The following is a 57,150-nucleotide window of genomic DNA, read 5'->3' as shown; positions in this document are numbered from 1 at the left end:
CCCTTAGAGACTATGAGGTTGATAGGTCCGAGGTGGAAGCGTGGTGACACGTGGAGCTGACGGATACTAATAGATCGAGGACTTAACTAACTTTTCTGATTTCGTTGTTTACTCTTATTTAGTTTTTAGGGTATAAATTCAATTTTGAATTCCTTAAAGCGTTCAAGGATGTTCTGTTAAAACCGTTCCCGTCCTGGGAACAACACAGAACGACATACATCCTGTATGCCTGTCTGGTGACGATGGCGAGAAGGTCACACCTGTTCCCATACCGAACACAGTAGTTAAGCTTCTCAGCGCCGATGGTAGTTGGGGCATTGCCCCTGTGAGAGTAGGACGTTGCCAGGCAAATTAAAAGCCAAGAGATGATTTATTCTTCTCTTGGCTTTTTTTTGTTGTTTGAAAGGTTAAATTGATGTAAAGATGTATGGAGAAAATACAACAGAGCATGTGCTCGAAACATTGAAGCATGAGCCCGAAACACATAACACCATAACAAGTAAACAGAAAAGCGCACCCAATAGGTGCGCTTTCTATTATGCCATTCCGAATGGTCCAAGCTTACCAGAGTTATTTCCACTGCCGCCACGCATTCCAGTGAAAAATGGAACCATTTTCGCAACAGTTTGGCCAAGATTTTGGTTGTTCTTTCTCATGGTATAGTAAGTAGCCGCACCTACACCAACTGATGCAAGAATTGGCAACCATTTGCCTTTTGTTTGCATTCAAAACCAACCCTTTCTTTGTGCCATATTTGTCCCCCATACATTTTATAGAGTTCCACAATTTTATGAAAAGATAAGAGGAATCAAATACCAGTATAAGATGCTTCAAATGCGGCATTCATTCCTGCGAGTCTTCCAGTTACAAGTGCAGAAGTTATATTATACCCTCCAGTATAACCATGTATATCTAAAATTTCTCCGCAGAAGAATAAGCGCCCCATCATTTTTGATTGCATTGTATTCGGTACAATTTCTTTAATGGAAACCCCACCACCAGTTACAAATGCTTTCTCTAATGGTAAAGATCCATTCACCAGAAAAGTGAAGTTTTTAAAATCTTGTACAATGGATCGTAATGTATCTTTTCCAAGATTGGCTGCCTTTAAATCTTCTGGAACGCCATTTTTATCTAAGACAAATGCTAGGAATCTTTCAGGAACAATGCCTTTTAGCAGATTTTTCACAGCTTTTTTTGGATTTTGTTCCAATGATGAGGAAATTTCTTGCAATAGTTGTTCTTCATGTTCTTCTGGTAATACATCCAGATGCATGGTTACTTTCTTATTACCTTTCATGATTTCCTTCACAACAAACTGAGAACAACGCAATACTGCAGGCCCTGAGACGCCAAAATGTGTAAAAATCATATCCATTTTATGGGTGATGATTGGTTTCTTCTTTGCATTTAATACCGATAATGCCACATCTCTTAACGAGAGTCCTTGTAGAGTCTTTTGTTTTATAAATTCCTCATTTGAGGTCAATGCGACTTCAGTCGGATATAGTTCGGTGATAGTATGTCCAGCTTTTTTTGCCCAAACATATCCATCACCTGTAGATCCCGTATGGGGAACTGCTTTACCACCAACCGCAATAACAACTGATTTTGTATTGATCTTTTCTCCATCATTAAGGACAATCGTATGGTTTTTATCATCGAAGTGAATTGCCTTGACAGTAGTGTTCAATTGAACATTCACGTTCAGCTCATCCATTTTATTAATTAAGGCATTTACAACGGTTTTCGCGGAGTTGGAAACTGGGAACATGCGGCCATGGTCTTCTTCCTTTAATGCAACTCCCATACCTTCAAAGAAGTCGATAATATCATAGTTATTGAAAACAGAAAATGCACTATATAGAAAACGACCATTCCCGGGAATATGTTTTATTACCTCATCTTGTGGTAACCGATTGGTCACATTACAACGTCCCCCACCAGAAATGGCCAGTTTTTTTCCTAATTTGTTTCCTTTTTCAATTAGCATGGTTTTCCCACCGTGTTCGGCTGCAGCAATGGAAGCCATTAATCCTGAAGGTCCACCACCAATTACAATTACATCATATATCAAGCTTACTCATTCCTTTCAGAAGTATTTTACCACTTCCTACTGCATATACACCATTATTAGGCATAAAATTCGGTGTTCTTTCCTCATGGGTATATATGGTTATCTAAGTAACCAGTAGTGTGATAAAATAGGCTTAATGTAATATTTTAATTGTAGATGCAGGTGAAAAAATGTCGAAGTCAACGATCGTTAGAGGCGCTTTTCTGTTAACAGCAGCCTCCTTTTTATCGAAGTTTTTAGGGATGATATATGTAATACCGTTTAATGCTATGGTTGGGGCAGATGGTGTGACATTATATCAATTTGCTTACCTACCATATAGTATATTAGTTACAGTTGCTACAGTCGGAGTTCCATTGGCTGTCTCGAAATTTGTCTCCAAATATAATTCTTTAGGTGACTATTATACAGGGATGAGAATGTTTAAGACCGGGATGTCAATAATGGCCTTAACAGGTATCATTACCTTTTTAGCATTATTCTTTAGTTCTGAGTTTATAGCAAATCAAATTATTATTGATAATGATTTACCAATTAGTGTGGAAGATGTCACGATGGTTATTCGGATGGTTAGTTTTGCATTAATTATTACGCCTTCTATGAGTATCTTACGTGGGTTCTTTCAAGGGCACCAATCTATGGGGCCAACTGCTGTATCACAAGTTATTGAACAGATAGTGCGTATTATATTCCTCTTAATTGCAGTATTTGTTATCCTTAATATTTTTAATGGGTCAGTAACAACTGCAGTTGGATTTGCAACATTTGCAGCATTTATTGGTGCAATTGCCTCTTATGTCGTCTTATTAGCCTATTGGAAAAAACGCAAACCACACTTAGATAAGAATATAGTGCAACAAAAATATACACATGATATACCAAAAAAAGAATTACTAACAGAGTTATTCCGTTATGCAGGACCGTTTGTCATCGTATCTATTGCAATACCAATGTTTCAATTGGTGGATAACTTTACGTTTCTTCGTGCAATGGCTGATATTGATCAGGAAAAGATTGCAACGGCTTTACTAGGCTCGATTTATACATTATCACATAAACTAGTTATTATTCCGGTAACACTTGCTACTGGATTATCCTTAGCAGTAATGCCTGTTCTTACGTCTTCCTTTACTCAAGGACAAAGACCGCAGTTAATTAATCAAATTAATCAAGCTTTACAAATAATCCTTGTGTTAGTTATCCCTGCCTCGTTTGGGTTATCGATGCTCTCAAGAGAGGCATACGGAACGTTATATAATTTAAATAATATTGATGAGACAGGAGCTTTATTAGGTTGGTATGCGCCTGTCGGTATATTGTTTGCATTACTTAGTGTAACTGCTGCAGTTCTTCAAGGAATTAACCAGCAAAATAATGCAGTAATTAATTTATGTGCGGGATTATTATTTAAAATCTTATTTAATATCCAATTTATCCATTGGTTCGGAGCAAAAGGGTCTATTTTTGCTACAGCAATTGGTGTTGGTTTAGCAGTGTTTTTAAATCTATTATGGATAAAAAAATCAGTTGAATTTCCATTCAGGCAGCTTATTAAACGTACCATTTTGATTGTTATATTTGTTCTGTTTATGTGGATTGTGGTACTAATATTGAAGTTTGTACTAGGATTTATTTTCCCTTATGAAGATTCAAGGTTAGGGCTAATGCTAATGCTAATCCTCGGAGTGGGCTTTGGTGGGTATGTTTATCTATGGTTTGCATACAAGTCCACATTATTAGAAAGAGTATTAGGAGACCGTGTGCGAATACTAGGAAAGATTTTTAAGTAGGTGGTAAAGTGAGAATCGATAAGTTACTTTCGAATATGGGCTATGGATCAAGGAAAGACGTTAAAGCCTTAGTAAAAAGCAAATCTGTAACCGTTAATGAGACTATTGTGAGAGATAGTGGTCAAAAAGTTAACCCAGAAAAAGATTTGATAATGGTCGGAGAAAATGTTGTGAAATACAAACCTTATATTTATTTAATGATGCATAAACCACCCGGTGTTATTTCGGCAACGGATGATCAGTATGATAAAACAGTTATCGATTTATTAGCTCCAGAATTTCAGCATTACAAGCCTTTTCCTGTAGGTAGGTTGGATAAGGATACTGAGGGACTTCTATTGATCACGAATGATGGTCAGCTTGCACATCAGCTTTTATCACCGAAAAAGGATGTTGGAAAAACATATTATGCTAAAATTTCGGGTAACGTAACGGATGAGGATGTTCTGGCATTTGCGGCTGGTGTATTGCTAGAGGATGGTTATAAAACAAAACCTGCAACTCTCAATATCCTTTCTGCTGGTAGCCAGTCTGAAATAGAAGTAACAATAACCGAAGGGAAATTTCACCAAGTGAAGCGTATGTTTGAAGCAGTGGGGAAGAAAGTTGTTTACTTGAAAAGGCTATCCATGGGAGAGCTAGAACTAGATCAATCTTTAAAATTAGGAACATACCGTGAATTAAATTCAGAAGAGCTTTCTTATTGTAAATCTATTAAATGAGGGATATAGATGGGTCAAACACCACATTACTTTATTGCTATACCTGTTACCGATGAGTTAAAAGAAGAATTTCTAATTTGGCAAGAGCAATTGCAAGAAAAACTTTCTTATAAAATTTGGCCACATAAAGCGGATTTGCATATTACGCTAAAATTTTTAGGTGCAGTGGAAGAAGATAGTCTTGAGAAGTTGAGGGGGTCTTTACGTTCTATAGTACACCCCGAATTTTCTGTAACGGTTGGTTCAATTGGTACGTTCGGAAAACATGAAAATCCTCGTGTCTTATGGGCTGGTGTAGAGAAAAACAATTATATAGAGGAACTTTATAAAAAAGTAGAACTAGTAGCTACATCGATAGGATTTACAAAAGAAAATAGACCATATCGACCACATATCACATTAGCTAAAAAGTGGAATGGTTCACAGGAACATACTGAAAAGTTAAAAGATATTAAGGATATCTATGGTGCGGAGAATTTTCACATGGATATAGAATCATTTGTTTTATATCAAATCTTTCCTTCAAAAACTCCAAAGTATGAGAGAGTAGAAACTTTTTATTTAAGGGGGTAATCGGTTGGCCCAATTAATTAAGCTGCAAAATTATATTACCCGTTATGAATGGGATATTTATAGATATCCAAGCCAATATATTCGCTTGAAACAAGATAACTGGAATAGGATACATTATCTTTGGAGTAATCATGAACCACTAACGGGTCCAGTGGCAAAGGAGGAGGCTCCAAAAGAATCTAGGTGGAAATCACTATTTGGGAGAAAGCATCTAGAAAAACCAGATGTAGAAGTGGAAAAGGAAGTAGTCATTCCGAAAACCGAGGATGACCTTAAGCGTTATTTTTTAGAACATTTACTTCCTTTTCAATTTAAGTGGGCTACATCTACGATTTCTAATGTATCTTTTGTGGATAAAAAGTATTACTCGGATAAGACTTTACAATATTTTCTGAAGCGATTTCCAGACACCTATTTGCTCATGTATTATCCAATCTTCGAACTTCGGAACGCACCTATTGAGGGAGAAATTATTCTCATTAGTCCTTTAGGTATCGAAGTTATCTATTTATTAGAAGATAATCCAGATACCGTTATAACTGCATCTGACGATCGAAGTTGGGTATACGAGAAGGATAACAAACAGACGAAACGTTTAAGTCCTATGTTTGCCTTAAAACGGTCTGAAAGAATTCTGAAGGGTATTCTTGAAAAACATGATATAAACTTTCCGATAGAAAAGATTGTTCTTTCTCGTACAAATATCATTAATTTTCTTTCTGAACCATATAAAACTAGAATAGTAGGTAAACAAGATTACGAAAAATGGTTTCAAGAAAAGCGTTCATTAGTCTCACCGCTTAAGGGTAACCAATTAAAAGCTGCAGAAGCCATATTAAAGCATTGCCAATCTCATTATGTGAAGCGCCCTGAGTGGGAAGAAGATGAAGAACAAAATGGATTTTCATTCATAGAAGAGGATGAATGAAAATGTATATCTTTATTGTAAATCCAGTAGCTGGTAATGGACGAGGATTAAAAATATTTAAGAAGCTCGAGAAAAGTAAACTTTATCAAAACATATCAAGCAGGCTTTATTTAACACAATATCCAGGACATGCGGAGGAAATCGCCAACCAAATTATGGTTGAAAATAATGAAGATCTTAAATCAATAATTATTATTGGTGGAGACGGGACCGTACATGAAGTTATCAATGGTTTGGGGGATACTCAGGTGCCTATTAGTTTTATCGCAGGTGGTTCAGGTAATGACTTTGGCAGAGGCTGTAGAATAAAAGGTTCCCCGCTCACTATTTTGAAGAAAATAATGAGAGAAAAGCAAGGTATCCTATACTGGAAAGGGAACTATTTTTTTGATGGTGATAACCATAGAAGTTTTATTAACAGTATTGGTTTTGGTTTCGATGCGGAGATAGCAAAACAAGCTAATCAATCCAGTTATAAAAATATATTAAACACTCTAAGGCTTGGAACGTTAAGTTATGTTATTGCACTTATACAAGTATTATTTAAATTTAGACCGTTCCAGGTTGAGGTTGTTATGGATGGAAATAAACAAATAATTGAAGATTGCTGGATGGTAACGATTGCTAATCATCAATATTATGGCGGCGGTATGAAAATTATCCCATCAGCTAAAATACAGCCTAGTGTGATCCCGGTTTTAATTATCCATGGTATTTCTAAGTGGAAAATCTTAGGACTCTTTATAACCGTTTTTACTGGTAAGCATGTTATGTTTAAAGAAGTTGATATTCACCATGTCGAAACGATATCGATTCGTACAAATTATCCCATTTCATATCAGGTTGATGGCCAAACCGATTCATGTCAATCCTGTTTCATTAGTAAAAGTATACAGGAAACCCAAATAATGGGGTCTGATTTTGGAAATTAAATTTCATAGACATCTTGAAAATAATGTAATAATTCGATAATCTATTAACATGTTTGTTTTTAATTAGAGATAAATCTTGTGATTTGAGGAATGCATGATGGAATGGTTTAAGAAAGTATTAGATGAAGATTGGGATATTACGCCAGCTGGTGGGTTAACAGGTGAGGCCTATTTTGCAAAGAAAGAATCAAAGCAATTATTTCTTAAACGAAATTCATCACCTTTTTTGGCAGTTTTATCAGCTGAAGGTATTGTACCTAAGTTAGTTTGGACAAAGAGGATGCATAATGGAGATGTCGTAACGGCACAAAAGTGGCTAGAAGGAAGAGAATTAAAACCAGTTGAAATGCAGCATCAACGTGTCGCTGATCTTCTTCATAAAATTCACCATTCCACAGAATTATTGCATATGCTTTTACGTTTAGGGAAGAAGCCCATCACGGCAGATGATTGTATTCATTCGATCGAAAAGCGCTTAACTGCAAATCAAATTCGACATGCATCAATAGAAATTACAGACGGGCTTTCCTATTTAAATAAATACTTAGCTGTTGCTAGGCAACAAAAGCAAACAGTCTGTCACGGGGATATGAACCATCATAATTTACTTCTTACAGATGATAATCAATTATTTTTAATTGACTGGGATAATGCCATGATAGCGGATCCTATTGCAGATTATGGTAAGGTACTGAATTCCTATATTCCAAAAGAAAATTGGAAAAACTGGTTAACAAACTATGGAGTTGAACTTGATAACCAGTTCTTAATTCGAATGTATTGGTATCTAATTGCTGATGCTCTATCTTATTTAGCTTTTCATTTTGAGCGTAATGAACATGATAAGTATGAAGAACTTCTTGTTTCTTTACGAGAATTAAATATTCAAATGAGATTATTGTAAGTTTGTTTGTTCTATTGCACTTATCCAATTATTTATATTATCTTTATTTGTCGTAATATGTTCTTCCTGGTTTTGTACGCTTTCACCTTGTCTACCGTAGTTGTAAATCTCGGGAAGTAACTGTAGTAGTTGTTCATCTGTTATTGTGTTATTTGCCATCATTGATTTTACTAATCGTTTAATTTGCTGATATTCAGAAACTTGAGCACAGCACTCTGATTGTTGCTCATCTAATAAATCCATCAATAATTCTAGTTGATGATTTACTGTTAATGACATGTGAATTCACCTCACTTGTTAGTATTCGATAACTTAACTAAAATATGTAAAGCTTAGAGAAAGAGGTGCAATAATTTGCGTCAACGTAATAAACCTTGGGCGGATGACTTTTTACAAGAAAATGCACATTTAGTGATACCTAACCCTGGTGACTATAAAAATAAATGGCAAGAATTATTTGGAAATGAGAACCCGATCCATGTTGAAATTGGAACCGGTAAGGGACAATTCATCGTTGGGATGGCCAAACAATTTCCTGATATTAATTTTATTGGTATTGAGCTTGCTAAGAGCGTAATCGTAACCGCTGCTCAAAAGGTTCAAGAATCTGGCCAGAACAATATCCGATTAATCCAAGAAAATGCAGAGAATCTAAATGAAATATTTATGACAGATGAGGTATCAACGGTTTATTTAAACTTCTCAGATCCTTGGCCGAAAAATCGCCATGAAAAGAGACGACTAACTTCCCGCTCATTTTTAGAGCGGTATGAAAATGTTCTACAACAAGATGGGGAATTGATATTCAAAACGGATAATAGAGGGTTATTTGAATATTCGTTAGTTAGCTTTTCCGAATACGAAATGCTACTAAGGGAAGTAAGTCTGGACTTGCATGAGCTACATGATCCTGAGAATATTATGACCGAATATGAAGAAAAGTTTTCAGCTAAGGGACAACCAATATATCGTTGTAAAGCTGTTTTTAGAGGGGAATAATGCCCTCTTTTTTTGTGCCTGAATGATAGCGTTTGCAGGAAGATTGTCTATCCGATACACTAGAAATATGAGAAAGGGGAGTTGTTTATGGAGGCATTACAAGTTGGTCGTGCTACGTTGACATGGCTAAATGGGGGAGTAAACTATCTTGATGGTGGGGCAATGTTTGGGGTTGTTCCAAAAGCATTATGGGGAAGAAAATATCCATCAAATGAAAAGAATCAAATAGAATTACGAACAGATCCGATACTACTTCAAATTGATGGGAAGAATATATTAATAGATTCTGGTATAGGGAATGGTAAATTAACAGATAAACAGTTGAGAAATTTTGGTGTTCTGGAAGAGTCCACCATCGAAGCTTCTTTAGCAGACTTAGATTTAACAATAGATGAAATTGATATTGTTCTCATGACACATTTACATTTTGACCATGCCTGTGGACTTACAACAAAATCAGGAGATGGTTTCCAATCCGTATTTAAAAATGCTGTCATATACACTTCAGAAGTAGAGTGGAATGAAATGCGAAACCCAAATATTCGATCGGTTAATACATATTGGGAAATGAATTGGAAGCCTGTAGTGGAACAGGTAAAACCTTTCCAAGAGGAAATCGAAGTTGTTCCAGGACTGAAAATGATCCATACAGGAGGACATAGTGATGGACACGCTATTATTATTTTTGAGGATAATGAGGAATGTTTTGTCCATATGGCAGATATTATGCCAACAAATGCCCATCAAAATAAATTATGGGCAATGGCCTATGATGATTATCCTGTTACCTCTGTTCATCAGAAGGAGAAGTGGATGGAGTATGGATATGGTAAGCAGGCTTGGTATACGTTTTACCATGATGCCTATTTTCGAGCGATAAAGTTTAATGAGTCTGGCAACCGAATTGACCTGATTGAAAGAAAGCGATACGAGTATAAATAGAATGGGGAACGTTATGGATAATTCTCAACATAAAATCGCAATCGTAACAGGAGGTAGTAATTCGAGGGATATCGGAACAGCAATCTGCCGTAAATTAGCTTCACAAGGAATAGATATATTTTTTACTCACTGGAATTCTAAAAGGGATTGGACCGAAAGTTTTCATCGGGAGATTGTTAGTATGGGTGTCAGATGTGAAGAATTGGACATAGATTTATCAGAAATAAATGCTGCTTCAGAAATCTTTGATATTGTTACAGAAAGATTAGGGATGCCTTCGATATTGGTTAACAATGCTGCCCATTCAATAAGTGATGGTTATATGGAGTTAAATGCAAAAATTTTAGACGATCATTACACAGTTAATATGAGATCATGTTTTCTTCTTTGTGTTGAATTTGCTCGCCGGTTTGAAACATATGATTTAGATGCTGGTAGAATCATAAATATGACATCTGGTCAGGATATCGGTCCAATGCCTGGAGAATTAGCCTATGTAGCTACGGTGCAATATCAGCATTTTCAAGATCATTGTCACAAGAACTGGCACCACTCGGGATAACAGTAAATGCTGTAAATCCTGGACCGACAGATTCTACATGGATGACTGATGAGATCAGACAGCATCTTTTACCCAAGTTTCCTATGGGACGTATTGGAACACCGAATGATGTAGCAAAAATTATAGCTTTTCTTGCGAGTGATGAAGCTGAGTGGGTAACTGGGCAGGTAATTCATTCTGAAGGTGGATTCATTCGTGGATAAATTAGTATTTTCACTTGTACAATAGCAAATTCTGCTTTTATGGGGAACATTACATTTTTTAGCAGACCCCTATTTTAGACTATCCACTCTTGCGCACTAGACGTTTAATTTAATTAAAATTAATAGCCTGGAAAAAATTCCAGGCTAAAAGATTCTTAGTGCATTATTTATTTCTTCATTACTATACAGACTCTACTACATCAATTACCGCACCAGTTTCTGTATCCGCATAAAATTCAAATTGCTTATTCTGACCATCAATACTTCGAGTCACACCGCCACGATAAGCATTGTACTGTAAACCATTCTTATCAATTGTTTCTGGTTTCATATAAATCCATGAACCACTGATAGGTCCTTGTTTCTTAAACGTTTCCTTGGCGTTCTTTAATGCTTTTTCAGGTGTTATTTTCTGGTATTGTTCCATAGTTTGTTTTGCTACATAACCAGCTGCAAATCCAACTCCCGCAGCTAATACTGCTTTTTTCCAACTCATAACATCACCTCATGCATTTCTTTACATTCACTCATATGTAAGTTTATTTTTTAGTATACCGTAATTCTAATAAAATAGAAAATATAATTGTGATATGCATGAATTGTGGAAACAATTGTGACGTTTCGTTATACTAAAGAAGTAATTTACATAGTAATGGAGGGTTAGGTATGAATCAGGAAACATTAGAATTGTTTAAAACCTTAACAGAATTACAAGGTGCCCCTGGCAATGAACATGCTGTTCGTGCATTTATGAAAGGTGAGCTTGAAAAATACGCAGATGAGATTATTCAAGATAATCTTGGTGGCGTTTTCGGTGTTAAAAAAGGAGTAGGCCCTCGTGTAATGGTTGCAGGACATATGGATGAAGTTGGATTTATGGTTACACAGATTACGAAGAAAGGCTTAATCCGTTTTCAAACGCTTGGAGGTTGGTGGAATCAAGTTTTACTTGCACAACGTGTGCAAATAATGACAGATAACGGCCCAATCGTGGGTGTAATCAGTTCAATTCCCCCACATAACTTAACAGAAGAACAACGCAATAAGCCAATGGATATAAAAAATATGTTGATTGATATCGGTGCAGATGATAAAGAAGATGCTGAAAAGATTGGTATTAAACCTGGACAAACAATCGTTCCAATTTGTCCTTTTACACCAATGGCTAATAGTAAAAAGATTTTAGCTAAGGCATGGGATAATCGATATGGCTGCGGGCTTTCTGTCGAGTTGTTAAAAGAATTACAAAATGAAACATTACCAAACCAATTGTTCTCTGGTGCTACTGTTCAAGAAGAAGTAGGATTAAGAGGTGCAAAAGTTGCAGCAAATATGATTAATCCAGATATTTTCTTTGCATTAGATGCTTCACCTGCCAATGATATGACTGGAAGCGATAATGAATTTGGTCATCTTGGAAAAGGTGCATTATTACGTATCTTTGACCGCTCAATGATTACACATCACGGTATGAGAGATTTCGTATTAGATACTGCAGAATCGAATAACATTCCATATCAATACTTTATTTCCCAAGGTGGAACAGACGCTGGTAGTGTTCATCTATCTGGTAGTGGTGTACCGTCTGCAGTTATTGGAATTTGCTCAAGATACATTCATACATCATCATCGATTATTCACGTGGATGACTATGCAGCTGCAAAAGAACTTTTAGTTAAACTAGTGAAGTCTACTGACCAGAATGCAATTGATGTAATTCGTAAGCAATAATAAAGATAGCTGCTCATAGTGAGCAGCTATCTTTTTGGTAACGGGATGTTAATAAAGGAGAATATAGATGAAAATCATTGTAGGTTCTAAAAATCCAACAAAAGTAAACGCAGTACAAGGTGTTTTTACACAGGATATAGTAGTTGGTCTTGATGTTGATTCACTAGTATCTCCCCAACCTTTTTCGGATCAAGAAACAATGCAAGGAGCAATTAATCGGGCAAAGCAATGTGCAGAATCTGAAGCTGGGGTTGTAGGTCTAGGCTTAGAGGGAGGCGTTATGTATGTTGGAGACGGATTATTTTTATGTAATTGGGGTGCGTTAATTACGCCAATGGGGGAAACATACACAGCAAGTGGTGCAAGAATATTATTACCAAAGGAAATTGAAGTGAAATTAACGAATGGAGTAGAGTTAGGAGTCATTATGGATGATTACGCTAAAAAGTCAGGAGTGTCAAAAAAAGAAGGGGCAATTGGTATTTTCACAAAGGATTTACTAACACGTCAGGAAATGTTTACACAAGTTGTGACTTTACTAAAAGGTCAATGGAGTTATTGGGATAAATAAAAGGAAGGATTTAAACTCCTTCCTTTCTACTCATAGATATAACCAAGTACGTCCATTGCTTGATCAACCGTCTCAACGGTAACATTTGCTTTGTTAGAAAGCTCTTTAAGCGGATGTACAAGGTTTTCGGGTCTAATAATAATCGTTGGCTTATTCAGTGCAATTGCAGTTGAGGCATCCATTGCTGTATTCCATTGTTTATACTTATCTCCAAATAGAGCAATTACGATGTCTGCTTTTTGCATGAGTACTTGTGTTCTAAAATTATTGATATCGGAAGCGGCGTCATCTTTATAATATTTTCCGGGTTGTTCCCCTAATATGACTTCACCTATATCGTCAGAACGATCATGATTCGTTTGCGGCCCAACAAACTTTAATGGTAATTTTTTTTCTCTAGCTTTTTTAATGATCTCTTCGCGCCAATTATCATGAATTTGACCAGCTAAATATACAACTAGCTCCATTACTTTACCTCCATATATTTGTTTGTTAACTTTATACTATCTAATAAGAGAAAATAATTAAAGTTATTCGACCATGTACTTTTAAATATTTTTAATTAGTAGTATGATAAAAGAAGAATTTTATAGGTCTATTGTAGGAGGAAAAATATTTATGCCAAAATTAACCTATATAGCAAGTTCCTTATTACTTATATTTATTATTGTAATAAGTGTGTTTAGCTATCAATCAGATGAATCGATTATTGTACAAGCAGGAGAAACTGCTGATGAAACTTTTTATAGTGAGGATATTCCAGAGGATAATTACCAAGGCGAACATTTTTCATTTTTCCTCCCAGAAACGATGGAAGTTGAGGAAGTTGATAACTTTAATGCAATATTAGAAAATGGAGATAAAACAATTATCATTTTTTACAATACATTAGAAGGTAATCTTAGCAAACTAAATTATGAGGCAGCCAAAACTGATGATGCCATTTTATTCGAATCATTTGAGGATGATAATAAATTTGGTTATATTCGTGTGCTTCCAAGTGAAACTGAAGGTGAAAATGAACTTCAAATCGGAGTTGGCGGTGTAAAAGTAACAGTATTCACAACAAAAAGTGAAGTAATAAAAGATGCAGAAGATCTTATGAATATAGCGCTATCAATTGTTCACTAAACAAAATAGCTAGCTCAATAAAAATTGCTAGCTATTTTGTTTTTTTCAAAGTGAAATAGTTGAACGTAACTCTAATCATAGCTATCATAGAAGAGGCATTACTTTTTTCGTTATTGCCGATGGATAGGAGGCTTTCTATATGAAAATGACCAGTCTTAAAATGAAAAAGATTTTAGAAGATAGGCTGTCAGATTCAAACTTTAACACGAAATATAATCGAGATGATGATACATTTCGAGTTGAGTTAAAAAACACTAAACAGGGTGTAAGTATAAAACTACCAAATATTATTGGTAAATATAATCAACAAGGTGAAAAAGCTATTGATGATCTTGTCGATCATGTAACGGAGTCCTTAAGAATTATGAATAAGACACACAGTCTTGAGGGAATGGAGAAAAATATTTTCCCAGTCATCCGCTCTACTTCATTTCCAACCAAAGCAAAGTCTGGTGCTAATCTTATATATAAAGACCATACTGCAGAAACAAGAATCTTTTATGCACTAGATTTAGGTAAATCCTATCGTTTGGTAGATGAAGTTATGCTTGAAAAAGAGGGATGGTCAACAAAACAAATAGATGAGATTGCAACTTTTAATCTTAGATCCTTAGAAAATGATTATAGAATAGATACAGTTGCAGATAATGACTTTTACTTCTTTGCAAAACAAGATGGGTATGACGCTAGTCGGATTCTAAATGATACATTATTAGAAGAAATAAAAGATAAAAGCATCGGTGAACTTGCAGTTGCAGTTCCACATCAAGATGTATTGATTATGGCTGATATCCGTAATAAGACAGGATATGACATATTGGCACAGATGACAATGAAGTTCTTTACGGAAGGTAGAATACCGATAACAGCATTACCTTTTATCTATGAAGATAAGAAATTGACTCCCATCTTTATTTTAGCTAAGAATAGACCAGAAAAATAAATTAGAAAGAGTGATGTTAATGGACGTATTTTATAATCCTACTGGAATTGGTGATGTATTAATTATTCCTTTAAGAGATGCTAAAGATCGTTATAATGTAAGTTTTGAAACGGTAGGTCCTGTTACTAAAATTTTGGAAAAAAATCAAATATTAGGGTATAACATACAACGTGCTTCCCAATACTTAGAACTTACACAAACTGGGAAAATTCAATTAACAACAGAATTATTGGATTCGATTAAACATGTATTCGAAACTAACAATATTCAAGATTCACTTGACTTTGATCTTAGTCCTAAATTTGTTGTTGGATATGTATTAGAAAAAGACCAACATGAAAATGCAGATAAGTTAAGTGTGTGTAAAGTAGATGTGGGTGAAGAGGTATTACAGATTGTTTGTGGAGCGCCAAATGTTGATAAAGGGCAAAAGGTAGTTGTTGCAAAGGTTGGCGCAACAATGCCAAGTGGCCTCCGCATCAAACCAACTGAATTACGGGGAGTTCCATCAAACGGAATGATTTGTTCTCAAAAGGAACTTGGAATGCCAAATGCACCAAAAGAAAAAGGAATTTATGTCCTTGACGATTCCTATTCAGTTGGCCAAGCTTTTCCTGTATAATAGAAAGCAACCTAGTTTTTTACTAGGTTGCTTTTTAGTTAGAAGTCTAATTGATTAGCTTTTTCATTGTATAAGAATATGATAATTACAAATAGTTGTTCCTAAGGTTTGAGACACGGATGAACAGGCTAAAGCAACAATTATCAAGGCTGTTTTCGATACGTTTGTTGCTTTTATTTTCACGGTTGTTAGAACTGTGCGGTAATAATTTTTCTTTGGATAGTGCTAAACTACCGATCCGGCAGAATACTCCGCTTTCCACGGGCAAGGCCTCAGCCAGGGTACTACTTGAAAATGGTTCTTTGCACCCTTGCACCGAGGAATACTCTTCGTAGCGTTACTAGAAGACGCAGGTGCATCTTTTGCGGGGTCTTCGGACACGTGCTATTCCCGTAGGACAATGGTTTTCGATGGGGCGAGTAAGCGCAGTCCCAAGGAAGGCGTCGGTAGCATGTCATCGTACTAAGAAAATCGGTTTTTACTTTCGAGTAGATGTCGCCCCTGTACTGGAAGTAAAAGTGGAGTGTATTTCCGGGGCGGGTATGATGCTCTAACAAAATTCTCAAATACCGCGCAGTTTCTAACAAATTATATCTTTTAGAAAAACATATATAAAAATTTAGTTAGAAAAGTAAAGAAAGAGTGAAAAACATGTGGGATAACTGGAAGAAAAAAATAGAAAACTTTATATGGAAGGAAGTAGAAGTAGAAGAAGACATCCAAGAATTTCAGCCATTACAGGAATTACATCCTGACATTAAAGCTAGAATGTTATATCAATATCCCAAAAATGAATCATACCATATTCCACAAATCCAAGATCAAAACCGAAAGATTAGTAGACCTAATGTTGATATTGAAACACCTGCTTATCTTCGTAAGGGACACAGGTTGAGTAGTATTAGTCCTATCAACCAAGTCAATCATAATAGTTCACGTTCTAAGCCAATACACCAAAACAAACAGAAAAAACAAGATGTTAGCAAAGCTGAAACGCTTCCCACCACTAAAAAGCCATTTGAAAGAACCGACGTACCATCACCAATTTATGGCTTTAATAGTAGGAAGCAGCAGAAAGAAGTAGTTTCCGTTCCAACATATATTCGAAAACAAAAAGTAAAATATCAAGAAAATGTGGAACCAGTTGTTGACCAAAATCAAACTGTAGATATCTCTACCGTGCAAACAGAAACTAGTAACCTAGTTAATGAACAATTATATCAAAATAATAGACCTTCTAGAAAAATGGAAGAATTCAAGAGTGTGGAGAAAAAGGAACAACCTATTTCCCAATCGCAACAAGTATTACAAGTTGAGAAAGATTCCAAACCAAAAAGAACTGGATCAGATGACAAGAAACAAGCCAGTATTCCCTATAATGTCATGATGACACCGCAGGATAAACGAAAAATTTCACAAAGATACAGTGAACCGCAATTGGAAAATCAAAGGTATTCTAATAGTCGTCAAGCTGAATGGAAGCATAAGGAGAATAAGGAAATAAAAGAACGTCAAATCGAACCAGAACAACCTATTGAAGTTAATCAAATATCAACTATCAAAGCGGAACATACCACAATTCCATTACATTTACTAAATGACCCAATTGTTAAGAGTAACTTAAATGACCAATGGATTTTGGAACAACAAGAATTACTTGAACAAACACTAAAACATTTCCATGTTCGTGCACGTGTCGTAAATGCTACCCAAGGACCTGCAGTTACAAGATTTGAGGTTCATCCTGAGCTAGGTGTAAAGGTTAGTAAAGTAAAGAACCTAAGCGACGATTTAAAATTAAACATGTCTGCTAAGGATATTCGGATTGAGGCACCTATTCCTGGTAAAAATACCATTGGTATTGAAGTTCCTAATCCATCTTCACAAATGGTGGGACTTCAAGAAATTCTAGGTTCAGATTCGTTTACTGATAGTAATTCACCGTTAACGATAGCGTTAGGCCTTAATATTGAAGGAGCACCAGTTGTAACAAATATTCAAAAGATGCCACATGGATTAATTGCTGGAGCAACCGGGTCTGGTAAGAGTGTTTGTATCAACACTATTTTATTAAGCCTAATTTATAAATCTCATCATGAAGATGTGAAATTTATGCTAATAGATCCAAAGATGGTGGAGCTTGCACCATATAATGGAATACCACATTTGGTGTCACCAGTTATTACGGATGTCAAAGCTGCAACGGCCGCCTTAAAATGGGCTGTAAATGAAATGGAAGAACGTTATGAGAAGTTTGTACATGAAGGTGTTCGGGATATTGAACGGTACAACCAAAGAGTGTTAAACCAAAATCGAGCAAATGAAAAAATGCCATTCATCGTTATTGTTATCGATGAATTAGCGGATTTAATGATGGTTTCACCACAAGATGTTGAAGATGCTATTAGTCGAATTGCTCAAAAAGCAAGGGCATGTGGAATTCACCTCTTGCTTGCAACCCAACGCCCATCTGTTGACGTTTTAACAGGATTAATAAAAGCAAACATTCCAACAAGAATTTCATTTAGTGTCTCCTCTCAAGTCGATTCTAGAACAATCATTGATACTGGTGGCGCTGAAAAATTGTTAGGAAAAGGTGATATGTTATTCGTTGAAAACGGAGCAGGAAAAACAGTCCGATTACAAGGCCCATTTGTTTCGGATGAGGAAATTGAACGAATAACTAGCTATGTACGCACGATTGCAGAACCAAATTACTTATTTGAACAAGAGTCTTTATTGAAACAATTTGTTGCAGATGAGGAAGAAGATGAGCTACTAACGGAGGCAATTGAATTTATCTTTGAACAAGATAGTGCGAGTACATCTTTATTACAGCGTCATTTTAAGATTGGATATAATCGCGCTGCAAGGTTAATGGACGCATTAGAAGTAAAGGGAATCATTTCAGGGCAAAATGGTAGTAAGCCAAGAGATGTTTTAATAACCAGAGTGGAATTGGAAGAGATATTATCGTAAACATTTACTTGATTACTTGTTAAATTATTTGGCTGGATATATGATAATAAGGAAAAGAAATTAAGGAGACTATTATGAAAGAAATAGAACAAAAGCTTAGTGGGGAAATAGATCGCCTAACTAATCATACGTTTAAGTTTGATGAACGTATTAAGGAAGGTTGGTTTTCAGCTGTATATTTTTTAAAGACTAAAGAAATTGTTGAGAAAAAGGTTCCGAATAATCATGTCACGATGCAATTCTTTCAAAAGAAAGATGCTGTCCTATGTGGTACTGACGAAGCCATTGCACTAATTCATACATTCGCTGATGATCCAGGATCTATAGAAATTCATTCCTTAAAAGACGGTGACAAGATAAGTCCGTTTGAAACAGTGTTAACTATCTCAGGGAAATATCAACAGTTTGGATATTTAGAAGGTATAATTGATGGCATTTTGGCAAGAAGAACATCCGTAGCAACGAATGTATATAATGTTGTAAAAGCGGCAAGATCGTCTGGAAAACAAAAGCCAGTGATATTCATGGGAGATCGTGATGATCATTATACAACGCAAGCTGGAGATGGTTACGCAGCCTTTATAGGTGGATCAACTGCCCAAGCAACCCATGCTATGAATGAATGGTGGGGAAAAGAAGGTATGGGCACTATGCCACATGCAATGATTCAAATGTTTAAAGGTGATGTCGTAGCGGCTACAAAGGCTTATCATGAAGTATATCCGGAAGATGATTTAGTGGCTTTAGTGGATTATAATAATGATGTCATCACAGATGCACTAAAGGTCGCAAGCGCTTTTGGTGATAAACTGAAAGGTGTTCGTTTAGATACTTCTAATACACTTGTTGATAAGTATTTTCTAAGAAATTATCATGTAATGGGTTCTTTTGATCCTAGAGGAGTAAATCCGGAGTTAGTATTTGCATTACGAAAAGCACTTGATGATAATGGATTTAATCATGTAAAAATTGTTGCAACTGGTGGATTTACAGAAGAAAAAATCCGTTACTTTGAATCTTTAGGTGTTCCAGTTAATACGTATGGAATAGGTAGAAGTTTATTAAAGCTTGATATTGGATTTACGGGTGATAATGTTATGTTAAACGGTTCGCCTGAGGCAAAAGATGGACGCCGTTATCGACCAAATCCAAGGTTAGAAAAAGTAGAATATAAAGAGTTACATCACATCTATTAATAATTAGGACACAACCAAATTACTATTTTAATACGAAATAAGTTTTGTTATAATTACTTAATGTTATTAATCTTAGTTTAGTTAGTATCCGCTTTATGCTGATGTTAGAATAGAAAGCACACCGAAGTGTTTTCTTACACATATAGTTGGAGGTTCTTTTTTATGACAACTTACCATTTTATTGGTATTAAGGGTACTGGTATGAGTGCACTAGCACAAATTCTTCATGATTCTGGAGAAAATGTGCAAGGCTCTGACGTAGAAAAAAGATTTTTTACCCAGGAGGCTCTTGAATCGAAAAACATACCGATTCTTCCGTTCGCAAAAGAAAATATATCAGATGATTTAACTATTATTGCAGGAAATGCTTTTTCTGATGAGCATGTAGAAATCCAAGAAGCAAAAAGTAAGGGACTACCATTTTATCGTTATCATGAATTCCTTGGAGAGTGGTTAAAACAGTACACTAGTATTGCTGTAACTGGGGCACATGGTAAAACGTCCACCACGGGTTTACTTGCTCATGTATTAAATTCTGTTTATCCAATCTCCTACTTAATTGGGGATGGGACAGGTAAAGGGCATGTTGATAGTAATTATTTTGTGTTTGAAGCATGTGAGTACCGAAGGCATTTCTTGAGTTATGAGCCAGATTATGCGATCATGACCAATATTGATTTCGACCATCCAGATTATTTTTCAAGTATAAACGATGTCTTTGATGCATTCCAATCAATGGCAGAAAGAGTTAAAAAAGGTATAATTGCATGTGGTGATGATGAGAAGCTACAACAAATTCAGGCAAAGGTTCCAGTCGTTTATTACGGATTCTTACCGTCAAATGATTTTCAAGCACAAAATGTGAGAGAAACGGAGCATGGTACAGAGTTTGATGTATTTGTTCGTAACACCTATTACGATACATTCATCATTCCAATGTATGGAAACCATCATGTGTTAAATGCATTATCCGTTATTGCAATATGTCAATATGAAGGTATGGAAGCAGATGCAATAAAAAACCTGGATACATTTAAAGGTGTTAAACGTCGTTTTACAGAAAAGAAAATAAATGATCAAATCATTATCGACGATTATGCGCATCATCCAAGAGAAATTACAGCAACAATTGAATCTGCAAGAAAGAAATATCCAAATAAAGAAGTAATCGCTATTTTTCAACCACATACATTTACCCGGACAAAAACATTTTTGCAAGAATTTGCAGATAGTTTAAGTCCAGCAGATTCTGTGTACTTATGTGAGATTTTCGGGTCTGCTAGGGAAGATAGTGGGCAATTAACCATTCAGGATTTACAAAAGCTGATTCCTAATAGTTCTGTTCTAGAATTAGAAGGAATTGAAGAATTAAAGAAATATGAAAATAGTGTATTAATCTTTATGGGAGCTGGAGATATCCAGAAGTTCCAAAAAGCCTATGAAGAAATTCTTCATAGTATTTAACAATATATCTATAAAAAGTCTGTTACCATAAAAGTAACAGGCTTTTTTAGCAGAAGGGGAATTTTTTTAATCACCCCAGCATGCATAGTGGTATTTCTACATTACCTATTCAACGTGAATGCCATCTTTTGTTAGGAATGAATTTTGTTACTTGGAAAAAAATACTACATAACATTCGAATTTTATGATAGAAAAGCCTATAATGGAGATATACTAATAAAGAATGTGTCTACGATAACTTATGTTTATTTGTCGAAATAAAAGGGAACATGAATTGTACAAGCACTTGCATTTTGGCAAACTCACTTAGAAAGAAAGGAATGATTACTGCTATGGAAATCTTACTCTATCTTGCTGCAATAATTGCTGCCGTTGCTTTTGCAGTGCTAGTAATTTACTTAGCAAAAACATTAAAGGCTTCAACCCGAACACTTAACAATGTTGCGAATACATTGGAGAGCCTAGAAAAGCAAATGCAAGGAATTACAACAGAAACAACGGAGTTACTACACAAGACAAATGCCCTTGCTGATGATGTAAATAAAAAAACAGCTAAATTAGATGGTTTATTTGATGGTGTTAAAGGAATTGGTGAAACAGTTCAAGACTTTAATCAATCATTAAAACAATTTTCATCTAGTGTTTCTAGGGCAGCCTCAGAAAATCAAGATAAGGCTTCACAAGCAGTTACATGGGGAGCTGCACTATTTGATTTTTTAAAAAAGAGAAAATAAAAGGAGGAACCAACATGGCAGAAAATAATAACGGTAGAGATTTTATCGTAGGTACAGTCATAGGTGCTGCAGTAGGTGCTAGCTTGGCATTATTATTTGCTCCAAAGTCTGGTAAAGAATTAAGAGGGGATATTAATCAGGGAGCTGTCCAAGTACGTGACCGTGCAACAGAGTGGAAGGATATCGCACAAACAAAAGGACTTGAATGGAAAGATATTGCCCAGGCAAAAGGCCAAGAGTGGAAAGAGTTTGCAACAGAAAAAGGCTCTGAACTTAAACATAAGACACAAGAAGTTACATCTAATGTTCAATCTAAAATTCAAGAAATGAGAAATAAAGATGGAAATGCAGAGGATATAACTGCGGAAGAAGTTACAAGAAACTGACACTGAAGAAAAAAATAATGAAAAGGATGTCGTAAGGTGAGTATTCACTTACGACATCCTTTTTGTGTAGAGATTAATTTTTGGTATAAAGTGTTTCCAGTTCTGTCATTAGAGCTAATCCCAAATAATAGCTAAGTTATCGCCTTCAGATACCTGCTCATAAAAGGTAGTGGGTTGATTATTTTTCATCACGGTGAAGTTACCACTTGCATTTGTTAAATCAAGTTCAATATAGCGGAAAACATCTTGAAATATGAAAGGTTCCAATACTTTATCCTCTATTGATAACCTGTCATTCGGATAAATACTGTCTTCTTCAGTTAATACGGTGTCACCTTTTTTAACAATGAGTTGCGGTTGTTTCATGATGATAGTTTCGTGATTAAATGTTACTCGTATGTGGTGATGATAGTCTTTATTTAACTGTTTTAATAACAACTCGACAGTGGGAATGTTTTTCGGAATTACTTGTAAATGATCATGTTGTCTTAATTTATAATCTAATGATACTGGCTTATTATTTATAACAATCTGAGTTTCAGCTAAGCCTAATTTTACTCTGTGCTGGTTAACGAATACTTCAAATTCATTATGATCAGGCTGCTTTTCCGAGCTGACAAAGGTAAAGAAATCTCTAACTGTTTTTGGTGTGCGTACTTCAATGATATCATGGTCCTGAATGAGATAATTCTGATCCTTTATCATGTTATTTACATAATATGTTGACTTTATTTCATAAGCTTGCTGATTAAAGCGAATTTGAATGGGAGGAACATCTCCAAGAAGTTCTAAAAGTGTGACTTTTGGCTGCAATCCATCCAAACCTTTTTTTATTTCAATTTCAACTCCATTTTGAACAATTGTATCAACGGTTGCTTCTTCCTTGTTCAATAGAATTGCTGGAGCTTGACCAAGTTCACCTGGTAAGGTTATTGATTTACCGTTTACTGTAATAATAGACGCAATACCTGGTTTTCCGTATAATTTATTTATTTCTATTCCAGCTTGTACAAGGCAATCACCAATTGTGAGCTGTTTCATTTCAAACATCCGAATTATTTTTTCATTAACTTTTATGGAGATATAATGAATTGGATTTTGTTTAGCTGCAATAGCAATACCGATTGGTGTTACAAAATCAGGGCCATTTGGTAGATTATCTGTTTGATTCAGAATTTGGATTGCCTCGATATCGCGAATTGCAACACGATTGGATGGCAGTTGTAATTTATTAGCTAATCTTGCTGTGAAATCGGGTGTTTGACTGCCACCACCGATGAGCATGACTGCTTTAGGTTGTGTTCCGTTTAATTGTAGTATTTCCTCGGCAATAGAGTTTGTTAATTTATCAATGCTTTCACCGATATCGTTTACTAAATCCTCATAGGTAATGGTAGATTCAAATCCTAATATATCTTGAACAGTTGACTGCCTATTCTTCACTATTTCTAGTTTTGTTTTCTCAGCTAATGGGAAATCTAGCAAATAATGATCACTTACTGCTTCCGTTATTTCATCACCAGCAATAGGCACCATCCCATATGCAACGACTGTTCCTGAGTTGGTAAGTGCAATATCACTCGTCCCAGCGCCTATGTCTACAAGGGCGACGTTTAGACGTCTCATGGATTCCGGAATAAGTACTTGTATAGCCGCAATCGGTTCTAATGTTAAAGCATCCATTTCTAAATTTGCACGGGTTAATGCTGAGATTAGGGATTCCACAACTACTTTGGGTAAAAAGGTAGCAATAATTTCAACTGAGGCAAATTGGCCACTCTGATCAATTAATGAGCCAATTAGATCTTCGTCGATTTTATAATGAAGTACAGAATACCCAACACAGTAATAGTTCGAAAAGTTCTGGTCCATGTCATCAGAAACTATCTTGAGTTGTGCAGCATGCACAGCACTTAATTCTAAATGCTTAATGGTTTCGTGGTCTGTAACTGGTTTTTGATTGAGTTCGAATGTCGCTGATGAAGTAATCGTTTTTAATGATCTTCCTGCAGCGGCAACACATACTTTATGTAGTGGACCATGGTTAGCTTCTAGCATTTCTTTGACTTCTTTAATAACCTCAGCAACTTCTTCTACATGATGTATTTGGCCATCTACCATGGACCTGACTCGATGTTCTCTTACGCAATAATCAACTAATGTATATTTTGATTCGAACTTTTGTAAAATAACCCCTGTCACAGACCGGGTTCCGATATCTAATGCAAATATATAATTGTCCTTCATTATGTAAATCCCCCTAATAGTAAAAGGTATCCAAAATAATCTCTATTTGTATGAGCATAATTTCCCGTAAATCTTTATTTTTATTATAAACTGTAAGATGACAAAGGGAAAATTATTAGCTATAATGATGTCACATTATGTAGAAATTCTTGCAGTTTTTCCTTTCAGGAGGCTATTAAATGATGAATAACAATTTAGACGAATTACGAAATAGATTAGACGATGTTAATTTACAAATACTTGAACTTGTGAACCTACGAGCAGCTATTGTGAAACAAATTGGTCAAATAAAAAACAAACAAGGTATAAAGCGATTTGATCCAGTTAGAGAGCGTGAAATGCTAGATCAATTAATTCAACATAATAATGGTCCGTTTGATAATTCAACCATTGAACATATCTTTAAAGAAATGTTCAAGGCTGGGCTTGAGTTAATAGAGGACGATCACCGTAAAGAATTATTAGTATCCCGTAAACGACAACCTGAAAACACAGTGATTGATGTTAAAGGTGAAAAAGTTGGTGATGGAAAAACTCATTTCGTTATGGGGCCATGTGCTGTTGAAAGCTATGAACAGGTTCGGGAAGTAGCTCAAGCCGTGAAAAAGAACGGTATTAAGCTTTTTCGAGGTGGAGCATTTAAGCCAAGAACTTCGCCTTATGATTTTCAAGGATTGGGAATTGAAGGCTTACAAATCTTGAGGCGAGTTGCCGATGAGTTTGATTTAGCAGTAATAAGTGAGATAGTAAATCCAGCACATATTGAAATTGCATTAGATTATGTGGATGTCATCCAAATTGGTGCTAGAAATATGCAGAATTTCGAACTACTGAAAGCAGCAGGAGAAGTTGATAAACCAGTTCTATTGAAACGTGGTTTATCGGCAACTATTTCTGAGTTTATAAATGCAGCGGAGTATATTATTTCCCGAGGAAATGGTAAAATCATTCTTTGTGAACGTGGAATTCGCACATATGAGACAGCAACAAGAAATACACTGGATATTTCAGCAGTACCAATATTAAAGCAAGAAACTCACTTACCTGTAATGGTCGATGTTACTCATTCAACGGGTAGGAGAGATTTGTTAATACCAATGGCTAAGGCAGCCCTAGCTATTGGAGCTGATGGTATAATGGCTGAGGTTCATCCAGACCCAGCGGTCGCATTGTCTGACTCTGCTCAACAAATGGATATCCCAATGTTTGAAACCTTCTTAAAAGAAATTTCTAAATACAATGCATCAATTAGTTAAGGGTTTGACAACTAGTCAAATCCTTAGTTTTTAGGTTTATTTAGAACAGAGGGATTTATGTGTTTGCTCCTGAAACTAAGGATTATGCGCTAGAAAATCTGCAGCTTGTGCCTGATACCGGTGACCATGCTCCCAAGCACCCAGATCATGCGCCCGACTATGAGTATCATGTCCCGAACTAGGCTTGTAATCGGCCGAAGATTTTATAAGATATTTTTTGTGTTTTTTTTCACACTAGAGTATGATAATGAGTAGAAACTTGTCTATTAGTACGGAACTAGGAGGTTTATTTTATGACAATAACAATATACGACGTAGCAAGAGAAGCAAATGTATCCATGGCAACGGTATCCCGTGTGGTAAACGGAAACCCTAATGTAAAGCCAACAACAAGAAAAAAGGTATTAGCAACGATTGAAAGGTTAGGGTATCGTCCAAATGCGGTTGCACGTGGACTAGCTAGTAAAAAGACTACCACAGTTGGAGCAATTATCCCTGATATCTCTAGTATCTTTTTTGCGGAATTAGCTAGAGGAATTGAAGATATTGCCACGATGTATAAGTACAATATCATATTGAGTAACTCTGATCAAAATAAGGATAAAGAGTTACAACTAATTAATACGATGTTGGAAAAACAAGTAGACGGTATTATATTTATGGGTGGAAATATCTCGAAAGAACATGTTCAACAGTTCTCAACTGCTTCCGTACCAGTGGTGTTAGCAGCCACATATGATGGAACAGAATCAATCCCATCTGTAAATATTGACTATGAGGAAGCGGCTTATGAAGCAACCAATTATTTAATTGAAAAGGGAAATAAAAAGGTAGCATTTATCTTTGGAAACGAAGAGTATACGATTAACCAATTGAAAAAACAAGGTTACTTGCGAGCTTTGAAAGAGGCTAATCTTCCAGTCGTAGAAGATTATATAGTAAGTGGTGATTACACATATGATTCTGGAATGAAATCTGTAGAGAAGTTTATGAATTTATCAGACAAACCAACTGCTGTTTTTGCAGCTTCAGATGCGATTGCGCTTGGTGTTATCCATGGTGCTCAGGATTTAGGCTATAAGGTTCCAGATGACATAGAAGTATTTGGATTTGATAATACAAAATTAGCCACAATGGTTCGACCAGCATTATCTACGGTTGTTCAACCAACATATGATATCGGTGCGGTTGCTATGCGCTTACTTACTAAATATATGAATAAAGAAGAAGTAGAAGAGAAAAAAGTAGTATTACCACACCGTCTTATAGAAAGAAATTCAACAAAATTAAAATAATGTCGATAAAAACAGTATAATGTAATTTGAAGCAGAAGTTTGGGGAGAGAGAATATGAGAAAACGAGATTTATTAACTCCTATCGGCATTACTGTAGGTTTTATCATGATTATGGGAGCAATACTTTCTAGTGGTGGAACTGAGGGTTTTGTTTCCTTTCTTGACTTTACCTCTATCCTTATTGTAATAGGTGGGATGATTGGTTCACTACTTATTAACTTTAATATGCAACAAATTAAATTAACAGGAAAAGTATTAAAGGAGTCATTTAACCAAAATGACCGACAGCTTCCTGAACTAATTAATCTTTTTATCCGACTTTCTGAACGTGCAAGAAGAGAAGGTATTTTAGCATTAGAAAATGATCTAGATGATGTCGATGAACCATTTATTAAAAAAGGGATTCTACTTGCTGTTGATGGTATTGAACCTGAAGTAATACATGACATTATGAACGCTGAGATCACAGCGATGGAAGAACGCCATTATCGTGGTAGAATGATTTTAGAAAAATGTGCCGAATATGCTCCAGCTTGGGGAATGATTGGTACATTAATAGGTCTTGTATTGATGTTGAATAGCTTACAAGATCCAGCGACACTAGGTCCAAGTATGGCAGTTGCTTTACTCACAACTTTATATGGAACAGTTCTTGCTAACTTAGTATTCACTCCGATGGCAAGTAAACTTGAAAATAAAACAGAAGAAGAAGTATTTATTAAACAAATTATTATTGAGGGCGTTATTGGTGTTCAATCTGGTCAAAATCCACGAATATTAGAAGAAAAATTAGGAGCATTTCTTTCGAACAATACGAAGTCAAAAGAAGCTCATGAAGATGAATCCTCATTCGTGGGGGAGGGCCTAAATGAAGCGTAGAGAAAGTAGAAAAAAAATTGATAAAGGTGCTCCAAAATGGATGGTAACCTATTCCGACATGGTCACATTGATTCTAGTTTTTTTCATTTTGTTATTCTCTATGTCACAAATAGATGCAGTGAAATTTGAAGCTATTTCTGATTCTTTTCGTAATCGAATGATATTTGATTTTTTCCCTTCACCTGTACCAATGGATAACCCTACGGAGAGTACTAGTGTACAAAAACAAGGTCAAAATTCAAATGAATATGAGTTGCCAGTATCAGATGAAAAAGAAGATGAAGCTGGGGCTGAATCAGAATCAAATCAAGAAAACGACTCCCTTAATGAATTAATGGAAGAAGTAGAAAATTATTTGGATGAGAATGCACTAAATAATGTAGTATCTGCAAATCGCTCAGAACGTGGAGTTGTTTTAGTTTTACAAGATAGTATATTATTCGATCCAGGAGAGGCCATAATTTTACCTTCAGCACTTCCGTTTTTAACTAAGGTTGGTAATCTACTATCACAAATCGATAATGATATAAAGGTAGAAGGACATACAGATGATGTTCCTATGTCGAGTTTTAGATATCCTTCTAACTGGGAGTTATCCGGTGCAAGAGCTAGTAGTGTGGTAAGGTTTTTGGTTAATGAGAATAGCTTAGATGAAAGACGTTTTACAATCAGTGGCTATAGTGATACAGAACCACTCGCTCCAAACGATAATGCAAGTAACAGAAGTAAAAATAGAAGAGTAGAAATAGTTATTTTAGAAAAAGATGTCTTAGAACCACAAAGTTAAAGGAGTTGAAATTTCAACTCCTTTTTTTTGCATATTTAGATACAGTAAAGATTAAACTGATTCGTCCAGGCAATAGGATGTAGGATACGGATATCTCCGCTCCTTTCCTATTCCTCTGCTTATATGGTAATCTACTAAAATCCTAATAGATTGATGTTTATATTACTTTAGTATATTTTAATAAATTCAGTAATGTAACGTGATTTTTTTCCTCAATTTCCTTTTTTCTTGGAATTACTGGAATTTCCTCTATAGGGTCATGCCATGTTGTTGGTAAAGTAACTGGTGCTTCTTTCTGCCAATTATTTATCCAGGTTATAGGGAGATCGCCATGTAAGGGTTGTTCATCCTTCATGACATTCCAAATTTGTGACCATGCCCGAGGGACAACACGCCAAATATCATAACCACCTCCACCAAGAGCAATCCATTTTCCATTACAGTATGTTTTGCTAATTTCTAATGCAACTTCTGGTATTCTTTCATAAATGGCCATGGAACCACATAAGTGGGTGAGAGGATCATAAAAATGGGAATCAGCGCCATTTTGAGTAACTATCACATCAGGCTGAAAGAAATCCGCTATTTCTCGTAAAGCGTTTTCATAAACTTCTAGATAAGATTCATCCTGTGTAAAAGCATCGATTGGTAAATTAAAGCTAAACCCGTGGCCTTCTTTAATCCCTCTTTCATTAACATTTCCGGTGCCAGGGAAAAGGTACCTACCTGTTTCGTGGATAGAGAATGTACAAACCTTAGGATCATCATAGAAAGCCAATTGAACACCATCTCCATGGTGTGCGTCAGTATCAACGTATAATACTTTTAAATCATAATTTTTTCGAATATATTTGATCGCAATTGCAGCATCATTATAAATACAGAACCCTGAAGCCTTTTGCTTAAAACCGTGATGTAAGCCACCTGCAAAATTAACTGCTCCATGTGCACCTTCAACTAAGACAGCTTCAATAGCGGTGAGTGTAGCCCCTACAATTTGAGCTGAGGCTTCATGCATATTGGGAAAAACCGGCGTATCCTCGGTACCCAGCCCATATTTAATTAGGTTTTCCGGTGACATATTATTAGCAGATTTGACTGTGCGTATATAAGCAGGATCATGAACAAGCGCTATCTCATCATCAGATGCCACTCGTGGTACAATAATTTGATTCTCTGCTAATTGTCCAGAATTTTCCAGTAATTCCTTTGTTAAAATAACCCGCTTTTGGTTAAACGGATGATCATTGTGAAAATGGTAATTTAAGAGTGATTTGTCAAAAACAAATTTAATATCTTTGTTCATAATCTAGGCTCCGGTATATTGTTTGGCCACATTAATTCATACCCAGCATTTCGTAAATCACGAATAATTGGTAGTGGATTCATGGTTTGTACTCGAAAAACCAGTATCTTATATTCTGGGTCGTTATGAAAAGGATAAACTAATACAGAGGAAATATTAACACCTCGATTTCCAAATACAGATGCAACTTCAGGTAATATTCCTGGCTTATGTGGGACCTTTACCTCAATGTGGGAACCTTGTACATGTGTTCCGGTTAGCTGAATTAAGGTATATAGCAGATCCTTTTCTGTAATTACACCAACTAGTTTATCATTACTAACCACTGGTAGGCATGCGATTTCGCGATCGTAAAATATTCGGGCAACCTCTTCTACAAAATCTAATGGATGAGCCGTGATAACAGGGCTACTCATAATCGAAGAAACTTCTTTATTTAATACATCCTTTTCTGGAGTATTTGTTAAAATCGATGGGCTTGCGTCACGAATATCACGATCTGATACAATTCCGATTACATAATGGTCTTCATCTACAATCGGGATATGCCTGATTTTATGATTAACTAATAATTGATATGCTTTTTCGATTGAATCTGAAGGACTTAGTGAGATTACATTTCGATTCATTATTTTTTCAACATGCATCATAATCCCTCCCTATAACTTCGTATTTGATGTCGTTTTAAAAAACGTAACGTTTCAAATTGCTGTATTGATTCTTCCTTCACTTTTGAACCAATTCTTACCATTAAACAATTTGCCGGGTGTGAAATTATTTCAGGGTCATCCGTTGGAGCTGGCAAAAGGCCCCCAGAAGCCATCATTTTTTCCATTACCTTTCGATATTCCCAAATACTTAAATTTGTTCCTTTTAAATCCCAGTGCCAATAGTATTCTGTTGAGATAACTATATAATTTTCCATAAAAGGATCCATCATCGATACCTTTAATAGACTTGAGGCTATTCCACTTCCTCGGTATTCAGGAATTACCTCAATTGCGCCTAGCTCTATTAAATTCTACATTTGAAAGGTTGACCATCTTTCTAAAGGATCTGGATATAGATAGGTTACATAACCAATTATAGTATCCTCTGTTCTTGCAATGATAATTCTGCCATCAGCCAAACCCGCAATACCTAATAGGGCTTGAAATTGCTTTTTAGAAGGTCGAAAAGTTGTTAAGTCATGATGAAAAATATAGTTTTCGAGTGTTGATGCAGGGACTGGTCCCTCAATGATAATGTCGGTTGCTTGATGTTTTATTCTATTGTAAGTTTTTAAATGCTCCATTAATTGTTCACCACTCAAATTTTGTATTAGTTTTATTATACAAGATTATCGTTGTAATTTTTAGTCTTTTCTAGATAAATTTCTGAAAGGTACTTTGAAGTCTTATTAATCATTAATTTTATCCAAACTTTTCTGAATTATTATGTTACTATAAAAGATATAAAACTCTGTTCTCAAAGAGTAGGATAACGAAATTGAAATACGATATAACATATGGGGGATTAAGGTGATGATTGGTAGAAAGATAGGTGAAGGTGGAAACTCAGAAGTATTTGAGTGGGGGGACGATAACAAAATTATTAAATTAGCAAAACCAAACACCAGCATACTAGCTTTAGAAAGAGAATATAGGAATAATCTTATGGCATGGAAAATGGGGTTGTCTGTACCTAAGCCATATGAAATCGTAGAGTTTGATCAACGTCCAGGAATTGTGTTTGAACGAATTTACGGCGAAACATTAAAAGAACGCTTATTCAACATCCTAATCCAACAAATTAACGCAGACCAACTAATGACGGTTTGGAATGATGTTCGATATACTGCTCGCCTTTTAAGTGAAATTCATCATTTATCACATGAGGGAATACCTCCGCAAAGGGAATTCCTGAAGAGACAGATACGGAGTGTGGGTTATTTAGGGGAAGAAGAAAAAAGTGCTATTATCGATATTTTAGATAGTTTTCCAATAAAGAGTCAAATATGTCACGGAGATCCTAATCCTAATAATATATTGATGAGCAATGGAAAAGCTGTAATGATTGATTGGAATGATGCCACTAGTGGTAATCCAGAAACAGATCTAGCGGAATACATCATTATGATTAGATTTGCCGTTTTACCTAGTGACACACCACAAAACGTTGTAAATGTTTTTGACTCTTTAAGAGAAGGAATAATTGACGTCTTTTTAGATGAATATACATTACTTACTGGAACTACCTATGAGGAAGTGGAACCTTGGATTATTCCGATAGCAGCTCGTAAGCTTTCAGCGGATGCTATTTCTAATAAAGAAAAACAATTACTAGTCAACGAAATACGTATAGGACTGAGGTACAAGGAAAACAAATTATAGATCATCTTAAGCGATAGTGGTAGAATAAATCATTTAACAATTATAGAAATTAGCACTTAAATTTTGTTTAAATGTAAATGAAAAAATAGCAATAGTCTTGTTCAGAGAAAGTGAACTAGGCTATTGCTATTTTAATGCCTAAAAGTACCAAGGAATAGGTACGTCAGACTATTGTAATGACTAATCCTTTTCAGTATCCCCTGGAGGATTTTCAGGAGGATCTACCGGATCCCTAGGATTCTCCGGTTGACCTGGGTCCCCAGGCTCCTCGGGATCTTCAGGATCTGGATCTGGCTTTTCTGGTTCCTTCGGTTTATCTACTTCCTTATCCGGTTCTGGTTTTTCAGGCTTTTCTTCTTTCTCCGGTTCTGAGAAGTCACCGACAACAATTTCTTTTGAAGCAGAAGATTCTAATCCGAAGTAATCAACTGCTTTAACATGGTAAACACCATTTCCACTAGGTAATTTAAAACTAGTTTCAATCGAATGACCAATTAGACCGAATGAATCTCCAGGTTTGTTAGCACGGTATATTCGATATCCAATAACATCTTTGCTTCCAGAAGCATCCCATGTTAAATTGCTTCCATTATTTTGTACTGATGAAGGTACTCCAGGTGCCTTGCCATCATCATCTACCACTGATTTATGACCTTCGATATTCGGAAGACTAATCTTTTCCCATGCCTCTCTTCGGAACCTAGGGAACAGCTCTGTCAAATCATTTAGTTTGTCATATTGATTTCGAATTATCCATTCTGGGTTAAAGGATAGACCATCATCTTGAATGAATTCTTTAGGAGTTTTAGGTCCAGCTAATACTGCTTTACCATCAACTAGGACATAAGAACCTGATACAAGACTATCGTCCACCTGTGTTGGTACAAAGTTGATATTAAATAAATCACTCGATACCAGTCCTGCTTGTTGACATAAATCAGAAGCAAGCATACCAGATGTTGCACAAATACTTCGTGTTACGATTCCATCAGGTCGTTGGAATTGTTCCGATGGTGCAACAAGATCAGGTCTAATTTCAGAAGCAGCATTCATAAGCTCTGCCCAAAGTTTTATGTTTCTATTTCCTTCATATAAAGCACAGCTATCACACTTCAATGACTGTCCTATTCGATATCCTAACCAAGTTCCCATTGTAACGTTCGGGTTATATCCGACAAAGTGGACATCATGGGTATTTTGGGTAGTTCCAGTTTTACCTGCCCAATCCACGTTTGGATACTTTAGTTGTGAACGTAAATAATTTGCAGTTCCTTCACTAACGACGTCACGGAGTATATCTGTCGTCAAATAAGCTGTTTGTGGAGAGAATACTTCCACTGGCTCTGTTTTATGTTCATAAATTACTTCACCGTCTTGGTTAGTAATCTTTTCAATCATATAGGCATCTACGAAATTTCCACCATTTGCAAAGGTTACAAAGGCATTCGTATTCTCTTCAACTGATATACCATGCGTTGTACCACCAATTGACAATGCTAAGTTTGCATATTCTGCATCACCAAGCGAAGTAATCCCCATTTTTCGTATGTACTGATCCACAGGATTCTCATGGGCAATTTGTGAATATACCTTGATTGTTGGTACGTTATAAGAATCCGTAATAAAGTCTCTTACAGATAAGATTCCATGATAGCGGTAGTTAAAGTTCTGTGGTGTCCACGGGCCTCCTGGAGTTGACCAAGTAGTCTTAACATCTGCAACAGGAGTTCCTGGTTGTACAATGCCTTTTTCCATTGCAGGAGCTATTGCCAATAATGGCTTCATCGTACTCCCATTCGGTCGTAACGTGTCTGTAGCGTAATTCGTTTGATTCTCGAAACTGAATCCACGTCCACCAAGAAAGCTTATTACTTTTCCTGTTTTATTTTCAACTAAAAATCCAGCTGCTTGAACCTGTTGTGTGGTTATTTCTTCACCAGTTGCAGGGTCAATCGTGTTACCATGCCAATCTGGACCATAGTATTGGAAGTTCTTAGCAACTTCTTGGAAGGCATCATAGATTTCCTTGTCAATGGTGGAATGGATATTATAACCACTTTGACGAAGATCACGATCCGCTAATATCATATATTGCTCTTTTAATTCATCGCTTTCATCCAGATCCTCTTTTGTATAACCATCTTTATCTGCTAGAAAATACATCAGTATTTCTTTCGCTCTTTTTTCTAATTCAAACGTTAGATATGGATATTTTTCGATAGGACTTTCAGAACTTGTAACAAAGTCAGCTACAATATCGTAGTTTAGAGCATTCTTATATTCCTTTTCTGTAATATATTCCATTTCTAACATTCGGCTAAGAACTACTTTCATACGAGTAATCCCTGGTTCAAGTCCTTCTTGGTTTTTTAAACCACCACCACCTTGATATGGCGTATAATAAGATGGACTTTGTGGAAGACCAGCAAGAAATGCAGCTTGTGGAAGGTTAACTTCATCAGCGTTAATTCCAAAAATCTCTTGAGCGGCAGTTTGGACACCAGCGATATTTCGTCCATTAGCTCCACGTCCGTATGGGATAATATTCAAATACGCTTCCATTATCTGATCTTTTTCGAAGAATTGCTCTAATCGCATTGCAAGTAATATTTCTTTTGCCTTTCGTTCAAAGGATACTTCATTTGTTAAAATCTGGTTTTTAATTAGCTGTTGCGTTAATGTACTACCACCAGACTTCATATCGGAATTAGTAAATTCTTGAACAAGTGCACGAACAATTGCCTTTGGTACAACGCCATTATGCTCTTTGAAGAATTCATCTTCCGTTGCAATTACGGCATCAATTAATATTGGTGAGATATCTTCTAATTTTGTTTCTTCACGGTGAAGATCTGATTGAATATCTCCAAAATAAATATCCCCGGCAAAATACAATTTGGATGTTTCTTCGTAATTATAGATATCTTTTTCCATGCTTTCATATGGACGGATTGGTTCGTCTTTGACTAGTGAGGCAAAGTATCCAAATCCTACACCTACACCAAAGAACATCCCAATAATACCAATGACAATAAAAAATAAAATAACATTCCAGACAACATCATATGTAATTCTTGATGCACGTTGTACTTTCCCAGTGCTCCAGATTGTTTTTACCTTGGTTCCAACTTTTTGGAAAAACTCTTTAAAATCCACGATAAAACCCCCTATTATTCCAAGAATAATTATAGCATATGCAATGATAGAGTAGGTACAATAAATTTGCAAAAATAATTGCATTTTTTATCTTTATTCTATATGATAAATGTAATAATATAAATTAAAGCAATGAAGGAAATAGTAGTGTTGCAAATCCCTATCTAAGAGATCTGGTGGTCGGTGGAAACCAGAATATATTTGCATACGAAGTACAATTCCAGAGCAATCTTAATGAGCCAATAGGTGAAATTAAGACGGTGAAGTCATCGTTAACAACCCCAAAGTGGCTGTTTCTTGCAACAAGGGTGGTACCGCGTGTTAAAACTCGTCCCTTATTTATCATAAGGAATGGGTTTTTTTATTTTGTTAGAAAAAATAATGGAGTGTGAAAAAGATGCATATCTTAGATGATTTAGAAAAAAGAGGGCTCATTAATCAGGTAACTGATAGGGAAGGCTTGGAAAAGCATTTATCCGAAAACGAAGTAACATTATATTGTGGATTTGACCCAACAGCTGATAGCTTACACATCGGGCATTTAGTACCTCTAATGATGTTAAAACGATTCCAAAAAGCTGGACATAAGCCAATTGCGCTTGTTGGTGGTGGGACAGGAATGATAGGGGACCCAAGTGGTCGTTCTTCTGAGCGCTCGCTAAATACTGAGGAAGTAGTAAAAGGGTATAGTGATGCCCTAAGAACACAAATCTCAAAAGTACTAGAAGTTGATAAAGATGAAAACCCAGTAGTTGTACGAAATAACTATGATTGGTTAAGCAGTATGACTATCATTGATTTTCTACGTGACGCTGGAAAACATTTCGGTGTTAACTATATGTTAGCAAAGGAATCCGTATCCGCTCGAATCGAGCAAGGGATCTCTTTTACAGAGTTTAGTTACATGATTTTACAATCGCTAGACTTTCAGAAACTATTCACACAAGAAAATTGTACACTTCAAATTGGTGGAAGTGACCAGTGGGGAAATATAACAGCTGGTATGGAATTAATTCGTCGTGCAAGAGAAAATGAGGAAGAAGAAGTAAAAGTATTTGGTCTAACTGTTCCTCTAATCACAAAAGCAGATGGAACTAAGTTTGGTAAATCTGCAGGTAATGCTGTGTGGTTAGATGCAGATAAAACAAGTCCATATGAGTTCTATCAATTCTGGATTAATACGGATGACCGTGATGTGATGAAGTTTTTACGTTACTTTACTTTCCTAAGTGAAGTTGAGCTAGACGAACTAGAAAAAGAAGTTGAAAACCATCCAGAGAGACGTGTTGCTCATACACGACTTGCTGAAGAAGTGACAAGAATGGTTCATAGTCAAGAAGCGGTAGAACAAGCGCAAAAAATCTCAGCATCTTTATTTAGTGGGGATTTAAAATCTCTATCAGCTGATGAAATTGAACAAGGATTTAAGGATGTACCATCTTTCCGAGTTGATAAAGAAGATATTGGATTAGTTGATCTATTAGTTAACGCCAACATCTCTTCTTCAAAACGTCAAGCAAGAGAAGATATTACTAATGGGGCTGTTTACATTAATGGTGAAAGACAACAGGATGTAAATTATGTTGTATCAGAATCAGATCGAATTGAAAGTAAGTTTACCATTATTAGAAGAGGGAAGAAGAAGTATTTCCTAATTCGGTATAATTAAAAAAAGAAACTGCATCAAGCTTAGAATTGATGCAGTTTCTTTTTGTCTATAAATTATTTTCTATTGTTGACTTTCCATGTATGATCTTTCTTCTTCGGGGGATAAAATTCCGGTTGCTTGACCAACTGTTCCCCCCTGTAATTCCCAAATGGCATTATGATCATCATCTGCAGATGAAAAATCACCATTCGCCCATTTTTCTAAAATTCTTCTATAGAGATTTCCGTGTATAAATTCATTATTGTTGAGACCTTCTAATAACCATTGAATTCTATCTTCGTTGATTTGATAAAAACCCCATTTTTCTTCAGCTTTAACTTTTTGATGACTCATACCATGAATATATTCTTGAAAGTCACTGTCTGTTAATTGCTCTATAGTTGTAGGTTGCCCAAAGGGGTTTAACCCTTTTTCTTTAAAGGACTGCATTTCTTCCTCTGTTATGTTGCCACCTGCTGATTCACGCATGTTGTCTACATCAGTAGAACTTGGTCCTTCACTAGAATTACTACTATAATTACTAGCTTCTGAGGCTTTTATGTCCGTATAAATTATGTATCCAACAACACCAAATATTAATATAGTCAATATTACTAACACAACTATTAATTTATTCATTTTCAAAAACCTCCTATTAATAGTTTAATATATATCACATTAAGTTGAAAAAATAACTGCTTTTTACTAAAAAAGGAAAGAAAGAAGTACGACATTAGATATTACATGTATACCATTGGAGTTTACTGTCTAATTTAAAAATTCATAAAACGTATTTACTTTATAGAGTAATTTATGTTACTATCTAATTGAAATGGAATAGATTAACTAACACCATTTTCTAGTGTCCGGACCACAATAAATCGTGTGAACTATTCCTTCATCTACAAACAATCTCTAATGGAGGATAAATCTATGTCCAATATTTATAGGTTAGAACCTGATTCAGACACATTACATGGATTTTTCAGCAAGGATTTGGATCCTGTATTAACTATTCATTCAGGAGACACGGTTATTTTCAGAACATTAGATTCTGCTTGGGGATTAGAAAAGCGTTCAGATCCAGGCAAACCAAGAAAAAAGTTTACGGAACTTAAGCCCGAAAGGAAAACGAACCAATTTGGTCATGCTTTAGTCGGCCCAGTCTATATTCAAGATGCTAAGCCAGGTGATACTTTGGAAATAACAATTAACGAGATTGTTCCAGGTTCTTGGGGCTGGACTTCAGCAGGTGGGTTTCCAAGTTACTGGAATGAAAGATTAGGATTGGTTCAAGAGGAAGAAGTTCTGCTTGATTTTGAACTTGATGTTGAAAAAATGGTGGGTACAAGTCAATTTGGCAATTTTGATTACAATGTGGAATTACGTCCATTCATGGGAATAATGGGCATGCCATCTGATGAAGAGGGGCAGCTTTCAACCTTTGTTCCACGGTATAGTGGAGGTAATATTGACTGTAAAGAATTACAGGTAGGAAGTACATTATATTTGCCGATTTCTGTAAAAGGTGGCCTTTTTTCTACAGGAGATGGCCATGCTGTTCAGGGTGACGGAGAAGTTGCTGGTCCTGCGTTAGAATGTCCGATGGAGCGAGTAAGTTTAACTTTTAAGACACGAGAAGATATGAAAATCAACAGACCTAGAGCAAAAACGGAATCAGGATGGATTACCATGGCTTTTCACGAAAACTTAGAAGAAGCAATGTGGCTTGCACTAAGTGATATGTTGGATTTAATGACTGAGTTGTACACAATTTCCAGGACGGAAGCTTATGCCTACGCAACAATGGTTGTGGATTTACGCGTTACACAAATCGTAAATTTCAGTAAGGGCGTTCATGCCTATTTGTCATTTGATGCCTTAAGGTAATATCTTAATCTATTAATGTTTGCTATACAGACTAGAAAATGAAAGTAAATCGGATGGAGATGGTAATATGGAATTTTTGGTGAAACAAATTGAACTTAATAAACATACCTTTCAGTATAGGGAGAGTGGAAACCCTTTAGCACTGCCAATAGTTGCACTTCATTCACTAGGTAATAATTCAAAGTCTTGGGAGAGAGTAGCTGCTGGTTTAGGAGAAAGTTATCGTTTTATTGCCTTAGATCAGAGAGGGCATGGAGAGAGTGCCAGAACAGATACCTATTCTTTCGAGGAAATGTGTGAGGACCTACTTCTTTTTGTTGATGCATTGGATTTGGAACGTTTTATTCTTATCGGTCATTCAATGGGAGGAACTGTATCATATCTTTTTTCAGAACAATATGCTTCGAGAATAGAGAAATTAGTTGTAGTTGATACACCGCCACCATTTACAGACAAACCAAAAGAAATACCATCTGAGCCAGAACAACCTTTGCCATTTGATTGGAAAGCTTTTCAATCAATAATGAGACAGTTAAACGAACCAAACCCAGAATGGTGGGAAAGACTCCCTGCTATTTCTGCACCAACACTTATTATTGGGGGTGGAGCTAGTAATATTCCACAAGACAAATTACGAGAAGTTTCCGAGAATATCCCGGATTGTAAATTGGTAACAATTGATGGTGCTGGTCATCATGTTCATCAGGATAATTTATCAGAATTTCTATCCATCTTGATAGAATTTCTCAAATAAATTTATGTTTGAAAGGGGCACGAGAAATAATCTGTGCCCCTTTTTAACCGGGCAGGAGAGTAAGAGTCTTAACGCCTATACCTAAACGAGTTAGGTTATGTGGTAAAGTGATCCTATATAAAGTAGTCTGTCATTGTTCACTTCATCTAGTTGACCGTCGAGAATACGACTGACATCTTCTAACGTATCAGATAATGAAACCGAGGCACCATTCTTTTTAGTGAAAGGTTCTGAAACAAAAAAAGCTTGAGTCAAATATGATTCAAGGCGTAGCCCTCGGTTATAAATTTCCTTATCCGGAAATTGTAATTTATCGTAGCCAAAAGCATTAACTAAAAATCTCAGTTCACGGTATCGGCGCATTATTTTTCTTGCTCTTTGTTGTAGATTAAAATGTTTTTTATCTAATTGAGCTCCTTCTGTTATAACAGAGGTGGAAGAAACAGGATTTATTGCAGGAAATAGTTTTCTGGAGACTAGTTCCGCATCAAAATGCCAGATTGTATCTAAAGGTCCATACGGAAGTTCTTCATCTACTGCTTCTCCAGTTGGGTCAATTAGAAACGTAGTAATCGTCTTTTCTTTTGGCAACTTTAGTTTTTCGAGTAAAGAATAAATTTCTCCTGAAACTACTAAAGACCTATCCACTGCTAATACGACATCTTGATTCTCTTTTACATCTATGATTTTCTTATAGGCACTATTGGTATCTTGGGATAGGATATTCGATGTTTCTTTCACTTCTTTTAAATCAGGACTGTCCAAGTAGGGTATTAAAAGTACTGTAGTAAAATCCTTATCTCTTAAACGGTAAAATATCTCTGCTAGTAGTACTAGTTGCCCCATTCCTGGCCTAGCTATAAATCCGTTTATACCTCCTCTGGTTATAGGAGCTAGAAAATCTAGTGCTTTAATACCTGTTTCAATCATTTGAACTTCATTATCACGAATGATTAAATCATCGATTTTACATTCTGCAAGTTCCGCTAACGCGACTAATGTTCGCACTTCTGCACGTCCTACTGGAGTCTTCCCTGTACACAAATTAGAAACTGTGGCAGGCCGTAAACCTTTTTCTTTAGCTGCTATGGTTAAATTAGGGACTCGTTTTCGTAGAAATGAAACATTAAGTTTTATATTATCCATTTACTCGTACTCCTTCACCTCTTGTATATGTAGGATGTTAAAATCAATCAAGTTATTAGTAGTATGACAGATTAGAGAAATGATGCGATATTATTTATTTTATCATACACTATTTGGTACAAAGGAAAAAGATGGACGAAAGAACCTCGTTTCAAAAAGTTACAACGTGTAAATTGGATCCATAATAGCTATTATACAGTTTAAAAGATAATGCTTTTAGAAGTTATATTTAGTAGAGTATCCTAAAAAATGTTGGCAACAAAATAATAGAACCCTTGAAATGTTGATTTAACAACAATTTCAAGGGTTCTATGTGTGTTAACATGCATAAGGCAGAGATTAACGAGAGTAGAATTCAACGATTAATTGTTCTGAGATTTCAGATGGTAATTCAGAACGTTCTGGTAAACGGTTGAAAGTACCTTCTAATTTATCTGCATCAAAAGTTAAATATTCTGGTACGAAGTTTGTAACTTCAATTGCTTCTCTCACGATGTCAAGGTTTCTTGATTTTTCGCGAAGACCAATAATTTGACCAGGTTTTACTAGGTAAGATGGAATATCAACACGTCCACCATCAACAGTCACGTGACCATGGTTTACAAGCTGACGAGCTTGTCTACGAGTACGTGCAAGACCTAAACGGTAAACTAGGTTGTCAAGGCGAGTTTCAAGTAAAGTCATGAAGTTTTCACCATGAACACCTTTCATTTTACCAGCTCTATTGAATAGAGTACGGAATTGACGCTCGTTCAAACCATACATAAAGCGTAGTTTTTGTTTTTCTTGTAATTGAATACCATACTCAGAAAGTTTTCTGCGTTGGTTAGCTCCATGTTGCCCAGGAGCGTAAGGGCGTTTGTCTAGCTCTTTACCAGTGCCAGTTAATGAAATGCCAAGACGACGTGATTTTTTCCATACAGGACCTGTATATCGTGCCATAGGACATTTCCTCCTTTATATTGTATTTGCATAAAACAAAATTTGGGCCGTGATCGTTCCAACCGCCATTATGTTTTCATGTACCATCGCTCCAGCAGCTGAGAGTTACGCGATACACCTCAAGGTTTAGAGGAACAAAATGGTTCGAATGGTGATGCACTTAGGCTGCCTTATTATTTTACACAAAGACTAGTATATATTTTTTTGTGGTTTAAGTCAATGATTCTTTTGTAGAAAAGAAATTTTGGGCAAAGCATGAATAAGTTCAGTATACTAGAATAGGAAAATTTCAAAAAGTTTTATATAATTGAGTTAAATAAAATCAAAAATTCCTTGATAGGTGATTACTATGAGCAGACAAAAATTTCAGGAAAACCTAATATTATTAAACTATGAAATGCTGACAAAGCTATCACCAAAAAGTAAGGAATACTTTTATGAGATGCTATCAGAAAATGTAAAAACGGTATTTGATTTTGCTTTTTCAGGTATATATTTATACGATAAGTGGACAAATTGTTATAAGCTAGTGTCCTCTTCTAAAGAACCATATATATTAATGGATTATATTCAGGATCATAACTCTCGACCTGCATCCATAAACAGTACGGTAACAATCCCTATTGAGAAAAACATTATCTTTCATGAGATGCAACAGGATATTGATTTAGTTACCATTCCATTCTATCCTAAAGATGGTCCATTTGGGATGGTTGTTTGCGGATATGACCCGAAACAAAAATCAATAGCAGATGAAATATATCTAGTAATTAAAGAAGAGATAGAAAAATTACTAACGATTACCTATCCATTATTTTTATCCGCTGCGAGTGAACAAAAACATCAACTATTATACGAAATGACGACCAAGTTTTTAGTGTTGACAAATAAAACAGACATTCTGATTGAGATAATATCCAGCATTCGAAGCATATATCCTGATTTTGGAGTAAATCTGTTATTAGCTCAGGATCACGATGATACGCTGGATCTTCCAATTAGGACAATCAAGCTAAGTGATCAATCAATTAGTTCACAAGCCTTCCTAAATGGTGAAGTACTAATTGAGAATCGGATTAAAGAGAAGGATACTTGCATATATGCCCCGCTTAAAGGTCATCAAGGTGTTTATGGGGTGTTACAAATCATTGCTCCAACAATTTTTGGGGTTCAAGATGAGGATATCCTCTTCATAACAAAATTTTCTAATACAGCTGGCTTAGCGATAGAAAGTACAACGTTATATCAAAATTCGAACCATCTTGTATCGGATTTGAGATTAATCAATGATTTGACGCATAAATTAAATTCTCATCTCGATTTAATCGAGATTACAAAATTGGTAAGAAATCAAATTAGTCAAATTTGTCATCCAGAGGAAATTGGATTTATATATAACATGCAGGAAAATAATATTCATCACTATGATGTGGTCGATGGTAGCACTGATTTCTTTGAAACTCTACCTGGCCATGGATTTATTAGAGATTCTGTTAATGAAGTCCTAAAACGAAAAGAGGCTATTTTTGCTGGTGACTACAAATCTACTGGAGGAAAGGGTCCTTATCGCTCCGTCATGGTACTGCCAATGGAAAATGCGGGCTCGATAAATGGGTTTGTGGTTGTTCTGCATCGTGAAGCCTATGCTTTCACATTTGATCACTTTAAATTGTTACAATCCATTATTCACCATTCCACACTTGCTTTTGTGAACACAATACTGGCTGAAAAATTAAAAAAGGCAGCATCAACTGATTACTTGACCCAGTTGTATTCACGCAATTATTTGGATGAGAAAATTATGCAACATATGGAAAAGGGTGCAATGGGAACGCTAATTCTGTTTGACATTGATGATTTCAAGCAGGTAAATGATAAATTTGGTCATTACGTTGGGGATGAAGTAATTAAGCAAGTGGCAGATATTATAATGCAAAACATTGAGGAGCAAGATATTGCAGCACGGTGGGGTGGGGAAGAGCTCGCCATTTACTTGCCAAGTACCGATTTAAATAGTGGTGTACAGTTAGCAAGAATCATAAATACGGAAGTAGAAAATTTCACTGAGCCGAATGTAACACTATCAGCAGGAGTTTCTACATGGACGTCAGAAGTAGATGACACTGCTCGTAATTTTTTTATTCGAGCTGATAAAGCATTGTATGAAGCAAAAAGCTACGGCAAAAACTGCGTTGTAAAATACAGTATAAATGAACAAGTAACGGAAAATTAAGGAAGAAAGAGGATGCCGAGGCATCCTCTTATTATATGATTTTAACTAATTCTTCTACAAACTTCTCTAAATAAACTTGATCGGTTTCATCAAAACGGTTTAATAGAGGACTATCAATATCCAATACACCGTATATTTCATTATTTTTTATTATTGGAATAACGATTTCAGATTGACTTGCGCTGTCACAGGCGATATGCCCTGGAAATTGATTTACATCTTCTACAAGTTGTGTTTTTCGTTCTTTGACAGCTGTACCACATACTCCTTTCCCATAACCAATGCGAATACAAGCTGGTAGACCTTGGAATGGCCCAAGCACTAGTTCATCCTCTTTCCATAAATAAAATCCAACCCAGTTAACATGATTAAGAAATTGATTTAATAGTGCAGAAGCATTAGAAAGATTTGCAATAACGTCTTTTTCATCATGAACGAGTGCTGCAAGCTGTTTTATTAATAGTTCATAGTCTTTTACTTTGTCACCTGAATATGCTGTAGTTTGGAACAATTTAGATCTTCCTTCCTAAAATTTGTTAAAATTATCCTGTTGATACATGCAGGATAATTCCTTTCTTTGTCGTATTAATAATATAGGGATACCATTAAAGTAAGTAAGGAGTTGATATTCAATGAAAGATACCCCTACAAAAAGAAAAGTGGTCGAGGCTGCTTCAACACTTTTTTATCAAAAAGGGTTTCACGGTACTTCCGTTCGTGATATCGCAGAAAAAGCCTCTGTTAATGTTTCCTCAGTGAGTTATTATTTTAAAGGAAAACAAGGGCTTTTAGAATATGCGGTTTTCAATTACTATGAAGAGTACTTGGCAATCATTGAAACAACTCTAGAGGAATCTCAAGTTGACTCCCCAATAGAAAAATTAAAAAAATTAGTACATAGAATTATACAATATAAACATGCAAATCTACAATTGTCCTGTTTCATACATCGGGAATTATCGATGGACTCTGTTTTTGTCCGTGAGATGGCTGTTACATACTTAGCAAAAGAAAATTTTATCATCGGCAATACATTTTCCGATGTTTTTAAAAATAAGAAAGAAGATAAACATAAGTTAGACCGCCAATTCCTATTAATGCAATTAAAGGGAATGCTTGTTACACCATATGTATTACATAATGAATGGAGGAGTCAGGTAATTGGTGACTATTCCCATTCTTTATTTGTAGATAGATATGTGAAGACTATACATAAATGGCTAGATTATATAATGGAATGATAATGTGTATGAGGTTGTGCAAACAACCTTTTTTCTTTTCTAGAATTTTAGAGAATTCGCAGTAAAATACAAAAACGGTTACTTTTTGACAAAAAATCACTTTTTATTTGATTTTTTTAGCCAATTATCGCATATACATGGTATTATAAGGATTATAGAAAATACGTATCATAAAAATTATTCATATCATTATAGAAGGAATTTCTTTGGGGATTTTTAGGGGGCTTTACGATGGAAATTATTATTGGAATTATACTAGTGGTTATTGTATTAATCATTATAAGCCTAATTATGAGGAAAAGAATATATGATTTTGTGGATCGTCTCGAAAGCTGGAAATTAGATATTATGAATCGCAATGTGTCCGCTCAGCTAACAAAAATTAAAGCTCTAAATTTATCAGGCGAGACACAAGATAGATTTGAATCCTGGAAGGAACGTTGGGAGTTAATTCTTTCTAATGAACTACCTGACCTAGAGGAATATCTGTTTGATGCGGAAGAAGCGGCTGACAAATTTCGGTTTTCAACCGCCAAAAAGATTCTTCGTAAAACAGACCAGGCTTTGCAAACCATTGAAAAAGATATTGAAAAAATCCTAACTGAACTAGATGACCTAGTTGAATCAGAAGAGTCAAGCCGTAAGGAAGTTGAATATATTCAACCTACTATAAAGAGCTTACGTAAAACAATTGCACAAAATCGATTCCAATATGGTAAAGCGGAAGTTCGATTTGAAGTTGAAATTGAGGAATTAAGCGAGGAACTAGGGAATTATCATGATTTAGTAGATTCTGGTAATTATACAGAGGCTAAAGAATTAGTAGACTCCCTAAAACTAAAACTTGAACAATTACAAACTGAAATTGATGAGTTTCCTGAGCTTTATCGAGCGTGTAAACAGGAGATACCTTCTCAGATAGACGATTTGTATACTGGTATTAAAGAGATGAAAGAGGAAGGGTTCCGAATTGACCACCTTGGGTTTGAAAAGGAATTGCAAGGTTATCAACAGCGTTTGCTAGATTGTGTAAAAGCTTTAGAAAAAGGTCTAGCAACTGAGGCTAAAACTTTAAAAAGTGAAATTGAAGATCGAATTCAAGAAATGTACCAACTTCTTGAGAAAGAAGCTATCGCAAAAAACTACATGGAATCGCAAGCCTCAAGCTATCATAAGTCCGTCTTGGAAGTTGCTGCCTCTTTTGAAGAAACAAAATCAGAGGTTGAAACGTTAAAACAAACCTATTATTTTGATGATCAGGACATGGAAAAATATTTATCTTTAGAAAAGAGAATTACACAATTACAAAAGGTTTATGACGAAATAGAATTTGGTTTGGAAGATAAGAAAACTCCTCACTCTGAATTGCGAACGCAGCTAGAGACAGGATTTAGTCAACTGGAAGTGTTACTGGAAAAACACCAAGATTTCAAAATCAGTGTATACAACCTAAGAAAAGATGAAATAGAAGCAAAAGAGAAACTGGCGGATATCCGTGATCAGATTAATGAAATTAACCGCAAACTAAAAAAGAGTAATATTCCGGGTGTACCAAGTTTTATTTGGAATTCAATGGATGAGGCATTAGAGAAATGTAATCAAGTGCTAACCGCTTTAGAGAAAAACCCATTAGATATTTCAGAAGTTCAACAAGCACTTTCTACTGCTAAATCATCAGTTGATTTATTGATTGAACAAACAGATGTGATGTTGGATCAAGCAAATCTTACGGAGCAAGTTATTCAATATGCTAATAGATACCGAAGTAAGTATCCGTTACTTGCAGCAAAGCTTACGGAAGCCGAAACCTTATTTAGAAACTTTGATTATGAAGCTGCTTTAGAACAAGCGGCACGTACACTCGAGGAAGTGGAACCTGGTGCATTAAAACGAATTGAAGAAAATCAATTAATTACACGATAAGTAAGAGTCTCTAAAGGCTGCTTTATGGAAATATACTTTCCTAAAGACAGCCTTCCGTTTTGTTTATTTGTATCTTAACTTATAAAGGGGAGGATTAATATGATATATCTTGATAATAGTGCTACAACAAAACCACATCCAGAAGTTTTAAAAAGCTTTGAACAGGTCTCGACTAGCTTCTTTGCTAATCCTTCTTCTATTCATCAGCTTGGAGGAGAGACAGAAAAGCTTTTAATAAAATCAAAACAACAAGCAGCAATGCTTTTAAGAGTACATGAAGATGAAATTATTTTTACCTCAGGTGGTACGGAAGGAAATAATATAGCTATCAAAGGTATAGCATTGGAGCACCAAGGAAGAGGAAAACATATCATAACGACAGAAATTGAGCATCCATCGGTTTATGAAGGATGTAAAATCTTAGAAACATTAGGATTCGAAGTGACATATTTACCTGTTAACCAAGATGGAATCGTGTCAATTGAAGATATTGAGAAAGCAATTCGAAAGGACACCATCCTAATTAGTATTATGCATGTTAATAATGAAATTGGTTCGATTCAGCCAATAAAGGAAATTGGAGAAATTGCTAAAAGGCACCCTAAACTATTCTTTCATGTCGATCATGTACAAGGCTTAGGGAAAGTTCCACTTAATCTTGATAATAGTGGGATTGATTTATGTACGATGTCTGGCCATAAAATCCATGGATTAAAGGGGACTGGTCTCTTATATTGTCGTAGAGGAGTAAAGCTTTTCCCATTATTCCATGGTGGAGATCAGGAGTTTAAGATTCGGTCGGGGACAGAGAATTTGGCTGGAGCTGTTTCTTTGGTTAAAGCTCTAAGATTGATCAAAGAACGTGAAGAAACAAAGGGTGTAACGCTACGAGAACTAAATCATTTCCTACGTCAAGGATTGCAAAAAATAGATAAAGTGGTGGTTAATACACCAGAAGAATCAGCACCACATATTATCAACTTTTCCATCCCAGGATTAAAACCGGAAGTAATGATTCATACTTTAGGAAAGCAAGGGATATTTATTTCCACAAAATCTGCTTGCTCATCCAAAGATTTAGATGAAAGCAGAATAATTAAAGCATGTGGTTTCGATCAAACAAGAACAAAATCTGCATTACGCGTAAGCTTGTCTTACGATAATACTAAAGAAGAGATTAAGACGTTTTTGAGTATGTTAGATATAGCAATCAACCAATTAAAAGAAGTTATGGAGTAGATACTAATGGAATATGATCATATATTAATTCGCTATGGAGAATTAGCGTTAAAAGGAAAGAACCGTAAAAAATTCGTTGAGAAACTTCAACAGAATGTACAACAGAAATTAACAGAATTCCCAGATGTCAAAGTCAAAAGAACACAAGGAAGAATGTTCATTCTATTGAATGGGAACGACCCACAGCCAATAATGGACAAGGTTAGAAATGTGTTTGGAATTCATAGCCTCAGCCTTGCGATTAAAGTGGAGAATGACCTTGAAAAAATGAAGGAAGCTGCATATTATGCATTAACAAATGCTGAAAAAAGTAAAACATTTAAAGTAACTGTGAAAAGAATAAACAAAGGTTTTCCTGTACGATCTCAAGAACTAAATCAAATTCTTGGAGGATATCTGTTAAGCAACACAAATTCTTATACTGTCAATGTTCATTCTCCTGACGTGGAGGTAAGAGTGGAAATCCGCGCAGAAGCAACCTATATCACATCTAGTGTTGTACGAGGCGCAGGAGGTCTCCCGGTGGGAACATCTGATAAAACGCTATTACTTTTATCAGGTGGAATAGATAGCCCTGTTGCAGGGTATCTTGCTATGAAACGTGGTGTACAAATTGAGGCCATTCATTTTGAATCACCACCATTTACAAGTGACCGAGCAAAACAAAAGGTATTAGATTTAGCTGAAAAGTTAACAAAGTTTGGTCCTAGCATTAAAGTTCATGTTGTTCCATTTACAAAGTTACAACAAAGAATTTTCCAAGAAACGCCTGATGGTTATGGTATGACTGTAATGAGACGTATGATGCTTCGAATAAGTGAGAAAGTTTGTCAGAATGAAGGTATTCTTTCCCTAACTACAGGTGAAAATCTAGGTCAAGTAGCAAGCCAAACGATGACAAGTATGAATACCATCAATGAAGTTACCAATTATCCAATTATTAGACCATTAGTAACCATGGATAAAGATGAAATAATTGAAATATCTAAAGCAATTGATACATTTGATATTTCTATAAGACCTTATGAAGATTGCTGCACAATCTTCGTACCAAAAGCACCAAAAACAAAGCCAAAACGTGATCGTGTAAACTATTACGAATCCAAATTTAACTACGAAGAACTCATCAAAGAAGCAATTGATGGAATAGAAGTAATTAAAATTAATGACAAGAAAGTAGAAGAAGATGTATTTGAAGGGTTGTTTTAAAGGTTGTTTGGAGAGATAGTAATTGTCTCAGTATGGAATTGAGAAATCAATCTTCATGCTGCGGATTTATTCGATAAACCATTTAAAACAATTCCAACACTTTCCAACAATTAATATGAATGAATCACCTCCTAACGACACAATATAAGTGTACCAAGGAGGTGAAATACCATGGCAAACAATAATAGTAACAATTCAAACCAATTACTTGTACCTGGTGCAGAACAAGCACTAGAACAAATGAAGTACGAAATTGCTCAAGAATTTGGTGTTCAACTTGGTGCAGATACAACTTCTCGTGCTAACGGATCTGTTGGTGGAGAAATCACAAAGCGTCTAGTTCAAATGGCTGAACAACAATTTGGTGGATATAACGGATAATAAAAAGTAAATAGGTATAAATGGCTTGGGCTATTCTCATATGAGAATAGCCCTTTAATTTTATATACATTTTGCGCTTGGTATAAAAATGGAAACTTGTGGCAAACTACCAATATTAATTCTTGGAGATGGAAATATGGTTTGGGTTATTATGATTGGGATATTGTTGTTTCTAATCTTTATCCTTCTATTATTGCAAATAAAAATAAGAATACAATATCGTTATCAAAAAGATAATCATCAGGTCAAGATACATGTATATTATATGAAAATTAGACTAATCCATCGAACCATTAAAATAAATGAATATACCCTGGATGAATCACAGCTTATTGAATTACTTCATGACTATAGTAAAGAAGATAACGATGATAATTTAATTGGAATACTTAAAAAAATAACAAATCAAATAAGTGAATTTAGTAAAATTTTTATGATTATGATTAAGAGCATTTCAATTCATGAACTTAAATGGATAACACATTTTGGAACTGGAAGCGCAAGTAGTACTGGGACTTTAGCGGGTGGAGTTTGGGCTTTGAAAGGAACTATGATTGGCCTACTTTTTGAACAAACAGAAATGAAGGTCCAACCGAAAGTTTCAGTAATTCCTCATTTCCAACAAAAGGGTCTCTATTCTGAAGTTGATTGCATTGTAACGATTCGATTAGGAAATGCTATCCGTACAGTTATGCATTTGATGCGAAATATTAACACCAAAGAAGAAGTTTATATCTAATTGTTTAAGGAGGATTACAATGGAAGAACATCCAATTCAAGGTCTAATGACAACAGCAATGGAAAATTTAAAAGATATGATTGAGGTCAATACCATTATTGGTGACCCGGTTGAATCTCCTGATGGAAGTGTTATTATTCCAGTTTCAAAGGTTGGTTTTGGTTTTGCAGCTGGTGGTACTGAATTTATGCCAAGTAGTTCTGGCTCACAGGGAGATAGTGAAGGTGGGGGAAGTGGTAGTGAAGCTGTCTTCCCATTTGGTGGTGGTAGTGGTGGTGGAGTTTCCATTACACCAGTTGCTTTTCTAATTGTAAGCCCCAAGGGCATTAAGATGGTTCACCTTGACGAGAATACTCATATTTATGAAAAGATTATAGACTTTGCACCAAAGGCAGTAGAAAAAATACAGCAACTATTAAAAGAAAGTAAAATGGGAAAAGGTTCGCATGGGGAGGATAAGGGGAAAAAGAAAGATGAAAGTAAGGGAAAAGAAAAGGAAAAAGAAGATAAACAGCCAGATGAAAAGAAAGACTCCGATGATAAGGACAAATCTGATTCAGAAGAATCTTCATCCATTTATGATATCTAATTATATATTAGGCGATTCATTTCTTGGAAATCGCCTTTTTGTTTGTCTATAATAGAGTTAAGTCAATTTATAGGAGGAATAATATGGCAAACGTTACATTTGGCGAAAAGCCGGTTACATTATTAGGAAATCAACTAAAAGTTGGAGATTCTGCTCCGGATTTTAAAGCACTTACGAATGATTTAGAGGAAAAATCACTTTCAGATTATAACGGTAAAATTAAATTAATTAGTGTTGTACCTTCTATCGATACGGGAGTTTGCTCGATTCAAACGAACCGTTTTAATGAAGAAGCGAAAAAATTAGATAATGTACAAGTTGTAACGATTAGTATGGATCTTCCATTCGCACAAAAGCGTTGGCGAGAAGTTAATCAAGTAGAAAGCTTGGAAATGCTTTCTGATCATCGAGATGGAGATTTTGGTGAGAAATTTGGAGTTTTAATCAAAGAACTACGATTGCTAGCCCGTTCTATTTTTGTTGTTGATTCCAATGATAAGGTTACATATGTAGAATATGTTAGTGAAGTAACAAATCATCCTGACTATGATAAAGCACTAGAAGCAGCAAAACAAGCAGAATAAGTATTTAAAAGTCTCCCCGAGTAAAAGCTGGGAGACTTTTTATATAAAAAAATTTCTGACTAAATCATTAGTTTGTACAGTAGCGTTGGTATCTGATACAATAATACAGGTTTGAATGAACGGAGGAGTTATATGGAAAAAACAAAAGTGGAATTATTATTTGAGTGGTTAGATGAGACAACCCAAGTTTTGGAACAACATTTAAATGAAACATATTTAGATAGTTTGGTAATTGCGATGGAGACTTTATTTTACCAAAGTGCTGATGAATCGATGGATGATCTTCTTACGCATAAATTACATACAGCTTTAGAAAAGATTAATCTTAATGAGTATGATTCTGAGGACATCCGTAAGGCGATTCAATTTACAGTGTTAAAAGGTATGAAAGATACAACGCAACAACAACATTTAATAACTCCAGAGGCAATAGCATTAATTCTTGGTTATTTAGTTCAGAAGTTAATGAATAATTATCAAAGCATTCGAGTCTTTGACCCAGCTGCCGGAACTGGAAATCTTTTAACTACAGTAATTTCTCAATTAAATAAACCTACAAATGCATATGCAAGTGAAGTGGACCCAACACTAATTCAACTAGGTGTTGTAAGTGCTAATCTACAGAAAATGTCCATTGAATTTTTCCATCAGGATAGTTTACGTCCTTTCTTATTAGACCCCGTTGATTTAATTGTTTCCGATTTTCCAGTAGGGTATTATCCAGACGATATACGGGCATCAAACTATGAATTAAAAGCGGATGAGGGGCATTCATTTGCACACTTTCTTTTCCTGGAACAAAGTATTAATTATACCAATCCAAGTGGTTATCTAGTATTAATGGTTCCAAACTTCATTTTCGATGGAGAAAATTCAGACAAACTGCATGCTTATCTTCAGAAACATGCACACATAATCGGTGTCATTCAACTCCCTGAAAGTGCATTTAAGTCCAAGAAAAATGGGAAATGCATATTAATCTTACAGAAGAAGGGGAAAAATACAGAGGGGCCAAAACAACCTTTATTAGTTCAGCTTCCATCACTGAAAAATACACATGCAATGGAAGATGTTTTAGGTAAAATGAACGATTGGTTTAAAAATATTCATAAATAACAGGAGTGTACATCATGACTAACGTATTAGCTATAAACGCAGGAAGTTCTTCCTTAAAATTTCAACTTATTCAAATGCCAGAAGAAACGGTAAAGGCCAAGGGCCTTGTGGAACGAATAGGGTTACCGGAAGCAGTATTTACTATTGAAATCAGTGGAAACAAGGATAAAAATGTGACAGAAATTCCAAATCACGAAGTAGCTGTAAAACTTCTTCTTAATAAATTAACTTCATCTAGAGTCATCCAATCCTTAGATGAAATTGATGCTGTAGGTCACCGAGTTGTTCACGGAGGAGAGAAATTCAGTGATTCTGTCGTCATAACAGATCAAGTTATTCAGGATATTGATGAAGTCTCAGAGCTTGCGCCTTTGCATAATCCGGCAAACCTAACAGGAATTCGAGCATTTAAAGAGGTACTACCAAATGTACCGATGGTAGCTGTATTTGATACTGCATTTCATCAAACGATGGAACCCAAATCCTATTTGTATAGTCTTCCATATGAATACTACGAGAAATATGGAATTCGAAAATATGGATTCCATGGTACATCCCACAAATATGTATCCAGACGTGCAGCGGAATTGATGAATAGACCACTAGAAGATTTGCGATTAATATCTTGTCATTTAGGAAATGGAGCAAGTATTGCAGCTATTAAAGGTGGAAAAGCAATGGATACATCGATGGGATTCACCCCATTAGCTGGTGTTACAATGGGTACACGTTCTGGAAATATTGATCCTGCACTAATTCCATATATCATGGAAAAGACAGAAATGACTGCTGAGGAAGTAGTAAATGTTCTGAATAAAGAAAGTGGCATGCTTGCTTTGTCAGGTTTTTCTAGTGACTTACGCGATATCGAAGAACAAGCTGAAATGAATAAACGTGCAGAACTTGCACTAGATGTATTCGCAGGAAGAATCCATAAATATATTGGTTCGTATGCAGCAAGAATGTCTGGTATTGATGCGGTTATTTTCACTGCTGGTGTTGGTGAAAATAGTGATGTTATTCGTGCAAAAGTACTAAATGGATTAGAATTTATGGGTATTTACTGGGACCCAATGCTAAATCAGTCTGCAAGAGGGAAAGAAACCTTTATTAGCTACCCACACTCACCAGTTAAAGTCATGGTAATCCCAACTAATGAAGAAGTTATGATAGCTAGAGATGTTATCCGTTTAACACAGTAATAAAAAGGTTTTGATATGAATTCACATATCAAAACCTTTTTTTCTGAGAGTAGGTTTTAGGATATATGGATTTCACGCGATGAAAGGAAAGTCCTGGTGATATTCCAAGAATTCAATCCTTATCTAACCACTAATACATCACAATTAGCATGCCTAGTTATACTCTCCGAAACACTACCAATTAAGAAACGTTCAACTGCATTCATACCTGTAGCTCCACAGATAATTAAATCAGCCTTAAATGTCTGTGCAATGTCTTTAGCAATTTTTACTTTTGGTGAACCATATTCGATACAACGGGAGATTTGACTGATTCCAACTTCTTTTGCACTTTCGACACAACTATCCACTAAATCCTTCGCATATGCTTCAGCCTGGTCTGATAAAGAACCATCATATGCTTCTGCATAAGCAAATGATCGAAAGTCGATGACATGTGCAATAATCAGATGAGCATCATTACGCTTTACAATATCAAGGGCTTTATTAAATGCAATCTCAGATGCCTCTGAGCCGTCAACGGCTACCACAATATTCTTATACTCAAATTTCATTTGAATCTCCCCTTTCTTCGTCTACTTCTATTATATGATAAAGGCGCTTACAATTGGTAAAAGTAAACAAGCTTTTCTTGACAATTTCGGTACAAACTAATAGTGGAGGTGAGTACATGGCCAAGAAAAAAGACCAAAACAAACTATTTGAAGATCCAAGTGGTGTTTCTGCAGTAAAGAACCAACTCTTTGAGAGTTATCAAAGTGGAGTAGTCGAAGATCAATTGCATAATAACCGCGGTATTTGGACCTTTAATAATAGAAAGGCATAGTATTTACCCATCCAACATAATCTACCCTAATTTTTGGGGTAGATTTTTTTGTTTTATTCGATATGATTATAGTAGTGTATCTTTTTAGATTTTTTGGTACAATGAAAGTGCTTACATATAAAGAGGGATGGTGTACATATGAAAATAGGAGTTCCAAAAGAGATAAAGAATAATGAGAATAGGGTAGCTATCACTCCCGCTGGAGTCCTGACTTTAACAAATGCAGGACATGAGGTTTATGTGGAAACTTCAGCTGGTCTTGGTTCAGGATTTACGGACGAGCAATACACCCTAGCAGGTGCAGTAATTGTTGATAGTGCAAAAGAAGCTTGGAAGCAAAAAATGGTCATGAAGGTTAAAGAACCGCTACCAGAGGAATATGATTATTTTTATGAGGGACAAATATTATTTACATACTTACACTTAGCTGCAGAACCAGAGTTAACACGTGCATTATTGGAGAAAAAAGTAGTTGGACTAGCTTATGAAACGGTACAATTAGAAAATCGTACACTTCCTTTACTAACACCAATGAGTGAGGTTGCAGGTCGTATGGCTGCACAAATAGGTGCTCAGTTCCTTGAGAAGTCTAAAGGTGGAAAAGGAATTCTATTAGCGGGAATCCCTGGTGTAAAACGTGCAAATGTAACGGTTATTGGTGGAGGGGTAGTAGGTGCTAATGCTGCCAAAATAGCTGTTGGACTGGGAGCAAATGTAACAATATTGGATTTAAGCCCAGAAAGACTTCGTTATCTAGATGATGTTTTCGGATCTTCGGTTAACACAATGATGTCCAATCCGATGAATATTGCGGATTGTGTTGCACAATCTGATTTAGTTATTGGTGCTGTATTAATTCCAGGAGCAAAAGCACCAAAGCTTGTAACAGAAGAAATGGTAAAGCAAATGTCTGAGGGATCAGTTATTGTGGATGTTGCGATTGACCAAGGTGGTATTTTTGAAACAAGTGATCGAATCACAACACATGATAACCCAACATTTACCAAGCATGGCGTACTTCATTATTCTGTTGCAAATATGCCTGGCGGTGTTCCACGAACAGCGACAATTGGTTTAACGAATGTAACTGTACCATATGCACTGCAAATTGCTAATAAAGGCTATGCGGAAGCTTGCTTAAGTAATGCTGCATTATTAAAGGGGCTTAATACATTGGATGGTTATGTTACCTATGAAGCAGTTGCAATTGCGCATGGTCTAGAGTATAGAAAATCAGAGGAATTATTAGCCTAATCATAAGGGGCAGACTTTATAAAAAAGTCTGCCCCTTATAAACTATTCTACAATTTGTAGTTCTTTTGGAAACTTGGTTAATATTTCTGCGCCGTTTTCTGTGACGAAAATCATATCTTCAATCCGAACTCCGGCTGTTTTTGGTACATAGATACCAGGTTCAATGGTATAGCACATCCCTTTTTCTAAAGGAGTTGTATTATTCCCATGGAGTGAAGGATATTCATGTGTTTCAATGCCCAACCCATGACCAATACGGTGATTAAAGTATTTTCCATATCCATTTGCTTCAATATGATCACGTGCGGCTTGATCAATATTGCCAACTGCAGTACCAAGTTGTGATGCTTCAATAGCTTTTAGTTGACCATCTAGAACGGTTTGATAAATTTTCATTTGTTCATCGTTAACTGATTTAAAGGCAACTGTTCTTGTAATGTCTGAACAATATCCTTCATAAATAACTCCAAGATCGAAAAGCACCATATCGCCAGGCTGTAATTTAGCTGAACCTGGTGTTCCGTGTGGAGAGGCAGCTTTCTGTCCA

General features: G+C 35.7%; 54 protein-coding genes, 2 rRNA genes, 2 pseudogenes and 1 other annotated feature (1 of these 59 only partly in view). Of the genes and pseudogenes, 42 read left to right on the top strand and 16 right to left on the bottom strand.

From position 1 onward, the window contains the following. Positions 1–90, top strand: a 23S ribosomal RNA gene (locus TY11_RS12215); the annotation flags it as partial. A gap of 142 nt (positions 91–232) precedes the next feature. Further along, a 5S ribosomal RNA gene (rrf, locus tag TY11_RS12210) occupies positions 233–348 on the top strand. A gap of 188 nt (positions 349–536) precedes the next feature. Here the strand turns inward: rrf and TY11_RS12205 are convergent. Then, on the bottom strand, positions 537–725 hold the full coding sequence (locus tag TY11_RS12205; protein ID WP_042146481.1) for a hypothetical protein: 189 nt from the start codon (positions 723–725) through the stop codon (positions 537–539). Positions 726–808: 83 nt separating this feature from the next. Further along, on the bottom strand, positions 809–2,077 hold the full coding sequence (locus TY11_RS12200) for a BaiN/RdsA family NAD(P)/FAD-dependent oxidoreductase (protein ID WP_042146479.1): 1,269 nt from the start codon (positions 2,075–2,077) through the stop codon (positions 809–811). 170 nt (positions 2,078–2,247) lie between these two features. Between TY11_RS12200 and TY11_RS12195 the strand changes: the two genes are divergently transcribed. The 6 genes from TY11_RS12195 to TY11_RS12170 all read left to right on the top strand — a co-directional run bounded on the left by TY11_RS12195 (position 2,248) and on the right by TY11_RS12170 (position 7,926). After that, on the top strand, positions 2,248–3,867 hold the full coding sequence (locus tag TY11_RS12195; protein WP_042146477.1) for a putative polysaccharide biosynthesis protein: 1,620 nt from the start codon (positions 2,248–2,250) through the stop codon (positions 3,865–3,867). Between the two features lie 8 nt (positions 3,868–3,875). After that, entirely contained in the window at positions 3,876–4,589 is a 714-nt protein-coding gene (locus TY11_RS12190; protein ID WP_042146475.1) for a pseudouridine synthase, read from the top strand. A gap of 9 nt (positions 4,590–4,598) precedes the next feature. Beyond that, positions 4,599–5,162 carry an RNA 2',3'-cyclic phosphodiesterase gene (gene thpR, locus TY11_RS12185; protein ID WP_042146473.1) on the top strand — a complete coding sequence of 188 codons (564 nt, stop codon included), beginning with the start codon at positions 4,599–4,601 and terminating at the stop codon, positions 5,160–5,162. Positions 5,163–5,166: 4 nt separating this feature from the next. Then, the gene (locus tag TY11_RS12180) at positions 5,167–6,090 is read left to right on the top strand and encodes a hypothetical protein (protein WP_042146471.1); all 924 of its coding nucleotides are present in this window, start codon (positions 5,167–5,169) and stop codon (positions 6,088–6,090) included. Between the two features lie 2 nt (positions 6,091–6,092). Next, positions 6,093–7,022: a diacylglycerol/lipid kinase family protein gene (locus TY11_RS12175; RefSeq protein WP_052345816.1), complete on the top strand. Its 930-nt coding sequence runs from the start codon at positions 6,093–6,095 to the stop codon at positions 7,020–7,022. 97 nt (positions 7,023–7,119) lie between these two features. Further along, complete coding sequence (locus TY11_RS12170) at positions 7,120–7,926, top strand: phosphotransferase family protein (RefSeq protein WP_052345815.1); 807 nt, start codon at positions 7,120–7,122, stop codon at positions 7,924–7,926. Here the strand turns inward: TY11_RS12170 and TY11_RS12165 are convergent. Beyond that, positions 7,918–8,205 carry a YtzH-like family protein gene (locus TY11_RS12165; RefSeq protein WP_042146466.1) on the bottom strand — a complete coding sequence of 96 codons (288 nt, stop codon included), beginning with the start codon at positions 8,203–8,205 and terminating at the stop codon, positions 7,918–7,920. The two genes, TY11_RS12170 and TY11_RS12165, sit on opposite strands and share 9 nt — an antisense overlap. A 75-nt stretch (positions 8,206–8,280) precedes the next feature. On the opposite strand from TY11_RS12165, the gene trmB reads away from it, so the two are divergent. The 3 genes and pseudogenes from trmB to TY11_RS12150 all read left to right on the top strand — a co-directional run bounded on the left by trmB (position 8,281) and on the right by TY11_RS12150 (position 10,632). Continuing rightward, positions 8,281–8,925 carry a tRNA (guanosine(46)-N7)-methyltransferase TrmB gene (gene trmB, locus TY11_RS12160; RefSeq protein WP_042146465.1) on the top strand — a complete coding sequence of 215 codons (645 nt, stop codon included), beginning with the start codon at positions 8,281–8,283 and terminating at the stop codon, positions 8,923–8,925. 87 nt (positions 8,926–9,012) lie between these two features. Beyond that, positions 9,013–9,867 carry a YtnP family quorum-quenching lactonase gene (locus TY11_RS12155; protein WP_042146463.1) on the top strand — a complete coding sequence of 285 codons (855 nt, stop codon included), beginning with the start codon at positions 9,013–9,015 and terminating at the stop codon, positions 9,865–9,867. 13 nt (positions 9,868–9,880) lie between these two features. After that, positions 9,881–10,632: pseudogene (locus tag TY11_RS12150) on the top strand (SDR family oxidoreductase). A gap of 181 nt (positions 10,633–10,813) precedes the next feature. Here the strand turns inward: TY11_RS12150 and TY11_RS12145 are convergent. Beyond that, on the bottom strand, positions 10,814–11,128 hold the full coding sequence (locus TY11_RS12145) for a PepSY domain-containing protein (RefSeq protein ID WP_042146461.1): 315 nt from the start codon (positions 11,126–11,128) through the stop codon (positions 10,814–10,816). A gap of 170 nt (positions 11,129–11,298) precedes the next feature. Here TY11_RS12145 and TY11_RS12140 point away from each other — a divergent pair, with 170 nt between their 5' ends. Both TY11_RS12140 and TY11_RS12135 read left to right on the top strand, forming a co-directional pair. Then, the gene (locus TY11_RS12140; protein ID WP_042146459.1) at positions 11,299–12,363 is read left to right on the top strand and encodes a M42 family metallopeptidase; all 1,065 of its coding nucleotides are present in this window, start codon (positions 11,299–11,301) and stop codon (positions 12,361–12,363) included. Between the two features lie 67 nt (positions 12,364–12,430). Further along, positions 12,431–12,934: a DUF84 family protein gene (locus tag TY11_RS12135; RefSeq protein ID WP_042146457.1), complete on the top strand. Its 504-nt coding sequence runs from the start codon at positions 12,431–12,433 to the stop codon at positions 12,932–12,934. A 26-nt stretch (positions 12,935–12,960) separates the two neighbouring features. Here TY11_RS12135 and TY11_RS12130 read toward each other — a convergent pair whose 3' ends face one another. Then, the gene (locus TY11_RS12130) at positions 12,961–13,401 is read right to left on the bottom strand and encodes a YtoQ family protein (RefSeq protein ID WP_042146455.1); all 441 of its coding nucleotides are present in this window, start codon (positions 13,399–13,401) and stop codon (positions 12,961–12,963) included. 151 nt (positions 13,402–13,552) lie between these two features. Between TY11_RS12130 and TY11_RS12125 the strand changes: the two genes are divergently transcribed. The 8 genes from TY11_RS12125 to TY11_RS12085 all read left to right on the top strand — a co-directional run bounded on the left by TY11_RS12125 (position 13,553) and on the right by TY11_RS12085 (position 22,389). Next, complete coding sequence (locus TY11_RS12125) at positions 13,553–14,065, top strand: hypothetical protein (protein WP_042146453.1); 513 nt, start codon at positions 13,553–13,555, stop codon at positions 14,063–14,065. 139 nt (positions 14,066–14,204) lie between these two features. Then, positions 14,205–15,008, top strand: coding sequence for a DUF1444 domain-containing protein (locus TY11_RS12120; RefSeq protein WP_042146451.1), 804 nt, complete (start codon positions 14,205–14,207; stop codon positions 15,006–15,008). A 19-nt stretch (positions 15,009–15,027) separates the two neighbouring features. Next, the gene (gene ytpR / locus TY11_RS12115; protein ID WP_042146449.1) at positions 15,028–15,630 is read left to right on the top strand and encodes a YtpR family tRNA-binding protein; all 603 of its coding nucleotides are present in this window, start codon (positions 15,028–15,030) and stop codon (positions 15,628–15,630) included. 651 nt (positions 15,631–16,281) lie between these two features. After that, positions 16,282–18,609 (top strand): DNA translocase FtsK, encoded by a 2,328-nt coding sequence (locus TY11_RS12105; RefSeq protein ID WP_042146444.1) that lies wholly within the window; start codon positions 16,282–16,284, stop codon positions 18,607–18,609. 74 nt (positions 18,610–18,683) lie between these two features. Next, positions 18,684–19,805, top strand: a complete 1,122-nt coding sequence (locus tag TY11_RS12100) for a nicotinate phosphoribosyltransferase (RefSeq protein WP_042146442.1) — start codon at positions 18,684–18,686, stop codon at positions 19,803–19,805. 162 nt (positions 19,806–19,967) lie between these two features. Next, a complete protein-coding gene (murC, locus tag TY11_RS12095) occupies positions 19,968–21,269 on the top strand; it encodes a UDP-N-acetylmuramate--L-alanine ligase (RefSeq protein ID WP_042146440.1) in 1,302 nt (433 codons plus the stop codon). A gap of 332 nt (positions 21,270–21,601) precedes the next feature. Continuing rightward, positions 21,602–22,003 carry a DUF948 domain-containing protein gene (locus TY11_RS12090; protein WP_042146560.1) on the top strand — a complete coding sequence of 134 codons (402 nt, stop codon included), beginning with the start codon at positions 21,602–21,604 and terminating at the stop codon, positions 22,001–22,003. Between the two features lie 14 nt (positions 22,004–22,017). Continuing rightward, complete coding sequence (locus TY11_RS12085) at positions 22,018–22,389, top strand: YtxH domain-containing protein (protein WP_042146439.1); 372 nt, start codon at positions 22,018–22,020, stop codon at positions 22,387–22,389. Between the two features lie 114 nt (positions 22,390–22,503). Here TY11_RS12085 and TY11_RS12080 read toward each other — a convergent pair whose 3' ends face one another. After that, positions 22,504–24,636: a cell division protein FtsA gene (locus TY11_RS12080; RefSeq protein ID WP_042146438.1), complete on the bottom strand. Its 2,133-nt coding sequence runs from the start codon at positions 24,634–24,636 to the stop codon at positions 22,504–22,506. Between the two features lie 179 nt (positions 24,637–24,815). On the opposite strand from TY11_RS12080, the gene TY11_RS12075 reads away from it, so the two are divergent. From TY11_RS12075 to motS, 4 genes are all read left to right on the top strand, one after another. Beyond that, positions 24,816–25,892, top strand: a complete 1,077-nt coding sequence (locus tag TY11_RS12075) for a bifunctional 3-deoxy-7-phosphoheptulonate synthase/chorismate mutase (RefSeq protein ID WP_042146437.1) — start codon at positions 24,816–24,818, stop codon at positions 25,890–25,892. Between the two features lie 293 nt (positions 25,893–26,185). Then, on the top strand, positions 26,186–27,187 hold the full coding sequence (ccpA, locus tag TY11_RS12070; protein WP_042146436.1) for a catabolite control protein A: 1,002 nt from the start codon (positions 26,186–26,188) through the stop codon (positions 27,185–27,187). A 54-nt stretch (positions 27,188–27,241) separates the two neighbouring features. Beyond that, the gene (motP, locus tag TY11_RS12065) at positions 27,242–28,066 is read left to right on the top strand and encodes a flagellar motor protein MotP (RefSeq protein ID WP_042146435.1); all 825 of its coding nucleotides are present in this window, start codon (positions 27,242–27,244) and stop codon (positions 28,064–28,066) included. Next, on the top strand, positions 28,056–28,853 hold the full coding sequence (gene motS / locus TY11_RS12060; protein ID WP_042146432.1) for a flagellar motor protein MotS: 798 nt from the start codon (positions 28,056–28,058) through the stop codon (positions 28,851–28,853). Before motP ends, motS begins: the two co-directional genes overlap by 11 nt. Positions 28,854–29,010: 157 nt before the next feature. Here motS and TY11_RS12055 read toward each other — a convergent pair whose 3' ends face one another. The 3 genes and pseudogenes from TY11_RS12055 to TY11_RS12045 form a co-directional block, all read right to left on the bottom strand. Beyond that, positions 29,011–30,159 (bottom strand): acetoin utilization protein AcuC, encoded by a 1,149-nt coding sequence (locus TY11_RS12055; RefSeq protein ID WP_042146430.1) that lies wholly within the window; start codon positions 30,157–30,159, stop codon positions 29,011–29,013. Beyond that, positions 30,156–30,806: an acetoin utilization AcuB family protein gene (locus TY11_RS12050; RefSeq protein ID WP_042146428.1), complete on the bottom strand. Its 651-nt coding sequence runs from the start codon at positions 30,804–30,806 to the stop codon at positions 30,156–30,158. The genes TY11_RS12055 and TY11_RS12050 overlap by 4 nt, the downstream gene beginning before the upstream one ends. Beyond that, positions 30,806–31,453, bottom strand: a pseudogene (locus TY11_RS12045) (GNAT family N-acetyltransferase). The gene TY11_RS12050 and the pseudogene TY11_RS12045 overlap by 1 nt, the downstream one beginning before the upstream one ends. Positions 31,454–31,682: 229 nt before the next feature. Between TY11_RS12045 and TY11_RS12040 the strand changes: the two are divergent. Continuing rightward, complete coding sequence (locus TY11_RS12040) at positions 31,683–32,531, top strand: phosphotransferase (protein ID WP_231495811.1); 849 nt, start codon at positions 31,683–31,685, stop codon at positions 32,529–32,531. A gap of 180 nt (positions 32,532–32,711) precedes the next feature. Here TY11_RS12040 and TY11_RS12035 read toward each other — a convergent pair whose 3' ends face one another. Next, positions 32,712–35,687 carry a transglycosylase domain-containing protein gene (locus TY11_RS12035; RefSeq protein ID WP_042146423.1) on the bottom strand — a complete coding sequence of 992 codons (2,976 nt, stop codon included), beginning with the start codon at positions 35,685–35,687 and terminating at the stop codon, positions 32,712–32,714. 123 nt (positions 35,688–35,810) lie between these two features. Then, positions 35,811–36,026 (top strand) — a binding site (T-box leader). Positions 36,027–36,084: 58 nt separating this feature from the next. Here TY11_RS12035 and tyrS point away from each other — a divergent pair. Continuing rightward, positions 36,085–37,356 (top strand): tyrosine--tRNA ligase, encoded by a 1,272-nt coding sequence (gene tyrS / locus TY11_RS12025; protein WP_042146419.1) that lies wholly within the window; start codon positions 36,085–36,087, stop codon positions 37,354–37,356. 60 nt (positions 37,357–37,416) lie between these two features. Here tyrS and TY11_RS12020 read toward each other — a convergent pair whose 3' ends face one another. After that, positions 37,417–37,974: a DUF6241 domain-containing protein gene (locus TY11_RS12020; protein WP_042146417.1), complete on the bottom strand. Its 558-nt coding sequence runs from the start codon at positions 37,972–37,974 to the stop codon at positions 37,417–37,419. A 294-nt stretch (positions 37,975–38,268) separates the two neighbouring features. Between TY11_RS12020 and TY11_RS12015 the strand changes: the two genes are divergently transcribed. Together TY11_RS12015 and TY11_RS12010 are read left to right on the top strand one after the other, a co-directional pair. Beyond that, positions 38,269–39,225 carry an acetamidase/formamidase family protein gene (locus TY11_RS12015; protein WP_042146415.1) on the top strand — a complete coding sequence of 319 codons (957 nt, stop codon included), beginning with the start codon at positions 38,269–38,271 and terminating at the stop codon, positions 39,223–39,225. A gap of 67 nt (positions 39,226–39,292) precedes the next feature. Beyond that, entirely contained in the window at positions 39,293–39,979 is a 687-nt protein-coding gene (locus TY11_RS12010) for an alpha/beta fold hydrolase (protein ID WP_042146413.1), read from the top strand. Between the two features lie 90 nt (positions 39,980–40,069). Here the strand turns inward: TY11_RS12010 and TY11_RS12005 are convergent, their stop codons facing one another. Continuing rightward, positions 40,070–41,125: a F0F1 ATP synthase subunit beta gene (locus tag TY11_RS12005; RefSeq protein ID WP_042146411.1), complete on the bottom strand. Its 1,056-nt coding sequence runs from the start codon at positions 41,123–41,125 to the stop codon at positions 40,070–40,072. A 339-nt stretch (positions 41,126–41,464) separates the two neighbouring features. Beyond that, the gene (gene rpsD, locus TY11_RS12000; protein ID WP_042146410.1) at positions 41,465–42,067 is read right to left on the bottom strand and encodes a 30S ribosomal protein S4; all 603 of its coding nucleotides are present in this window, start codon (positions 42,065–42,067) and stop codon (positions 41,465–41,467) included. Between the two features lie 349 nt (positions 42,068–42,416). Here rpsD and TY11_RS11995 point away from each other — a divergent pair, with 349 nt between their 5' ends. Beyond that, positions 42,417–44,300, top strand: coding sequence for a sensor domain-containing diguanylate cyclase (locus TY11_RS11995; RefSeq protein ID WP_052345814.1), 1,884 nt, complete (start codon positions 42,417–42,419; stop codon positions 44,298–44,300). Positions 44,301–44,331: 31 nt separating this feature from the next. On the opposite strand, the gene TY11_RS11990 is transcribed toward TY11_RS11995, so the two are convergent. Then, complete coding sequence (locus TY11_RS11990) at positions 44,332–44,811, bottom strand: GAF domain-containing protein (RefSeq protein WP_042146408.1); 480 nt, start codon at positions 44,809–44,811, stop codon at positions 44,332–44,334. Positions 44,812–44,932: 121 nt separating this feature from the next. Between TY11_RS11990 and refZ the strand changes: the two genes are divergently transcribed. The 10 genes from refZ (at position 44,933) to TY11_RS11940 (ending at position 54,523) form a co-directional block, all read left to right on the top strand. Beyond that, positions 44,933–45,541: a forespore capture DNA-binding protein RefZ gene (refZ, locus tag TY11_RS11985; protein ID WP_042146406.1), complete on the top strand. Its 609-nt coding sequence runs from the start codon at positions 44,933–44,935 to the stop codon at positions 45,539–45,541. Between the two features lie 231 nt (positions 45,542–45,772). Next, positions 45,773–47,464, top strand: a complete 1,692-nt coding sequence (ezrA, locus tag TY11_RS11980; RefSeq protein ID WP_042146404.1) for a septation ring formation regulator EzrA — start codon at positions 45,773–45,775, stop codon at positions 47,462–47,464. 99 nt (positions 47,465–47,563) lie between these two features. Continuing rightward, the gene (locus tag TY11_RS11975) at positions 47,564–48,703 is read left to right on the top strand and encodes a cysteine desulfurase family protein (protein ID WP_042146402.1); all 1,140 of its coding nucleotides are present in this window, start codon (positions 47,564–47,566) and stop codon (positions 48,701–48,703) included. A 6-nt stretch (positions 48,704–48,709) separates the two neighbouring features. Then, positions 48,710–49,912 (top strand): tRNA uracil 4-sulfurtransferase ThiI, encoded by a 1,203-nt coding sequence (thiI, locus tag TY11_RS11970; RefSeq protein WP_042146400.1) that lies wholly within the window; start codon positions 48,710–48,712, stop codon positions 49,910–49,912. Positions 49,913–50,083: 171 nt separating this feature from the next. Next, positions 50,084–50,293, top strand: coding sequence for an alpha/beta-type small acid-soluble spore protein (locus tag TY11_RS11965; protein WP_042146398.1), 210 nt, complete (start codon positions 50,084–50,086; stop codon positions 50,291–50,293). A gap of 136 nt (positions 50,294–50,429) precedes the next feature. After that, positions 50,430–51,032, top strand: coding sequence for a DUF2953 domain-containing protein (locus TY11_RS11960; protein ID WP_042146396.1), 603 nt, complete (start codon positions 50,430–50,432; stop codon positions 51,030–51,032). 19 nt (positions 51,033–51,051) lie between these two features. Then, positions 51,052–51,621, top strand: a complete 570-nt coding sequence (gene ytfJ / locus TY11_RS11955) for a GerW family sporulation protein (protein ID WP_042146394.1) — start codon at positions 51,052–51,054, stop codon at positions 51,619–51,621. 83 nt (positions 51,622–51,704) lie between these two features. After that, entirely contained in the window at positions 51,705–52,205 is a 501-nt protein-coding gene (gene tpx, locus TY11_RS11950; protein ID WP_042146392.1) for a thiol peroxidase, read from the top strand. 132 nt (positions 52,206–52,337) lie between these two features. Then, positions 52,338–53,321 carry a class I SAM-dependent methyltransferase gene (locus tag TY11_RS11945; RefSeq protein ID WP_042146391.1) on the top strand — a complete coding sequence of 328 codons (984 nt, stop codon included), beginning with the start codon at positions 52,338–52,340 and terminating at the stop codon, positions 53,319–53,321. 14 nt (positions 53,322–53,335) lie between these two features. Next, the gene (locus TY11_RS11940) at positions 53,336–54,523 is read left to right on the top strand and encodes an acetate kinase (protein WP_042146389.1); all 1,188 of its coding nucleotides are present in this window, start codon (positions 53,336–53,338) and stop codon (positions 54,521–54,523) included. Positions 54,524–54,642: 119 nt separating this feature from the next. Here the strand turns inward: TY11_RS11940 and TY11_RS11935 are convergent, their stop codons facing one another. Continuing rightward, a complete protein-coding gene (locus TY11_RS11935) occupies positions 54,643–55,077 on the bottom strand; it encodes a universal stress protein (RefSeq protein WP_042146387.1) in 435 nt (144 codons plus the stop codon). Positions 55,078–55,193: 116 nt separating this feature from the next. On the opposite strand from TY11_RS11935, the gene TY11_RS20665 reads away from it, so the two are divergent. Together TY11_RS20665 and ald are read left to right on the top strand one after the other, a co-directional pair. After that, positions 55,194–55,349, top strand: coding sequence for a hypothetical protein (locus TY11_RS20665; protein WP_197025085.1), 156 nt, complete (start codon positions 55,194–55,196; stop codon positions 55,347–55,349). 138 nt (positions 55,350–55,487) lie between these two features. Continuing rightward, on the top strand, positions 55,488–56,603 hold the full coding sequence (gene ald, locus TY11_RS11930) for an alanine dehydrogenase (RefSeq protein WP_042146386.1): 1,116 nt from the start codon (positions 55,488–55,490) through the stop codon (positions 56,601–56,603). 42 nt (positions 56,604–56,645) lie between these two features. On the opposite strand, the gene TY11_RS11925 is transcribed toward ald, so the two are convergent. Beyond that, on the bottom strand, positions 56,646–57,150 hold the final stretch of the coding sequence (locus tag TY11_RS11925) for a M24 family metallopeptidase (RefSeq protein ID WP_042146385.1). 593 nt of this gene lie beyond the right edge of the window; the window shows 505 of its 1,098 coding nt (coding positions 594–1,098); the start codon falls outside the window, past its right edge — the gene reads right to left on this strand; it ends in the stop codon at positions 56,646–56,648.

The sequence above is a fragment of the Paucisalibacillus algeriensis genome, assembly GCF_000577245.1.
Lineage (GTDB): Bacteria > Bacillota > Bacilli > Bacillales > Amphibacillaceae > Ornithinibacillus.
The sequence above is the reverse complement of the archived record's forward strand: the minus strand, read 5'-3'. Positions and strand labels throughout refer to the sequence as shown.

Coding starts and splice junctions, on each gene's coding strand:
- TY11_RS12205 (WP_042146481.1), bottom strand. CDS start 725: ATGCAAACAAAAGGCAAATGGTTGCCAATTCTTGCATCAGTTGGTGTA.
- TY11_RS12195 (WP_042146477.1), top strand. CDS start 2,248: ATGTCGAAGTCAACGATCGTTAGAGGCGCTTTTCTGTTAACAGCAGCC.
- thpR (WP_042146473.1), top strand. CDS start 4,599: ATGGGTCAAACACCACATTACTTTATTGCTATACCTGTTACCGATGAG.
- TY11_RS12175 (WP_052345816.1), top strand. CDS start 6,093: ATGTATATCTTTATTGTAAATCCAGTAGCTGGTAATGGACGAGGATTA.
- TY11_RS12170 (WP_052345815.1), top strand. CDS start 7,120: ATGGAATGGTTTAAGAAAGTATTAGATGAAGATTGGGATATTACGCCA.
- TY11_RS12165 (WP_042146466.1), bottom strand. CDS start 8,205: ATGTCATTAACAGTAAATCATCAACTAGAATTATTGATGGATTTATTA.
- TY11_RS12155 (WP_042146463.1), top strand. CDS start 9,013: ATGGAGGCATTACAAGTTGGTCGTGCTACGTTGACATGGCTAAATGGG.
- TY11_RS12145 (WP_042146461.1), bottom strand. CDS start 11,128: ATGAGTTGGAAAAAAGCAGTATTAGCTGCGGGAGTTGGATTTGCAGCT.
- TY11_RS12140 (WP_042146459.1), top strand. CDS start 11,299: ATGAATCAGGAAACATTAGAATTGTTTAAAACCTTAACAGAATTACAA.
- TY11_RS12135 (WP_042146457.1), top strand. CDS start 12,431: ATGAAAATCATTGTAGGTTCTAAAAATCCAACAAAAGTAAACGCAGTA.
- TY11_RS12130 (WP_042146455.1), bottom strand. CDS start 13,401: ATGGAGCTAGTTGTATATTTAGCTGGTCAAATTCATGATAATTGGCGC.
- TY11_RS12125 (WP_042146453.1), top strand. CDS start 13,553: ATGCCAAAATTAACCTATATAGCAAGTTCCTTATTACTTATATTTATT.
- TY11_RS12120 (WP_042146451.1), top strand. CDS start 14,205: ATGAAAATGACCAGTCTTAAAATGAAAAAGATTTTAGAAGATAGGCTG.
- ytpR (WP_042146449.1), top strand. CDS start 15,028: ATGGACGTATTTTATAATCCTACTGGAATTGGTGATGTATTAATTATT.
- TY11_RS12105 (WP_042146444.1), top strand. CDS start 16,282: ATGTGGGATAACTGGAAGAAAAAAATAGAAAACTTTATATGGAAGGAA.
- TY11_RS12100 (WP_042146442.1), top strand. CDS start 18,684: ATGAAAGAAATAGAACAAAAGCTTAGTGGGGAAATAGATCGCCTAACT.
- murC (WP_042146440.1), top strand. CDS start 19,968: ATGACAACTTACCATTTTATTGGTATTAAGGGTACTGGTATGAGTGCA.
- TY11_RS12090 (WP_042146560.1), top strand. CDS start 21,602: ATGGAAATCTTACTCTATCTTGCTGCAATAATTGCTGCCGTTGCTTTT.
- TY11_RS12085 (WP_042146439.1), top strand. CDS start 22,018: ATGGCAGAAAATAATAACGGTAGAGATTTTATCGTAGGTACAGTCATA.
- TY11_RS12080 (WP_042146438.1), bottom strand. CDS start 24,636: ATGAAGGACAATTATATATTTGCATTAGATATCGGAACCCGGTCTGTG.
- TY11_RS12075 (WP_042146437.1), top strand. CDS start 24,816: ATGATGAATAACAATTTAGACGAATTACGAAATAGATTAGACGATGTT.
- ccpA (WP_042146436.1), top strand. CDS start 26,186: ATGACAATAACAATATACGACGTAGCAAGAGAAGCAAATGTATCCATG.
- motP (WP_042146435.1), top strand. CDS start 27,242: ATGAGAAAACGAGATTTATTAACTCCTATCGGCATTACTGTAGGTTTT.
- motS (WP_042146432.1), top strand. CDS start 28,056: ATGAAGCGTAGAGAAAGTAGAAAAAAAATTGATAAAGGTGCTCCAAAA.
- TY11_RS12055 (WP_042146430.1), bottom strand. CDS start 30,159: ATGAACAAAGATATTAAATTTGTTTTTGACAAATCACTCTTAAATTAC.
- TY11_RS12050 (WP_042146428.1), bottom strand. CDS start 30,806: ATGCATGTTGAAAAAATAATGAATCGAAATGTAATCTCACTAAGTCCT.
- TY11_RS12040 (WP_231495811.1), top strand. CDS start 31,683: ATGATTGGTAGAAAGATAGGTGAAGGTGGAAACTCAGAAGTATTTGAG.
- tyrS (WP_042146419.1), top strand. CDS start 36,085: ATGCATATCTTAGATGATTTAGAAAAAAGAGGGCTCATTAATCAGGTA.
- TY11_RS12020 (WP_042146417.1), bottom strand. CDS start 37,974: ATGAATAAATTAATAGTTGTGTTAGTAATATTGACTATATTAATATTT.
- TY11_RS12015 (WP_042146415.1), top strand. CDS start 38,269: ATGTCCAATATTTATAGGTTAGAACCTGATTCAGACACATTACATGGA.
- TY11_RS12010 (WP_042146413.1), top strand. CDS start 39,293: ATGGAATTTTTGGTGAAACAAATTGAACTTAATAAACATACCTTTCAG.
- TY11_RS12005 (WP_042146411.1), bottom strand. CDS start 41,125: ATGGATAATATAAAACTTAATGTTTCATTTCTACGAAAACGAGTCCCT.
- rpsD (WP_042146410.1), bottom strand. CDS start 42,067: ATGGCACGATATACAGGTCCTGTATGGAAAAAATCACGTCGTCTTGGC.
- TY11_RS11995 (WP_052345814.1), top strand. CDS start 42,417: ATGAGCAGACAAAAATTTCAGGAAAACCTAATATTATTAAACTATGAA.
- refZ (WP_042146406.1), top strand. CDS start 44,933: ATGAAAGATACCCCTACAAAAAGAAAAGTGGTCGAGGCTGCTTCAACA.
- ezrA (WP_042146404.1), top strand. CDS start 45,773: ATGGAAATTATTATTGGAATTATACTAGTGGTTATTGTATTAATCATT.
- TY11_RS11975 (WP_042146402.1), top strand. CDS start 47,564: ATGATATATCTTGATAATAGTGCTACAACAAAACCACATCCAGAAGTT.
- thiI (WP_042146400.1), top strand. CDS start 48,710: ATGGAATATGATCATATATTAATTCGCTATGGAGAATTAGCGTTAAAA.
- TY11_RS11965 (WP_042146398.1), top strand. CDS start 50,084: ATGGCAAACAATAATAGTAACAATTCAAACCAATTACTTGTACCTGGT.
- TY11_RS11960 (WP_042146396.1), top strand. CDS start 50,430: ATGGTTTGGGTTATTATGATTGGGATATTGTTGTTTCTAATCTTTATC.
- ytfJ (WP_042146394.1), top strand. CDS start 51,052: ATGGAAGAACATCCAATTCAAGGTCTAATGACAACAGCAATGGAAAAT.
- tpx (WP_042146392.1), top strand. CDS start 51,705: ATGGCAAACGTTACATTTGGCGAAAAGCCGGTTACATTATTAGGAAAT.
- TY11_RS11945 (WP_042146391.1), top strand. CDS start 52,338: ATGGAAAAAACAAAAGTGGAATTATTATTTGAGTGGTTAGATGAGACA.
- TY11_RS11940 (WP_042146389.1), top strand. CDS start 53,336: ATGACTAACGTATTAGCTATAAACGCAGGAAGTTCTTCCTTAAAATTT.
- TY11_RS11935 (WP_042146387.1), bottom strand. CDS start 55,077: ATGAAATTTGAGTATAAGAATATTGTGGTAGCCGTTGACGGCTCAGAG.
- TY11_RS20665 (WP_197025085.1), top strand. CDS start 55,194: ATGGCCAAGAAAAAAGACCAAAACAAACTATTTGAAGATCCAAGTGGT.
- ald (WP_042146386.1), top strand. CDS start 55,488: ATGAAAATAGGAGTTCCAAAAGAGATAAAGAATAATGAGAATAGGGTA.